The sequence below is a fragment of the Curtobacterium sp. VKM Ac-2922 genome (assembly GCF_022815645.1).
GTDB lineage: Bacteria > Actinomycetota > Actinomycetes > Actinomycetales > Microbacteriaceae > Curtobacterium.
The window spans coordinates 343,565-399,871 of sequence record NZ_JALGRO010000001.1; the positions used below are offsets into that span (position 1 = coordinate 343,565).

General features: G+C 68.6%; 57 protein-coding genes and 1 tRNA gene (2 of these 58 only partly in view). 30 read left to right on the plus strand and 28 right to left on the minus strand.

Annotation, left to right across the window (positions count from 1 at the left end; translation table 11 throughout):
* Positions 1–23, plus strand: partial view of a hypothetical protein gene (locus tag MT346_RS01595; protein ID WP_071282841.1) — the final stretch only. Its footprint begins 478 nt before the window's first position; the window shows 23 of its 501 coding nt (coding positions 479–501); its start codon lies off the left edge, out of view; it ends in the stop codon at positions 21–23.
* A gap of 55 nt (positions 24–78) precedes the next feature.
* Positions 79–627, plus strand: a complete 549-nt coding sequence (locus MT346_RS01600; RefSeq protein WP_071245658.1) for a hypothetical protein — start codon at positions 79–81, stop codon at positions 625–627.
* A 52-nt stretch (positions 628–679) separates the two neighbouring features.
* Here the strand turns inward: MT346_RS01600 and MT346_RS01605 are convergent, their stop codons facing one another.
* Positions 680–1,012 carry a hypothetical protein gene (locus MT346_RS01605; RefSeq protein ID WP_071282843.1) on the minus strand — a complete coding sequence of 111 codons (333 nt, stop codon included), beginning with the start codon at positions 1,010–1,012 and terminating at the stop codon, positions 680–682.
* Between the two features lie 507 nt (positions 1,013–1,519).
* Here MT346_RS01605 and MT346_RS01610 point away from each other — a divergent pair.
* On the plus strand, positions 1,520–1,678 hold the full coding sequence (locus MT346_RS01610) for a hypothetical protein (RefSeq protein ID WP_175473046.1): 159 nt from the start codon (positions 1,520–1,522) through the stop codon (positions 1,676–1,678).
* A gap of 142 nt (positions 1,679–1,820) precedes the next feature.
* Here MT346_RS01610 and MT346_RS01615 read toward each other — a convergent pair whose 3' ends face one another.
* Complete coding sequence (locus MT346_RS01615) at positions 1,821–2,354, minus strand: hypothetical protein (RefSeq protein ID WP_071282847.1); 534 nt, start codon at positions 2,352–2,354, stop codon at positions 1,821–1,823.
* Positions 2,355–2,788: 434 nt separating this feature from the next.
* On the opposite strand from MT346_RS01615, the gene MT346_RS01620 reads away from it, so the two are divergent.
* From MT346_RS01620 to eno, 6 genes are all read left to right on the plus strand, one after another.
* Positions 2,789–3,295, plus strand: coding sequence for a universal stress protein (locus MT346_RS01620; protein ID WP_243561014.1), 507 nt, complete (start codon positions 2,789–2,791; stop codon positions 3,293–3,295).
* On the plus strand, positions 3,280–4,035 hold the full coding sequence (locus MT346_RS01625) for a 2,3-diphosphoglycerate-dependent phosphoglycerate mutase (protein WP_308221862.1): 756 nt from the start codon (positions 3,280–3,282) through the stop codon (positions 4,033–4,035). The genes MT346_RS01620 and MT346_RS01625 overlap by 16 nt, the downstream gene beginning before the upstream one ends.
* Positions 4,032–4,535, plus strand: a complete 504-nt coding sequence (locus MT346_RS01630; protein WP_279396553.1) for a CrcB family protein — start codon at positions 4,032–4,034, stop codon at positions 4,533–4,535. Before MT346_RS01625 ends, MT346_RS01630 begins: the two co-directional genes overlap by 4 nt.
* Complete coding sequence (locus tag MT346_RS01635; RefSeq protein ID WP_055960823.1) at positions 4,532–4,903, plus strand: CrcB family protein; 372 nt, start codon at positions 4,532–4,534, stop codon at positions 4,901–4,903. Before MT346_RS01630 ends, MT346_RS01635 begins: the two co-directional genes overlap by 4 nt.
* Positions 4,904–4,929: 26 nt before the next feature.
* The gene (locus MT346_RS01640) at positions 4,930–5,415 is read left to right on the plus strand and encodes an inorganic diphosphatase (protein ID WP_055960822.1); all 486 of its coding nucleotides are present in this window, start codon (positions 4,930–4,932) and stop codon (positions 5,413–5,415) included.
* A 145-nt stretch (positions 5,416–5,560) separates the two neighbouring features.
* Positions 5,561–6,895, plus strand: coding sequence for a phosphopyruvate hydratase (eno, locus tag MT346_RS01645; RefSeq protein ID WP_083393829.1), 1,335 nt, complete (start codon positions 5,561–5,563; stop codon positions 6,893–6,895).
* Here eno and MT346_RS01650 read toward each other — a convergent pair.
* Positions 6,880–7,812 (minus strand): LysR family transcriptional regulator, encoded by a 933-nt coding sequence (locus MT346_RS01650; protein ID WP_208385475.1) that lies wholly within the window; start codon positions 7,810–7,812, stop codon positions 6,880–6,882. The genes eno and MT346_RS01650 overlap by 16 nt on opposite strands.
* 63 nt (positions 7,813–7,875) lie before the next feature.
* Between MT346_RS01650 and MT346_RS01660 the strand changes: the two genes are divergently transcribed.
* The 5 genes from MT346_RS01660 to MT346_RS01680 all read left to right on the plus strand — a co-directional run bounded on the left by MT346_RS01660 (position 7,876) and on the right by MT346_RS01680 (position 14,714).
* Positions 7,876–9,042 carry a TDT family transporter gene (locus tag MT346_RS01660; protein ID WP_060915499.1) on the plus strand — a complete coding sequence of 389 codons (1,167 nt, stop codon included), beginning with the start codon at positions 7,876–7,878 and terminating at the stop codon, positions 9,040–9,042.
* A gap of 709 nt (positions 9,043–9,751) precedes the next feature.
* A complete protein-coding gene (locus tag MT346_RS01665; protein ID WP_055960814.1) occupies positions 9,752–10,354 on the plus strand; it encodes a recombinase family protein in 603 nt (200 codons plus the stop codon).
* A gap of 6 nt (positions 10,355–10,360) precedes the next feature.
* Positions 10,361–11,764: a Mu transposase C-terminal domain-containing protein gene (locus tag MT346_RS01670; RefSeq protein ID WP_071245666.1), complete on the plus strand. Its 1,404-nt coding sequence runs from the start codon at positions 10,361–10,363 to the stop codon at positions 11,762–11,764.
* Positions 11,761–12,573 carry an AAA family ATPase gene (locus MT346_RS01675; RefSeq protein ID WP_055960810.1) on the plus strand — a complete coding sequence of 271 codons (813 nt, stop codon included), beginning with the start codon at positions 11,761–11,763 and terminating at the stop codon, positions 12,571–12,573. Before MT346_RS01670 ends, MT346_RS01675 begins: the two co-directional genes overlap by 4 nt.
* A gap of 1,220 nt (positions 12,574–13,793) precedes the next feature.
* Positions 13,794–14,714, plus strand: a complete 921-nt coding sequence (locus tag MT346_RS01680) for a hypothetical protein (protein WP_243561016.1) — start codon at positions 13,794–13,796, stop codon at positions 14,712–14,714.
* Here the strand turns inward: MT346_RS01680 and MT346_RS01685 are convergent.
* On the minus strand, positions 14,682–15,677 hold the full coding sequence (locus tag MT346_RS01685) for a hypothetical protein (RefSeq protein WP_243561017.1): 996 nt from the start codon (positions 15,675–15,677) through the stop codon (positions 14,682–14,684). The genes MT346_RS01680 and MT346_RS01685 overlap by 33 nt on opposite strands.
* A 366-nt stretch (positions 15,678–16,043) precedes the next feature.
* Here MT346_RS01685 and MT346_RS01690 point away from each other — a divergent pair, with 366 nt between their 5' ends.
* From MT346_RS01690 to MT346_RS01700, 3 genes are read left to right on the plus strand one after another with little or no spacing between them, the layout of a single operon-like run.
* Positions 16,044–16,811 (plus strand): hypothetical protein, encoded by a 768-nt coding sequence (locus MT346_RS01690; RefSeq protein ID WP_243561018.1) that lies wholly within the window; start codon positions 16,044–16,046, stop codon positions 16,809–16,811.
* Positions 16,808–17,434: a hypothetical protein gene (locus tag MT346_RS01695; protein WP_243561019.1), complete on the plus strand. Its 627-nt coding sequence runs from the start codon at positions 16,808–16,810 to the stop codon at positions 17,432–17,434. Before MT346_RS01690 ends, MT346_RS01695 begins: the two co-directional genes overlap by 4 nt.
* A 38-nt stretch (positions 17,435–17,472) precedes the next feature.
* Entirely contained in the window at positions 17,473–18,339 is an 867-nt protein-coding gene (locus tag MT346_RS01700) for a hypothetical protein (RefSeq protein ID WP_243561020.1), read from the plus strand.
* 332 nt (positions 18,340–18,671) lie between these two features.
* Here the strand turns inward: MT346_RS01700 and MT346_RS01705 are convergent, their stop codons facing one another.
* From MT346_RS01705 to MT346_RS01730, 6 genes are all read right to left on the minus strand, one after another.
* Positions 18,672–18,959: a hypothetical protein gene (locus tag MT346_RS01705; protein WP_243561021.1), complete on the minus strand. Its 288-nt coding sequence runs from the start codon at positions 18,957–18,959 to the stop codon at positions 18,672–18,674.
* A 187-nt stretch (positions 18,960–19,146) separates the two neighbouring features.
* A complete protein-coding gene (locus tag MT346_RS01710) occupies positions 19,147–19,803 on the minus strand; it encodes a hypothetical protein (RefSeq protein WP_243561022.1) in 657 nt (218 codons plus the stop codon).
* Positions 19,757–20,338, minus strand: a complete 582-nt coding sequence (locus MT346_RS01715) for a hypothetical protein (protein ID WP_243561023.1) — start codon at positions 20,336–20,338, stop codon at positions 19,757–19,759. The genes MT346_RS01710 and MT346_RS01715 overlap by 47 nt, the downstream gene beginning before the upstream one ends.
* A 99-nt stretch (positions 20,339–20,437) precedes the next feature.
* The gene (locus MT346_RS01720) at positions 20,438–20,917 is read right to left on the minus strand and encodes a DUF4265 domain-containing protein (RefSeq protein WP_243561024.1); all 480 of its coding nucleotides are present in this window, start codon (positions 20,915–20,917) and stop codon (positions 20,438–20,440) included.
* 90 nt (positions 20,918–21,007) lie between these two features.
* Positions 21,008–21,229: a hypothetical protein gene (locus MT346_RS01725; RefSeq protein ID WP_243561025.1), complete on the minus strand. Its 222-nt coding sequence runs from the start codon at positions 21,227–21,229 to the stop codon at positions 21,008–21,010.
* Positions 21,230–21,276: 47 nt separating this feature from the next.
* A complete protein-coding gene (locus tag MT346_RS01730) occupies positions 21,277–22,176 on the minus strand; it encodes a sigma-70 family RNA polymerase sigma factor (protein ID WP_243561026.1) in 900 nt (299 codons plus the stop codon).
* Positions 22,177–22,386: 210 nt separating this feature from the next.
* On the opposite strand from MT346_RS01730, the gene MT346_RS01735 reads away from it, so the two are divergent.
* Positions 22,387–23,292, plus strand: a complete 906-nt coding sequence (locus tag MT346_RS01735) for a DUF2268 domain-containing protein (RefSeq protein WP_243561027.1) — start codon at positions 22,387–22,389, stop codon at positions 23,290–23,292.
* Between the two features lie 221 nt (positions 23,293–23,513).
* Here MT346_RS01735 and MT346_RS01740 read toward each other — a convergent pair whose 3' ends face one another.
* The 3 genes from MT346_RS01740 to MT346_RS01750 all read right to left on the minus strand — a co-directional run bounded on the left by MT346_RS01740 (position 23,514) and on the right by MT346_RS01750 (position 25,036).
* Positions 23,514–23,864, minus strand: coding sequence for a hypothetical protein (locus MT346_RS01740; protein ID WP_243561028.1), 351 nt, complete (start codon positions 23,862–23,864; stop codon positions 23,514–23,516).
* 104 nt (positions 23,865–23,968) lie between these two features.
* The gene (locus MT346_RS01745) at positions 23,969–24,391 is read right to left on the minus strand and encodes a hypothetical protein (protein ID WP_243561029.1); all 423 of its coding nucleotides are present in this window, start codon (positions 24,389–24,391) and stop codon (positions 23,969–23,971) included.
* A gap of 78 nt (positions 24,392–24,469) precedes the next feature.
* A complete protein-coding gene (locus tag MT346_RS01750; RefSeq protein WP_243561030.1) occupies positions 24,470–25,036 on the minus strand; it encodes a YbhB/YbcL family Raf kinase inhibitor-like protein in 567 nt (188 codons plus the stop codon).
* Positions 25,037–25,997: 961 nt separating this feature from the next.
* On the opposite strand from MT346_RS01750, the gene MT346_RS01755 reads away from it, so the two are divergent.
* A complete protein-coding gene (locus MT346_RS01755) occupies positions 25,998–26,423 on the plus strand; it encodes a hypothetical protein (RefSeq protein WP_243561031.1) in 426 nt (141 codons plus the stop codon).
* Positions 26,424–26,452: 29 nt separating this feature from the next.
* On the opposite strand, the gene MT346_RS01760 is transcribed toward MT346_RS01755, so the two are convergent.
* On the minus strand, positions 26,453–27,700 hold the full coding sequence (locus MT346_RS01760) for an MFS transporter (RefSeq protein WP_243561032.1): 1,248 nt from the start codon (positions 27,698–27,700) through the stop codon (positions 26,453–26,455).
* 117 nt (positions 27,701–27,817) lie between these two features.
* Here MT346_RS01760 and MT346_RS01765 point away from each other — a divergent pair, with 117 nt between their 5' ends.
* From MT346_RS01765 to MT346_RS01775, 3 genes are all read left to right on the plus strand, one after another.
* Positions 27,818–28,354 carry an AAA family ATPase gene (locus tag MT346_RS01765; RefSeq protein WP_243561033.1) on the plus strand — a complete coding sequence of 179 codons (537 nt, stop codon included), beginning with the start codon at positions 27,818–27,820 and terminating at the stop codon, positions 28,352–28,354.
* An 87-nt stretch (positions 28,355–28,441) separates the two neighbouring features.
* Positions 28,442–28,882, plus strand: a complete 441-nt coding sequence (locus MT346_RS01770; RefSeq protein ID WP_243561034.1) for a barstar family protein — start codon at positions 28,442–28,444, stop codon at positions 28,880–28,882.
* Between the two features lie 314 nt (positions 28,883–29,196).
* Positions 29,197–29,670 carry a hypothetical protein gene (locus MT346_RS01775; protein WP_243561035.1) on the plus strand — a complete coding sequence of 158 codons (474 nt, stop codon included), beginning with the start codon at positions 29,197–29,199 and terminating at the stop codon, positions 29,668–29,670.
* A 121-nt stretch (positions 29,671–29,791) separates the two neighbouring features.
* Here the strand turns inward: MT346_RS01775 and MT346_RS01780 are convergent, their stop codons facing one another.
* The 8 genes from MT346_RS01780 to MT346_RS01815 all read right to left on the minus strand — a co-directional run bounded on the left by MT346_RS01780 (position 29,792) and on the right by MT346_RS01815 (position 42,270).
* The gene (locus tag MT346_RS01780; protein ID WP_243561036.1) at positions 29,792–30,628 is read right to left on the minus strand and encodes an alpha/beta fold hydrolase; all 837 of its coding nucleotides are present in this window, start codon (positions 30,626–30,628) and stop codon (positions 29,792–29,794) included.
* 48 nt (positions 30,629–30,676) lie between these two features.
* Positions 30,677–31,393, minus strand: a complete 717-nt coding sequence (locus MT346_RS01785; protein ID WP_243561037.1) for an alpha/beta fold hydrolase — start codon at positions 31,391–31,393, stop codon at positions 30,677–30,679.
* A gap of 137 nt (positions 31,394–31,530) precedes the next feature.
* Positions 31,531–34,275 (minus strand): LuxR family transcriptional regulator, encoded by a 2,745-nt coding sequence (locus tag MT346_RS01790; RefSeq protein WP_243561038.1) that lies wholly within the window; start codon positions 34,273–34,275, stop codon positions 31,531–31,533.
* A 161-nt stretch (positions 34,276–34,436) separates the two neighbouring features.
* Positions 34,437–36,323 carry an arabinofuranosidase catalytic domain-containing protein gene (locus MT346_RS01795; protein WP_243561039.1) on the minus strand — a complete coding sequence of 629 codons (1,887 nt, stop codon included), beginning with the start codon at positions 36,321–36,323 and terminating at the stop codon, positions 34,437–34,439.
* Positions 36,324–36,516: 193 nt separating this feature from the next.
* The gene (locus MT346_RS01800) at positions 36,517–38,907 is read right to left on the minus strand and encodes a beta-glucosidase (protein ID WP_243561071.1); all 2,391 of its coding nucleotides are present in this window, start codon (positions 38,905–38,907) and stop codon (positions 36,517–36,519) included.
* Positions 38,908–39,056: 149 nt separating this feature from the next.
* A complete protein-coding gene (locus MT346_RS01805) occupies positions 39,057–39,938 on the minus strand; it encodes a carbohydrate ABC transporter permease (RefSeq protein WP_243561040.1) in 882 nt (293 codons plus the stop codon).
* Complete coding sequence (locus MT346_RS01810) at positions 39,935–40,966, minus strand: carbohydrate ABC transporter permease (protein ID WP_243561041.1); 1,032 nt, start codon at positions 40,964–40,966, stop codon at positions 39,935–39,937. The genes MT346_RS01805 and MT346_RS01810 overlap by 4 nt, the downstream gene beginning before the upstream one ends.
* An 8-nt stretch (positions 40,967–40,974) precedes the next feature.
* Positions 40,975–42,270, minus strand: a complete 1,296-nt coding sequence (locus tag MT346_RS01815; protein WP_243561042.1) for an ABC transporter substrate-binding protein — start codon at positions 42,268–42,270, stop codon at positions 40,975–40,977.
* A gap of 161 nt (positions 42,271–42,431) precedes the next feature.
* Here MT346_RS01815 and MT346_RS01820 point away from each other — a divergent pair, with 161 nt between their 5' ends.
* The gene (locus tag MT346_RS01820) at positions 42,432–43,460 is read left to right on the plus strand and encodes a LacI family DNA-binding transcriptional regulator (protein ID WP_243561043.1); all 1,029 of its coding nucleotides are present in this window, start codon (positions 42,432–42,434) and stop codon (positions 43,458–43,460) included.
* 75 nt (positions 43,461–43,535) lie between these two features.
* Here MT346_RS01820 and MT346_RS01825 read toward each other — a convergent pair whose 3' ends face one another.
* Positions 43,536–44,507, minus strand: a complete 972-nt coding sequence (locus tag MT346_RS01825; RefSeq protein WP_243561044.1) for an AraC family transcriptional regulator — start codon at positions 44,505–44,507, stop codon at positions 43,536–43,538.
* A 119-nt stretch (positions 44,508–44,626) separates the two neighbouring features.
* On the opposite strand from MT346_RS01825, the gene MT346_RS01830 reads away from it, so the two are divergent.
* Both MT346_RS01830 and MT346_RS01835 read left to right on the plus strand, forming a co-directional pair.
* Positions 44,627–45,085: a MarR family winged helix-turn-helix transcriptional regulator gene (locus MT346_RS01830; protein ID WP_243561045.1), complete on the plus strand. Its 459-nt coding sequence runs from the start codon at positions 44,627–44,629 to the stop codon at positions 45,083–45,085.
* Between the two features lie 154 nt (positions 45,086–45,239).
* Positions 45,240–45,389, plus strand: coding sequence for a hypothetical protein (locus MT346_RS01835; protein WP_243561046.1), 150 nt, complete (start codon positions 45,240–45,242; stop codon positions 45,387–45,389).
* A 102-nt stretch (positions 45,390–45,491) separates the two neighbouring features.
* Here MT346_RS01835 and MT346_RS01840 read toward each other — a convergent pair whose 3' ends face one another.
* Together MT346_RS01840 and MT346_RS01845 are read right to left on the minus strand one after the other, a co-directional pair.
* Positions 45,492–46,127: a flavin reductase family protein gene (locus tag MT346_RS01840; protein WP_243561047.1), complete on the minus strand. Its 636-nt coding sequence runs from the start codon at positions 46,125–46,127 to the stop codon at positions 45,492–45,494.
* A 286-nt stretch (positions 46,128–46,413) separates the two neighbouring features.
* Positions 46,414–46,956, minus strand: a complete 543-nt coding sequence (locus MT346_RS01845; RefSeq protein ID WP_243561048.1) for a nucleotidyltransferase domain-containing protein — start codon at positions 46,954–46,956, stop codon at positions 46,414–46,416.
* A gap of 143 nt (positions 46,957–47,099) precedes the next feature.
* On the opposite strand from MT346_RS01845, the gene MT346_RS01850 reads away from it, so the two are divergent.
* Positions 47,100–47,282, plus strand: a complete 183-nt coding sequence (locus MT346_RS01850; RefSeq protein ID WP_243561049.1) for a hypothetical protein — start codon at positions 47,100–47,102, stop codon at positions 47,280–47,282.
* A 767-nt stretch (positions 47,283–48,049) separates the two neighbouring features.
* On the opposite strand, the gene MT346_RS01855 is transcribed toward MT346_RS01850, so the two are convergent.
* Entirely contained in the window at positions 48,050–48,769 is a 720-nt protein-coding gene (locus MT346_RS01855; protein ID WP_243561050.1) for a VIT family protein, read from the minus strand.
* Positions 48,770–48,926: 157 nt separating this feature from the next.
* On the opposite strand from MT346_RS01855, the gene MT346_RS01860 reads away from it, so the two are divergent.
* Positions 48,927–49,391: a DUF2231 domain-containing protein gene (locus tag MT346_RS01860; protein ID WP_243561051.1), complete on the plus strand. Its 465-nt coding sequence runs from the start codon at positions 48,927–48,929 to the stop codon at positions 49,389–49,391.
* Between the two features lie 337 nt (positions 49,392–49,728).
* Here MT346_RS01860 and MT346_RS01865 read toward each other — a convergent pair whose 3' ends face one another.
* Positions 49,729–52,071 carry an AAA family ATPase gene (locus MT346_RS01865; protein WP_243561052.1) on the minus strand — a complete coding sequence of 781 codons (2,343 nt, stop codon included), beginning with the start codon at positions 52,069–52,071 and terminating at the stop codon, positions 49,729–49,731.
* Positions 52,072–52,233: 162 nt separating this feature from the next.
* Here MT346_RS01865 and MT346_RS01870 point away from each other — a divergent pair.
* From MT346_RS01870 to MT346_RS01880, 3 genes are all read left to right on the plus strand, one after another.
* A tRNA-Val gene (locus MT346_RS01870) sits at positions 52,234–52,306 on the plus strand.
* A gap of 673 nt (positions 52,307–52,979) precedes the next feature.
* Positions 52,980–54,170 (plus strand): hypothetical protein, encoded by a 1,191-nt coding sequence (locus MT346_RS01875; protein ID WP_243561053.1) that lies wholly within the window; start codon positions 52,980–52,982, stop codon positions 54,168–54,170.
* Positions 54,167–54,607 (plus strand): hypothetical protein, encoded by a 441-nt coding sequence (locus MT346_RS01880; protein WP_243561054.1) that lies wholly within the window; start codon positions 54,167–54,169, stop codon positions 54,605–54,607. The genes MT346_RS01875 and MT346_RS01880 overlap by 4 nt, the downstream gene beginning before the upstream one ends.
* Positions 54,608–55,050: 443 nt before the next feature.
* Here MT346_RS01880 and MT346_RS01885 read toward each other — a convergent pair whose 3' ends face one another.
* Positions 55,051–56,307, minus strand: the 3' portion of a protein-coding gene (locus MT346_RS01885) for a CdaR family transcriptional regulator (protein ID WP_243561055.1). The gene runs 285 nt beyond the window's last position; the window shows 1,257 of its 1,542 coding nt (coding positions 286–1,542); the start codon falls outside the window, past its right edge; it ends in the stop codon at positions 55,051–55,053.

Below are 56,307 nucleotides of genomic sequence, written 5' to 3' on the forward strand. Positions count from 1 at the left end.
GGGCCCGATTCGGTGTCCGATAGCCGATCGGTTGTCGAGACTCTTGCGGGCCTGGCGTCTGTCGAGCACGCTGCCGGGATGACGACATGTACTCGACCCCTTGTTTACGTGGTGATCGCGGGGCCACAAGCGTCAGGGAAGAGCGCTCTCAGCTCCGCTCTCAGCGATGCGCTTCGCGCGCAGGGCGAGCAAGTTGCCGCGGTTGAGCTGGACCTGATCGCGTCGATGGCGCTACCTACGCTCGCGGATTGGGAAGTTGCCCATCGCATTACTGAGACAGTCGTGGGGCTGTGGCTCCGCGCGGGGATGAGCTGCGTCATCGTCGAAGGCGTCGGAACGAGCGAGAAGGTGCGGAAACTGCTCCGGCAAGCACCAGACGGAGTGCCATCGCTGACGATCGCGACGACCACACCGTTCGAAGTCGCCTTCAAGCGAGCATTGGCCGATCCGAGCCGCGGAGTTTCGCGTCAAGAGGATCACTTGCGCGCGGTCTACGACCGCTGGGGGGATGAGCTGCCTCGAATCGAAGCTGACCTGACGCTGCACACCGACCGAGACTCGCTGGAGCAGTGCGTCGAGGCCGTGCGCTCACGGATCGCTCTCACTCGGGGGCAGCAGCAGCGATAACCGGTCGAACACCGGGCGTCCTGACTGGGCTACTTCGTCGACCAGGTCGACATCACGGGAGGTCGTGAGGCCCTCTGAGCTGACCCCATCCGAATCGGCTCTCCGCGATGAAGTCCTGGAGATCACTCTGCACATTGCGAACGAGGGCGTCGAGACCGTCCTCGACCCACAAACCGCCGGACCAACCGCGTTCGCGCATGATGCGCCAGCGGACCACGGCACTGTTCTGCTCGACGAGATCGTCCCCGTCCAGCGCTGAGCCGGTGACGTCGTCGATCGGCACGATCTCCAGCGTGAGCGTCGCGAGTTCAGGGGTCGTGAGCATGACCTGGAACATCGGCCGCAGCAGGGCGATGACTTCTGACACCTTGAGGATCTCGTCCACCACTCGAAGCTAATGCCTGCGCCCAGCGGAGGCTCTGCGTGCTCCGGACGGACAGCTCATGCCCGTCGGTGATCCGCGCGACCCGCACGACGGCAACGAGGTGCTCATGCGATCTCGCGACCGCAGAGAAGAGGTCTCGTCCCTCAGGCCGGCCCGTCCGCTTGACGATCGGCTACCGGGCACGTCTGGCAGCGATACCGTGCAGGAGTGTCGAGTTCTGGCGTCATCAAGCCACGGTCGCGCGTGAGTGCTGCGCTTGTCATGGCTGCGCTGCTGGCCTGGCTTGCTCCAGCGTCAGTGATCGCTCTCCGCCTGGCATGGACAGACCCTCCTTCTCGCGTGCCCGTGCATTGGACGGGAGCAGGCCCTGACCAGTGGGCTTCGGCGGACGCTGCGTTCTGGTCCTGCATCGTGCCGGGCATCGTCGGAGCACTCGTCTGCAGTCTGCTGGTCGTCCCGTTGTCTTCGGACGCGTCGCGATGGGGCACTGCGATCACTTTCGGGGCGGTGAGCGCGGGAACGGGCATCATCGCGTTCTTCTGGGTCGCGATGATGCTCGCTGCCGAAGGAGCGGGGGCGCCGTTCCTGGTCATCCTTGCCCCGCTCGGGCTGGGAGTGCTTGTGTTCGGCCTCTCCCTGTTCGTCCAGACGAGGACCGCCCGGTAGCCGATCGGCTATCGACACAACGAAGGACTTCCGCGCTCGGCGTGACATCCAGCGCGCCAGAGTTCTCCGAGCGGGATTGGCAGCCCTGCAGCCTCGACTCGAGAAGCGGGGACATGCCGGCAGGGTATGCGGCGGAGCCGCACTACAGGTGCTTGTATGCCCAGACGTAGATGTGGTCGTCGTAGTCGCCGGAGTACACCTTCGTGAAGTCCCTCGTCCCACCGCGGACGGAAGTCATGCCAAGGTCCTTCAGAGGTGGTGCCTCTGAAGTGGTGGCAGTGGTGTGAACGTCATCGACGAGTGCCAGCCAGGAGCTGACGTCAGAGCCGGCAGGCGCTTCCAGCAACACTTGGATCTGTGGGGTGCCGCTCACGGCTGCTATGGGCTCTGCTTCCGCGGTGAGGACTGTCCAGTCGTCGGGCACGGTCTGCCCGAACCGGTTCTCGACGGTGCGTTGTGGCACCGCTCGGCAGGACCACGGGGAGTGTTCGTCGCACGCTCCGTACGCGCCGGCTTGCGCTGGCGTGGCTGCTTCCTTGAGCCCGTTGGTCAGCGCCGACACACCCCAGTACGCGCCACCGGCCGCGACACCTGCGAGGACGAGGATGACCGCAACGAATACTGCCAGCGCGCCGAGACGTTGCCCGACGGTTGACGTGTTCGACTGCGAGGCCATCGAACCATCTTGTCGGTCCGATGTCCTCGCGTCGTCATTCGGGGGACGGATCGTTCCACTCCTCGTCGACGAACGCGCACAACATCGCTCGTCTCGCCGTGCTCGTCACGCAAACGGATACTGCCGCGGAATGCGCAAACGACCGTCCGATAGTCGGTCGTTCACCGGTACAGGCTCGGAGGCCCCGGGCTGAGAGACGGAACCCAGCAACTCCCTGAGTGTGGGCAGCTTCGCTCCGTGTCGTCGGAATCGCTTCCTTCGGTGTCGGGACGTCGCGGGTGCGCGAGACGGCCCGCGTGACTTGGGGTTCGGGTGCATAATGGTGGTGTCTTCGGACCCGGTAGTGGGGCTTGCCGGACCCAACCTCGACAGTTGTCGACAACAGTCCCTATCTCAGCTGGTCGCGCTTCTGCGCGCCTGAGGTAGGGAGTGTCATGACAGCACCAATCGGTTCCGGACCGGTCGTCGTCGGCGTCCTGCCCGGCCTCGCTCCGGGGGTCATCGAGGTTGCGTCGTCTATCGCGCGGCGCTTCGGTACGACGCTGGTGTGCGTCAGCGTGGATGCATTGCTCTTCGATGCCGGTACGCGCTCGGACGGGTCGGTGATGGTGGAACCGATCGACCCTGACACCGCTGACACGACACCGCAGGGCTTGTCGGACAGTGACAAGGCGGCAGTACGTGCTGCCGCAACGACCTACGGCGTCGACGTCACGTTCGTCCCGGGTGTCGGGGATCCGAGCCGGGCACTGTCGCAAGTGGCCGAAGACCGCGACGCGGCGATGCTGGTCGTCGGGGCCAGGACGGGAGCGGGTCGAATCGCGGAGTTCTTCACGGGGTCGGTCGCGGTACGGCTGACCCATCAGCAGCACCGTTCAGTGCTCGTAGTGCCCGTTGATCCGGTCGGGTTCGATGCCCCACTGCCGTGGGACACCCCGTGACCGGCCAGCTTGTTCTGCTCCGCCACGGACAGAGCACTGCGAACGCTGCCGGTACCTTCACCGGCTTGCGAGACGTCGCGCTGACCGAACAGGGCAGCGCCGAAGCGAATCGGGCTGGGTTGCTACTTCTGCATGCCGGCATCCGACCGGACCTCGTGCTCACGTCGACGCTCGAGCGGGCGCTCCACACGGCGGAGCTCGTCACCGACGTCCTCGGACGTGATGCGCCGATCGAGTCGACGTGGCGGTTGAACGAGCGGAACTACGGCGCCCTCACCGGCATGTCCAAGCAGAATGCGCAAGCGGCGTTGGGGGCGGAGCAGTTCTTCGCTGTTCGTCGGACCCGCACGGGACGGCCACCACGCATGTCGATCCGCGCGTGGCTGGCGCTCCGGCGGACGCCGGCGCTTCGTGGACTGCCGTGGGCGGCACTTCGTCGAACCGAAACACTCTCCGACGTCATCCGCCGGGTCCAACCCGTCCTGTCGCACAGCATCACCCCGGCACTCCGCGACGGGCAGACAGTGCTCGTCGTCGCGCACGGCAACTCACTGCGGGCACTGTGTGCCTGCATGGACGGCCTAACTGACGGTGAGCTCGCGGACCTGAACCTCCCCACGGGCGAACCCCTGATCTACCGGTTCGACGGCGACGGTGGGTTCTGTCCGCGGGGTGGGGAGTACCTGCATCCGGCAGCACGAGCAGCAGCGGCAGCGGTCACTGCGGAAGGTGGAACATGACCTCCCGAACGGACACGCACCTGCCCGATGGGCAGCTCCCGCCCGACCCAGACATCGACGCCAACGACCCGGAACGTATCGACCGGCCAGTGCATCTGCGGTGGCGGTACCTCGGTGTCGTCGCACTCGGCGGCGCCATCGGTACCGCCGCACGCGACGGACTCAGCACCGCGTTCCCCGCTCAGCAGGAGGTGTCCTGGGCGATCTTCTGGATCAACATCGCCGGCGCGCTCCTACTGGGTGTGCTGCTGGAACACCTCGCGCATCGCGGACCTGACGAGGGTCGCCGCCGGACACTGCGCCTGCTTCTGGGAACCGGTGTCCTCGGCGGGTTCACCACCTACAGCACCCTCGCGACCAGCACCGGGGTGTTGTTCCTCGCTGGCCGCGGGTTGGCCGGCACCGGGTACGCGCTCCTGACGGTCCTCGCCGGCGCGATCGCCACCGGTAGCGGCCTCGCGATCGCGGGTTTGGTCCGACCGAACGGGGCCACATCATGAGCGCCCTGGCCTTCCTCAGCGTCGCGGTCGCTGGCGGTGTCGGCGCGGCCGCACGGTTCTTCGTGGATGGTGCGATCAACCGGGGTCGGCAGTTCCGGCTCCCGGTCGGGACGCTGACGATCAACATCACCGGCTCGTTCCTGCTGGGCTTGATCACCGGCGCCGCCGGTCACCTCGGCGCCACCCCCGTCGCGGTGCTCGGAACAGGGCTCATGGGTGGCTACACCACGTTCAGCACCGCCAGCTTCGAGACCGTCCGCCTCGCACGCACTGGCCGCACCACCGCGGCTGCCGTGAACGGGCTCGGGATGCTCGTCGTCTCCGTCGCCGCAGCCGCCGGGGGCGTCACCCTCGGCACCCTCACTTGACCATCCGACTGGGAGACGAACAGCTCATGCACTTCGACATCACGATCGAGATCCCCCGCGGCAGCGGCAACAAGTACGAGGTCGACCACGCCACCGGACGGATCCGCCTGGACCGGGCGGTGTTCACCAGCATGGTGTTCCCGCAGGACTACGGCTCGATCGACGACACTCTCGGCGATGACGGCGACCCCCTCGACGCGCTCGTGCTGCTGCCCCGGCCCACGTTCCCCGGCGTCGTCATCGACGTCCGCCCGGTCGGGATGCTCCGCATGGTCGACGAGAACGGCGGCGATGACAAGATCCTCACCGTCCCCGCCGGAGACGTCCGCTTCGACCACGTCCAGGACATCTCCGACGTCGCCGAGCCGGTCCTGGCGGAGATCGAGCACTTCTTCGCCCACTACAAGGAGATCGAGCACGGCAAGCACGTCACCACCAACGGGTGGGCGAACCGTGTCGACGCCGAAGCCATCATCCGCGCCGCACAGGAACGGTTCACCCCGCACCCCTGACCGGCACCCGCGCACCCGACACCATCCAGTGCGCGCCCTGAACCGCCGTGGGGAGGCAACTGGCGCCCAGTGATCGCCAGGAGGTCGTCCCTCCGCCTCCCCGCGGCCCACACCCGCACGACCAACCCGAAAGGCGACAACCGCCGTGAACGACTACATCAGCAACGTCCACCACACCACCCACCATCAGGGCGAGTACGTGACCCACACCAGCCGCCCCGTCACCATCAGCAGCCTGCACGGCTCCCGGATCCTCGACTCCCGCGGCTACCCGACGATCCAGGTGCGTCTCGAGCTCGAGGACGGCACCGTCGTCACCGGTGACGCCCCCGCAGGCGCATCCACTGGCGCGCATGAGGCTGTCGAGCTTCGCGACGGCGGCAGCAGCTACGGCGGCCGCGACGTGAGCCAGGCACTGCACCTCATCACGACGGACGTCGCACCGATGATCACCGGCCAGTCGTGGACCTCGATCGGGCAGGCCGACGCCGCCCTCGCTGCCCTCGACGGCACCCCGAACCACCGCCGGCTCGGCGCGAACAGTGTCGTCGCGACCTCGATCGCGATGGCACGCGCTCTCGCCGCCGCAGCGGAGCTGCCGCTCTGGCGTTGGATCGCAGACGTCACCGGCAGCACGCCCCGCCTGCCCGTCCCGCACTTCAACGTGCTCAACGGCGGAGCGCACGCAGCGAACGCGCTCGACTTCCAGGAGTTCATGATCGCCCCGGTGAACGCCGAGACCATGACCGACGCGGTTCGGATCGGATCGGACGTCTACCACGCGCTGGCGGCACTGGTCCGGGAACGGTTCGGCAGTCTCGGTCTCGGGGACGAAGGCGGCTTCGCCCCGTCGATCGCCGCGCCCGAGGAGGCCCTCGACCTCCTCGTCGCCGCGATCAGTGCCGCCGGTTACGAGCCCGGCGTGGACACCGTCGCGATCGCACTCGACCCGGCGGCGAACGAGTTCGCGCTCGGTGACGGTAGCTACCGGGTCGTGGACCGCCGGCTCGACCGCGCAGGCATGGTCGACTACTACCGCGACCTCATCAGCCGGTATCCGATCCGGAGCATCGAAGACGGCTTCTCCGAAGATGACCACGGCGGCTGGAAGGCGATGTCGTTCGCGCTCGGCGACATGCTCCAGATCGTCGGCGATGATCTCTACGTCACCGATCCGCAGCGCATCCGCGACGGTGGGAAGGACGGGCTCTCGAACGCGGCGCTCATCAAGCCGAACCAGATCGGCACCGTCTCCCAGACCCTCGACGCGATCGGCGTCGCACGCTCGCTCGGGATGCGGAGCATGGTGTCGCACCGGTCCGGCGAGACCACCGACACGTTCATCGCGGACCTCGTCGTCGGCACCGGAACCGGACAGATCAAGTCCGGCGCACCCGCCCGCGGAGAACGCGTCGCCAAGTACAACCGGCTCACCGAGATCGCGGAGAACAATCCGGAGCTGCCCTACGGGCTGCGCTGACCCCGACCGGTCACCTCGTGGGCGACGCGCAGGAAAGCAGAACCAGCTGGCTGAGGCTCTCCCGACCAGATCGCCCGCAACGGCCGGGCAAGTGGCGGCCCAGCGAGCGGGACCCGCACCAGCGACCCGTCGTTGATGTCGGCGGCGACCGTGCGAAGGCTCATCACCGCCGGTGCAATTCCAGCCTGCGCGTTCGCCCGGATGATGCTCGTGGTCTCCAGCACCGCGGCCGGAACCGACATGCTCAAACCGGCCTCCCTGAGCCATGCGGCGAGGGTCGCGCGAGTTCCGGAACCTTCTTCCCGCAGGAGCAGAGCCGTCGCCGCCAGGACCTCCGCAGTGATCCCGGTCGACCGAGCCCAGGGATGTTCCGGCGCAACGACGACCGCGAGCTCATCGTCCGCGATCACCTGCGCGGACACACCTGCCGCCGTCACCGGGGTCTCCGTGAACCCGAGGTTCGCGCCACCCGACTGCACGAGGTCCGTCACCGCGGCGGAGTTGCCCGCGATCAGGCGCACCCGCACGTCGGGTTCGCGGCGGCGGAATTCGAGCAGCCAGCCCGGCAGCAGCAGCTCCGCGATCGTCTGTGACGCTGCGACGACGAGCGAACCCGTGGGAGTCCGCAGCGCAGCCACTCCTGCTTCGAGGTGGCGAGACGCGTCGAGGACCGGTCCGGCCAGCCCGACGACGAGCCTGCCGGTCTCGGTCAGCACCGACCCCGTGGTCGAGCGGTGCACCAACAAGTGACCGACCATGCGCTCGGCGACCCGGATCCGAGCAGACACTGCCTGTTGCGTGACGCCGAGCGCTCCAGCGGCAGCGGAGAGGGAGCCGGTCTCGGCGACGCGTGCGAGCACGTCGAGTGTGTCGAGGTCGAGGGTTCGGTCCGTGAGTCGCCGTAGTGCCACAATCATTGATTGTGCCCTGCCAAGAGGTTCCGGGTACCGCCAGAGGCAGGATTCGCGCAGGCTTGGCCCATGACAACGCTCCGCACGGACCCTGCACCCGCGAACGGTAGCCAGCTGCCCCAACGGCCGCAGACGGCGTTGTTCCGTGACCTGGAGCGGCCAGGCCTGATCGTGTCGAATCTCACACCGAACTGGTTCGCGTCGATCATGGGCACGGGGATCGTCGCTGTCGCAGCTGCGTCACTGCCGCTGCAGTTCCCCGGGCTGCGCCTCGCGGCGACGGTCGTGTGGGCGATCGCCGCGGTGCTCCTCGTCGCCCTCACGACCGCGACGGTGCTGCACTGGATCCGCTACCGGAGCACTGCAGCCGGGCACCAGCTCAACCCGGTGATCTCGCACTTCTACGGCGCACCACCGATGGCGTTCCTCACCGTCGGCGCCGGGACACTCCTGCTCGGCAAGGACTGGGTCGGCCTGCCCGCCGCCGTCACCATCGACTGGGTCCTGTGGACCATCGGCACCATCGGAGGACTGCTCACGGCAGTGCTCGTGCCGTACCTGGCGTTCACCCGCCACGAGAACAAGCCCGACTCCGCGTTCGGCGGCTGGCTGATGCCGATCGTCCCGCCGATGGTGTCCGCCTCCACCGGTGCGCTCCTGCTGCCGTACGCCCCCGCCGGGCAGGCGCGGGAGACGCTGCTGTGGTCCTGCTACGGCTTCTTCGGCCTCAGCCTCATCACGTCGCTGGTCGTGATCACGCTGATCTGGAACCGTCTCGCGCAGCACAAGGTCGGGGCCGCCGGCATGGTCCCGACTCTGTGGATCGTCCTCGGGCCGGTCGGACAGTCGATCACCGCGGTGAACCTCCTCGCATCGAACGCCCCCACCGTTGTCGATGCGAGTACCGCGCATGCCCTGCTGGTCGTGGCGCTGGTGTACGGGTTCGCGATGCTCGGCTTCGCGCTGCTGTGGACCGTCATCGCCCTCGCGATCACCATCCGCACTGCCCGCGAACACTTGCCGTTCAGCCTGACTTGGTGGTCCTTCACGTTCCCCGTCGGGACCTGCGTCACCGGCCTGAACGGGCTCGCCCTGCACTCAGGCCTGACCGTCGTTGCCGTCCTCGCCGTCATCTACTACGCCGGCCTCGTCGCCGCATGGATCACCGTTGCCCTTCGCACCTTTCACGGATCCGTCATCCGTGGCACCCTGCTGGCACCGCCACAGCCGGCATGAGTACCCCCGAGGAACTCGCTGACGTTCGATCGCTGAACGGTCTCGCGGAGACGTGGCGGACCGCGCCCGACGGCAGCCAACGGTTCGTCCCGAGCTTCGACCCACGATCCGGCGGCAGATTCAGCCGTGTCCTGGTCCTGATGCAGTCGCCTGGCCCCCAGACCATCGCCGCAGCGCACGCAGCGATCTGCAGCGAGGACAACCCGGGCCCGACCGCGGCCGCGTTCCGAGCAGCCCGTATCGAGTCCGGACTCGCACGCGGCGAGTACGTCCGCTGGAACCTTGTCCCATGGGAACTGCCCGACCGCGTGCGACTCGAGGACATCGACGAGGGGCGGCATGCCCTCGCCACACTGCTCGCGGCCCTCCCCGCTCTCACTGCGATCGTCACGTACGGGGCCGTTGCCCTCGACGGCGTCATGCGACACTTCACCCTGGACGAGCACCCCCGACTCCTTCCGGTCATCGCAGCACCACATCCGTCTCCCGCCAACGGCCGCCACCGATCGGAACAACACCTCCGTTCCGTGCAAGCACTCCGGCTCGCCGCGCGAGCGCGGCAGACGTAACAAATACGAACGATTCCGCTACAACTATCCGTACCGGCGCTCAGTCCGGGTGCGAGGCGCCGTGTCTTGTAGCGGAACCCAGTCCCAGAATCTACGTGCCGCCACTACCCCTCCTGGTCGAGTTTCGCTACGTTCTCTTCATGGGTCACCTTCTCGGGTATGCGCGCGTGTCCACCACAGACCAGGACGCGTCGCTGCAGATCGACGCGCTCAACGCCGCTGGCTGCTACCGCGTGTTCGTCGACACCATGTCCGGGTCGCTCCAACACCGGCCCGAGCTCGACAAGCTCCTCGACCAGCTCCGCCCCGGCGACACTCTCGTCGTCTGGCGACTCGACCGGCTCGGCCGGTCCATCCGGCACCTCATCGATCAGCTGCACGCTCTCGCCGAGCGCGGCATCGGGTTCCGGTCCCTGCAGGAGACCATCGACACCACCTCGCCCGGCGGCCGGCTCGTGTTCCACGTCTTCGCCGCGTTGGCGGAGTTCGAACGGGACCTCATCAAGGAACGCACCAACGCCGGCCTCGCCGCCGCTCGAGCCCGCGGCCGCACCGGCGGCCGACCATCTCGGCTCTCCGCGGACCAGGTGCGCACCGCACGCCGGCTCTACGAACAGCAGGACATGACCGTCGCGCAGATCGGCGACGTGCTCGGCGTTAGCCGCACCACCATCTACCGTGCACTCGCGAAGCACGCCGAGCCCGTCGCGGCGCGACGAACCAAGCCTTCCCCAACGATGTAGCTGGCTATGGACGCGAGCGAGCGGTGGGGCATCCTTCGACTGCACGTCGAGGACGCCATCCCGCTCGCCACCCTGGCCCGCACCACGGGCGTCGCTGAGCGCACCCTGCAACGCTGGTTGGCCCGCTACCGAACCGGCGGATACCCGGCTCTCGCCGACGGCACCCGCACCGATCACGGCGCCCGACGGACGGCACCGGAACTGGTGCGCCTGATTGAGGGGCTCGCACTCACCAAGCCACGACCTTCGATCGCCACGATTCACCGCCAGGTCGACAATTACTGCACCAAACGAGGTCTCTCAGCGCCGTCGTACTCCGTTGTGCGGTCGATCGTGAACGGGCTTGATCCCGGGATGGTGACGCTCGCGCTTGAGGGGCCCGCGTCATATCGGGACAAGCACGAACTGCTGCTCCGACGTCGTGCGGATCGCCCCAACGCGATCTGGCAGGCGGACCACACGATGCTCGATCTGCTCATCGTCGGACCCGACGGCAAGCCCGAACGGCCGTGGTTGACGGTGATCCTCGACGACTACTCCCGCGCGGTCTGCGGGTACATGGTGTTCCTCGGCGCCCCATCCGCCGCGAACACCGCGCTCGCGCTCCGGCAAGCGATCTGGCACAAGCCGGAACCGGACTGGCCTGTCTGCGGGATCCCAGACGTGCTCTACACAGACCACGGGTCCGACTTCACCAGCCACCGAATCGGCGACACCGCCGCCGTGCTGCACCTCCGCATCATCCACTCGCAGGTCGCTCGCCCCCAGGGCCGCGGGAAGATCGAGCGGTTCTTCGGCACCATCAACACCGAGCTGCTCCCAACGCTCCCCGGCCACCTCGCACCCGGATCCTCGGCGCCGGCGCCGACGCCGGCGCTGGATCTCGCCGGTGTCGACAGTGCCATCAACACGTTCATCCGCCGCTACAACGCCCGCATCCACCGCGAGCTCCGGAAGAGCCCACTGGAAGCGTGGATCGCAGACGGGTGGCTGCCACGAATGCCGGACTCCCTCGAACAGCTCGACGGGTTCCTGCTCACCGTCCCGACCACGCGTGTCGTGCAACGAGACGGCATCCACTTCGAAGGGCTCCGCTACACCGCAACCACTCTCGCACCCTTCGTGGGCAGCACCGTCAGCGTCCGGTACGACCCCCGCGACGTCACCGAGATCCGTGTCTTTCACCGCGACGCGTTCCTGTGCACCGCGATCAGTACCGCGCATCAGACCGAGACCATCAGTCTCAAGCAGATCCAGGCCGCCCGGAACGCGCAACGAAGAGCCCTGCGCGGGCAGATCCGCGAACGCATCGCGATCATCCGCCCCACACCCGATGATCACACCCCACCAGCACCCGCACCGGCACCGGATCAACCGCGACTGATGACCTACGAGGAGGACCGGTCATGACGAGCCAGTTCATCATCACGAAGGAACACCGTCGGTTCGCGGAGTTCGCCGACGCCGTCCGGAAGCAGAACACCATCGGCGTCTGCTTCGGCCCCGCTGGCGTCGGCAAGACCCTCTCCGCACGCCGCTACGCCCACTGGGACAGCATCGGCCCGTTCATCGCCAGATGGGCCGCACGCAGCGAAGACGACACGAAGATCTACGCCGCCGCCCACCGAGCCCGCACCGTCTTCTACACGCCCGAGGTCTCCGCCACGATGCGCGCCCTGCAGGACGACCTCCGGCACGACATGCTCCGCACCGAACGCTGCATCGAGGAACACCTCCTGCTCCAGGGTCGCCACTTCGACCACGCACACGGCCCCAACCCGTCCCTGCTCGAGCTGATCATCATCGACGAGTCCGAACGCCTCACCGGCAACGCCATCGAGTGGCTCCGCGACCAGTACGACCGCACCGGCATAGCGATGATCCTCATCGGCATGCCCGGCATCGAGAAGCAGTTCAGCCACTACCCGCAGCTCTACAGCCGCCTCGGTTTCGCCCACCAGTACCGTCCGCTCGGCCACGACGAGCTGCTCTTCGTCCTCGAACGTCAATGGCGCAAGCTCGGCAAGACGCTCGACCCCGACGACTTCACCGACGCGCAAGCCATCGCCGCCGTCGAACGCATCACCCGCGGCAACTTCCGCCTCCTTGAGCGCCTCCTCCCTCAGATCCAACGCGTCCTGAAGATCAACGAACTCGACGTCATCACCAACGACGTCGTCGAGGCCGCCCGCAGCACCCTCGTCATCGGCACCACCTGACCCGACACCGATCGCAGCGAAAACGACGACACAGAGCGAGGCTGCTCACATCCACCGGTGACCGCGTCCGTAGGGCGACCGGCAAGCGGACACCTATCACGGACTAGATGGTTCGTCCGCTCCTGGGGACCGCCGCTGCTGCGGGCCGACGCCGCTGCGGCGCGAGATGAAGTAAGGTCACGTTTGTGCCTGATGCTCCCACTTTGCAGTCAACGGTCGCCCGATACGCGAAGGCGCTCGCGGTGCCGAATGCGCTTCAGCAGCTCCATGCTCGAACGCCCGGTCGACCGTCAGCAGGTCATATGGCTTTGGCGCCGGCAGTGGTGATGACGTCGATATCCGCCTTTGAAGGATTCGTCGAAGAGTTCGTGGCCGTGGTGGGCGCGAAGCGTGGGCTGAGTTTCGCCCAGATCGCAAAGCTCGCGCATTACAACTCTCCTTCGTTGAAGGAATTTGAGCAGTCCCTGGTTAGTCAGCTGGGCAGCTGGCGTTCACCCGATTGGAGGCCAACGTGGTCCCTCGCGGTGAATGATCCACCCACTCTTGGTAGCCGGTCAACTTGGTGGGGTAGCAAGACGCTTACCTGGGGCGAGGCCCTTGATGCTGCGGAAGGTTGGCTGCAAGTACGTCATCTGCTCTCGCATGGGCTAACCCGCGGCTACCTTCCTGAAGTCTGGCCGGGTCCAATGAAGACGGGCGTTGCGGCGAGTGACGTACTTCGGCCGCAATCGGGCGGTAGGCATTCCCTGACCTTTCACGGCGCTATCAGCTGCGCACGAGTCTTTCGTCATGGCGCAGAAGCTTTGTCAGAGCAGGCCGCGCTGCTACTGGGAGAGAGGCCGCCACGGTGGCGCGCCGTACCCGAATTCAACATGTGATCACGACACTGGATGAGGGCGCCGCCGGGGCGGTTTGCCCGATGAGGGATCGGCTGCCGGACGGATCAGCGGTCCAGCATGTCGCGCACGAGGTGACTGCACGACCAGGCGCCCATCGTCCGCACCCCAGTCACCGGCCCACCACGATGAAGCAGCCCACTGCCTCCACCCTGCCAAGGCCGGATACTGCCGAGCCAGCCGAGCCAGCTGCCGCTGCAACGGCAGTCGGTGCTGGTCGAACCCCCGCTCGCTGCGCCGCCAACTCAGGTGAGCGCCGCAGCATGGGTGCCGGTTCCTGCCGACGAGCTCGAGTTCGTGTGACCGGTCGGTAGGGTCGTCGTCGTGGGGAACTCAGTCTCGCTGTTGGTGCTTTCCGGTCCGTCCGCCGAAGTGTCCGCTGAGGTGGACATGGAGTCGGTGGCTGGCGAGTGGACGACACAGTACATCCTTCCGTTTCTATGGATGGGGTTTGTCCCCAATGCTGAGTGGGAACGGCACGCATCCCGACTGCACGACGTGCTGGAGTCCGGGGCGTCGCCTGAGGCGGACGCGTGTGACGTGTCCATTCCCTGGCCCACGGCAGAGCAGCAGTTCCAGACTCGTCTGCCGCAGGTCGCCGCAGTGTGGCCCGAGGTCGAGGAACCCGCACGGCGGTTGCTGGCAGACGTCGCTTCGGTCGCGGCCCGCACCGACGGGGCAGCGGTCCGGCTGCAGCTCACCGAGCTCGTCGAGATGTCCTGGGGCGATGAATCCGACTTCGAGCAGTACGTTTCCGACGTCATGAGCGACGCCGGTCTCTGGTCCGAACCGAATCGGCTCCTGCAAGGCAAGATCACCGAGGTGCACCGCGCGGTGGCAGCCGCAGAACCGGAACGGTCCTTCCTGCTCGGTGGGGAGTGGACGTACGGTGGGACACCGGAGCAGAGGTCAACACCACCGGAGCTGCCGGTACCGGTCGAACGACCGAAGGTGCCGAAACCAGCCGGAGTGCCCGCGCAGCAGTGGCAGAGCGGGTACGGGCCGCACGGCGAAGACCTGTGGGAAGCCGCCGAGTATCAAGCGCTGGTTCGCGCCGCCGGCGGTGACCACCTGCCCTGGTACTGGGCGGTGAGCATCGCGGTGGTGTTCGGTGTGGTGCTGTGGCTCATCATCGGGATGTCCACCCAGTCGATCGTGTGGGCCGTCATCGTTGGCGGGGCAGCCCTCGTAGGCATCGTCACCTGGTGGGTTTCAGCGGTGCGGCGGGACGCGGCGAAGGCCTGACTGGACGTCGCGCGCAAGGTCGATGAGGTGATCGAGCGCGTCCGGCAGGAAGGAGAACCGGCGGCCCTCTGACCACGCTCCCCCGCGTTCGTCTGTTGCCCACACGCGCCACCATCCGTCGTCCGGGGCGATGGCGAGAGCGTCGGGCATCGCCCCATCCTCAGGCCAACGAATGAGCAGGCGCTCCCGATCGGCCATGTCACGGGCGTCGTCGAAATCGATCACCGGAAGCGGATGCAGCCACCGTTCTACGTGGACGACGATGCGTCTCCCCGTCGTCCCGTCCCATTCAACGATGAGGCCGGCGTCGATGAGCGCCGCGGCAACCTTCTGTCCCGCGTCGAGCCGCGACTGGTCCTCGATGGCGGCTCGGCCTCGGTCGGTCAGCATCGCCCGGTTCACGGTCTCATCGTCGAAGCTCGGGGATGTGGTGAACGCACCGAATGCGATGAACAGCTTCGCTGGCATCTCCGAGAGCACTGCGGCGTCCTGCTCATGGAAGTACGCGTACGCCCACTCATCGTGACCGCCGTCGGCCGTTGGATGGCGGGCTGCCCTCGCCAGCGCGAACGCGGACGACTGGTCGTCGCCGAGACATTCGCCGGTGACGAAGCCGGCGCCGCTCAGATGCTTGAATGCGGCAGCGACCCGATGATGCTCCGACGCTGCCATCGCTTCGTAATCGGCTTCGTCGAGGCGACGGCCGTGCCAAAGCGTCCGAGCCATCCAGGTGACATCGTGCCGGAACGTCTCCTCGGTGCGTTCCGTCTCGGTCTCAAGCGCTTCCTGGTACTCCTCGACCAGATCCTGGACGACGTCTTCGAGGCGGCTGTAGCCGGGCAGGAGCCGTTCGCTGACGATGCCGTAGAGGTCTTCGTCGTCGGGTACGACGTCGTCGAGAACGTCGTACTGCGACTGGTTGATGACCGGTTTCGGCTGCCGCCGCCAGAAGAGGATCCCCACGACGGCAGCCTATGCGGCGTTACCAATACGCCGCTGCCGGGCTACGGTCCGGTTCGGGCAGCCCCTCCGCTGTGAGACGGTCCGGACGGAACGCCGGCTTGTCGACGCCAGCGACGTCGTCCCAGCCGTACCCGCGGTCGCTCTTGGACGGGCTGTCGACGAACGCTGGCCAGTCGGGGGTGATGGTGGTGGTCAGCGTGCCCGGGATGCGTGCGGACTACCCGGAACCGCTCATCCGGTCGATGAGGACGACCTCGGCGCCTTCGAAGGTCAGCTTCCGCCCTGGGTTGAGGCTGACGCCATCGGTCGGACCCACCTTCAGCTCATCGACGCTACGTCGGCCGGCAACTCGGGGCCGGTCCGCGCATGGACCCGGTGACCCGCCGCATTGGTGGGGCCGAGGACGGCGCTGTGCGCCTTACCGTCAGTGCGGGACCCTGGGGAGGACCCGTCGTGGACCCGAACACCGCTGAGATGCCGTATGACACTGTCTGGCAGCATCGGCACGGTCATGGTCCTCGTCGGGAGTCCCCACCTCGTCGTGAACCTTCGACGCAGTACCAAAAGGAAGGGCAGCCGATGACCGACGAGAAGCGCACTTCCCCGCGGAAGATCGGCACATGGAAGGCGCTCCTCGGTGGTGCCGGATTCGTCGCCGCGTTCATCCTCGCACCGCTGTTCGGCGGGGTGTTCATCATTGGCTCAATCGCCGGCTTCATCGCCGACGGGTACCGGCTGCACCAAGACGACGTCCTTCGTGCGACCGGTACGGCGGCCACAGTCACCGTCGTCGACGTCGACGTCCGACGGTTCACGGAGAACTGGGGACGAACCCGCACCGAATGCGTGCCGATTGTCACCGGGACCGCGAACGGGAAACAGCACACGTGGGACCTCGTACGACACGCCGACTGTGGCGACTTCTTCGCGGCCGGCCAGCACGTGCAGGTCAGGTACGACCCGCAGGACCTCGACCGTGTGGTGCTCACCGACCAGAACGCACCGGACGTGAACCGGCACAACCTCGGCGTTGACGTGCAGATCCTCGTCGTCGGCGTCGCACTCTCCGCCGTCGGTACCGGCTTCTGGGTCTGGCTGGCCGGCCGCAACAAGCGCCCCACGAACCAGCCTTGACCTGTCGGGCAGAGCTGCAGGACGCGCTCCGTCAGCACCGCATCATCAATGTGCACGACCTCGCGAAGGCGCACGCCGCAGCGATCAGCGACGCCCTTCCGCACATCGTGTTCAGCAAGGGCGGGACGTGGGACTTCACCGGCCACCAGGTCCTCCGATCCGGCTACCGCACCGACCCGGACAGTGCCTACCCGCTCGACCGGAACAAGCGCTTCCGCGGCCGGACCGCTTCAGGCCCGTCGCTCGACCAGGCCAAGGCGTGGGCGGACTCGCTCCGGGGCTCGTTCTCGCAGCACCCTGGTGGTGACGCCGTCGCGGGGAACCCACGCTTCCTGGCGGGCGACCTGCCAACCGGTCTGGACGAGCTCGGCTACGTCGTACCGACGGATGGCGAACACCGGCAGGCGCAGGTCGCCGAGCCCCGGGGAGTGCAGGGTTGCCCACACCGGTGTTGGTTCCGCCAGAGGCTCGTGGTCGCCCCTCAGGTCCCCCGGAAGCGTGTCGAGGACGGCAAGGGTCCGCTTCGGATGCTCCGGCGGGCTCCACGTGCACTTCGGGTCCGCCATCAGACCATCGTGCCTTCGCGTCGGCTGGCAGCGCTGTTCGATACGGTCGGAGTGTGATGGGGGAAGTAGTCGCAGCCGGTACCGACGCACGTCCAGTGACAGTGCGGAGCAGCCGGGTCGCTCCGATCGCGTGGACGATGCTGTCCGCCGGCGTTGTCGCGTTCGGGTTCTGGTTGGCGTCGACAGGTGCGGTGTTCGGCGATGCGGTGTTCACCCGCGTATGGACCAGCGGCCTCGCCCTCATCCTTGGAGGGCTTGCGTTGCTGTTCTCTGTTGCGGCGCTCCGCAGCCGCGTGACGGTGTTCCCCGACCGGTTGGAAGCAGTCAATGGCATCGGCCGGAAACGGGTCATCGGCCCCGGTGAGCTCGCCCGGTTCCGAGCATCCGGGAAGGGCAACGACGTCATCAGCGGCTCCACGTTCCGCGGCCGCGGGTTCACATCGAACCGGTTCCACCGCAACTACGCCGCCCTGGAGGAGTGGCTGGACCTGAACGCCGGTGCGCCGTGGGTGGAGTTCAAGGAGTTCTTCGGCAAGCTCACCGTCCGGAAGGGCCCGCAACCGGTCAAGGACGTGTTCACGACGCTGCTGGCCGTCGGCTTCTTCATCATCACGTTGCTGATGCTCCCCGGCCTATGGGTCATCAGCGCGTACGACGACGCGCATGAGGAGCAGGTGACGTGCTCTGTCACCGCGGCGGAAGCGATCACAGTGTCGAGCACATCCTCGAAGGGCATCGGTTCGTCCCGGCCGGGCGTCGGCATCGAAACGTCGAATTGCGGACGGCTGACCCTGACCCGCGGCGTCTACGACGACAACCGTGACGACATCGCACAGTCGTTGAACCACTCGAAGGGCTCGCACGTGTTCACCGTCGGCGGTGGCACGTTCTGGCTGCGGGAGAACATGTCGTGGTTCACGTTCGTGCCCTCCCCCACCGTGTACAACGTCAGCGGAGTTTGAGACGACTTTGGGGGAAGTGACAGTTTTGCGGCCACCCCGAACTCCGTGGTTGCGAATCGAGGGTGCCGGGCGACGAGTACGAGCCCGGTGACGGCCAGTCCGCCGCCGAGGCCCAGCCGAGAATCGACCAGGTGGCCCGATACGCGTCGCACATCGGTTCCGTGGGCGGGGCAGACGGTGATGATCTCGGCGTAGCCCGAAAGCGCCCCGCGATGCCCTGCCTGGTTGGTCGCCGTTGACGTTCCAGACCCGCGCGACCCCTGGTCCGGACAACGCGGTGCGTCGACCGTGTCCGAGCGACCCTCATTCAGGTCAGCACCGTGACAGGACTGTTACGACTGGCTCAGCATCTTCGCGACACCGGCACCCCCGGTGAAGATGTACGCCGTTCCGCCGCCGAAGTTGAAGCCTGTCGGGTACTCGTCGAGTGCCGCAACGAACGTTGGTGCCTCCGCGGGAGTCTCGTCGTTCTGGATCCAGTCGGGGGTGCCGCTGTACTGGCCGATGACACGGATGCCGTCGGCGGCGGCTTCTGCCGATGCGTCGTTGAACGAATCCGCGCTGTAGGTGCGGGCGCCGATGCTCGTAGAACGCAGCGGCCGTGACGTCCTCGGCGTCATGGACGTCATTCGTCAAGCTGACCGATCGTCGGTACACCCGCGCATGGTGGCGATCGAAGAGCGCAGCGAACGAACTCCCGTCGTTGCATAGCAACTCAGCCCAGAGCGGGCCATCGTCCGGGACTGCTGCGGGGTCGATTGACTCATTCCGATGGGCCGCCACCGGGGACCACCGCAGGGTCGGCGTCTACAACGGCGTCGATGTGCACAGGACGACACTTGGGATGGCCACCGCGTACTGCACAAACGAGGACAAGGCGCACGACTGCCCGAGCTGAGTGGACTCGTCGTTCCAGAACCCCGTCCACGGCGACGCGGGCAAGCGCGCCGCCGACCGGAGAGTCCGGACTCGACGCCGACGACTGAGCATGCTTGCATCGTGACCATGGACGACGTGGCCGCAGACGAACACCGCGCGTACTCGAAGGCATTCATTGCTCAGCTCCACCATCTGTTCAAGACCGACGCCGACTGGAACAAGGACATGGAGTGGGTCGGCGCTCGCGCCCAGACTGATGACGTTGCCGTCGTGCTCTACCGGGACCGACCCGAGGGTCCAGTTCTCGGTCGTCGCTACCACCTGGCGCAGGATCGTGCGCTGTTCACCGACAACGGCCCCGCAGCCCTGGCGACGGAGGCATGGAACGCTGACGTTGCCGATCCATCTGGCCCGGGTGCGGTCCGCGAAGTGGATTGGGCTGATGGCTTGTGTGATGCTCCCGGTGACGTGCGTTGGGTTGGAGTGACCGAACAGCCTTTGGTTCGACGACCGGCGTGGATCCAGCGGGAAGCTGCGTTCACGGCCGCTGTGGGTCGAAAGCCGCTTCTTGGTGTCGCTGCCCACCGGCCTTCTTCGTCGCCCGTCTGGTCAACGCGGTTGCTTCCCCTCCGAGCACGGGGTCGTCGACCAGGGAAGCGACGAAGGACCGACCTTCGTCCCCGCCGAGCCGCATGATTCGCTGGAGGAAGTAGATCGGCAGTTCGTCCGACGGGTGGCGGTCACGCGTCAGCGTGATGAGGTCACCGATCTGCTGCTTCGTGACGCACGCGTCGAGAGCGACCGCGGCTCCTTCGCGTGCGCCGTCATCGGTTGCGTGCCGGTAGCAGGCGATGAGCCGGTCCCAGTACTGCACGGCGGGTTTGACCGCGAGCGATCGGCCGATCCCCTCCATCACGCGCGAGGGGTACGTCGCGTGCTCGAGGTGCTCGATCAGGATGGGAAGAGCCGCCGGACAGGGCTCGGAGAGGCTCAGGAGATCCCACACCGACTCCACTTCGAGGCCCACGGTGGCCAGTTCCTCGAGCAGGGGTCGGTGGGCCCTGCATTCGGCGGCGAGGCGTTCGGCCCTCGCATGCTCGATGGCTGCCCGAGCAGCCATGAACTCAGGGTCGGCTTCGAGCCGGTCGTTGAGCTCGACCGCGGAGACGGGGTGTCGACGTGCCACGTCTGGGAATCCAAGCACGGCCCGTGGGTGAAGTCACGTCCAGACGGTCTCGTACTCCAGCACACCTTCTCGCTCCAGCTGGTCGAGCTCGCGGCGGAGATCCAGCATGCGCTCCTCACCGACCACGGAGCAGGCGACGAGGCGCCCGAGCATCTCCACCTCTGCTTCGTGAGTGCGGAGCAGCGTCCGGAAGGCGGTGACATCTGCGTCCTGCGTCACGAGGACCCGGATGGACCAGTGGTCGCTCCGCTCGACGACCTCCCCAGGAGCGAGGCCGACTTCACCGTGGTCCTCGAGTGTGACGACGTCGCCGAGGCTGTACCCGTACGTGAAGAACGGGATGCAACAGAGCCGGTACCGTCCATCACCGGCCCGTTGGAAGAGCAGCTGCTCGCAACCGAGCGTGCCCGGCCCGCTGCCATCGAACTTCGCGTTCGCGACGAAGTCGACCCGATCTCCCCATGCCGGCGACCGGTGGACCGCCCACTCGTCCGGATTCGGCGTGACCGACACTGGTTCCCCTTCCCCGCAACTTCGTGTCCGTTCTCGTCGACTGGTCTCACTGCAGACGATTGGACGGCAGACGGCTGGACCGTCCGGCGATCACGGAAGCGCCGCGAAGTCCCGCTTGACACGGTTGTACCAGTCCATCGATTTCTTCGGGTGCCTCCATCGTCCCTTCATCGCCTCGCGCGCCGCGACGTGCGTCTGGTCACCCGCTCTGACCGCGTCCCGGAGGTGCCGGTCCTGCGCCTTGATGACCGCATCGGCCGTGGAGCCCTGGTGCTCGAGCATGCAGGGTCCGCCGAGGTCGTGGCAGGTCATGGTCTTCATCGTCGTCTCCGCTCCTCGGGCCGCGTGGTCCGCTGCCCTCACTCGTTCGACGGATCGTCGGCCACGAACGTGACCGGCGCGCCTCGGGTCGAGCGGCGACGATGGACGACCTCGGTCAGGACCGCCGGGTCCGCGCGGAACGTGATGGCCTCGACCAGGCCGTCGACCACCGTGAAGTCGAAGGCGACCATCGGCCGCCCACGGTGGAACCACGCCGCGCCGGGTCGACCGCCCACGAGTGCGGGCACCGCCGCCCGGGCACTGCCGTCGAAGAAGGCCGCGACCGCTTCTCGGCCGTCGATGGCGCGAGGCGTGCCCGCTGCGATCGCGGCGGGGTCCGCCCCGACGGTCGCGCCCGGCGCGAGCAGGGACAGCAACCGCCCGAGGTCCCCGCCCCGTGCCGCTGACATGAACGCATCGACCACCTCGGCATCGCCCATGACGCCGTCACGCTCCGCGTCCGCCAGACGCGCGCGGGCCCGTGAAGCGAGTTTCCGCGCCGCCTCGGGCGTGCGATCGAGGATCGTGCCGATCGTGGTGAAGTCGAATGCGAACACCTCATGGAGCACCCACGCAACACGCTCGGTCGGGGTCAGCTCGTCGAGGACGACGCCCAACGCCTGCCCGACCGCTTCGCGGTGCTCCGTGCGTTGGGCGGGGTCTGCCGCGTCCGCACCACCAGCACCCCGATCGGACTCGACCAGGTCGTCGTGCAGCTCCATGGGCACCGGCACCCGCGCTCGGAGCCGATCGAGGCACAACCGCGTCGTGACCGTGGTCAACCAGGCGGGCACGTTCGTGATCGCGTCAGTGGTGGCGTGGAAGCGGAACCACGCGAGCTGGACGACGTCCTCGGCGTCCCCACGGTCGTCGAGGATCCTGCTCGCGATGTTCACGAGTCGTCGACGCTCGTGCTCGAAGACCTCCGCCTCGCCCATGCGCCCACCCTAGGCCGGCCGCGCCGTCCGGAACGGCGCGACAGCTGGCCTTGGACCCGTGATCCTGCGGACGGGAGGCGCGGGGGGGACCCCGCCCCGCTCCTCCAGTCCGTCGTGAACCCCGTCCAGTGCCGGATCCGCCACCGCAAGCAGGCCGCTGGCCGTTCTGACGGCACTCGCCCGCAGCGTCGATGTCTACGGTTGGGTCCCATGACCGTCACGATGATCGACAGCGCAGCCAGCATGCGGGCTCTGGTGGACACCGCACCTGACCAGTGGCCTGCCGCCGTCCGTCGGCTGTGGGAACCGATGGGTGGGATGTACTCCTTCGTCCCCGGCGGACCGGACCTGGCCGTGGTCCACGCCCAGAACTTCGGGGTCGGTGTGTCCGCGCCTCGGGGCCAGCTGCGCGCGGCCGTCGAGTCCTTGGAGCAGGCAGACGCCTGGGGCCGGATCGAGCGGGCCTTGGCGGACGGGCTGGGCGACCTCGCTGCCGCGAATCCGCACGTGACGGTCCCCGACCTCACCGTCCTGCTCGTGTTGGGGGACCCCGCGAACACGCACTTCATGGACGAGATCCGCGGACTGTCGGCATTCGGTGGCATCAGCGGCTTCATCGCCATCACGGTCTGGCCGACCGAGGAGGTCCTGGGTCGTCTCGAAGGCATCGCATTGCACGAGCTGCACCACAACGTGCGCTACTCACCGGGCGGTGTGGTGTGGAACCCGCAGACCGTCACCGTTGGTGAGCACGTCGTCGCCGAGGGGCTCGCCGACCTGTTCGCCGTCGAGTCCCAGGGGCAGCGAGGCCTGACGCACTTCGTCAGCGAAGCGACCCGGAACAGCGACGACGTGCTCCGCCGGGTCGTCGAGGGACTGGGCGTGACCGGCATGCAGGACTTCGCGGCGTGGGTCCTGGGTGACTCCAGCGCACGTCTGTTCGGGTCGACACCGGTGGGTCTGCCCACGGGCGCCGGGTACGCGGCCGGAGCGCGCATCGTCCAGGCCTACCTGGACGTCACGGGGCAGGACGCGGCTGCCAACGTCACGACCCCGGCATCCGAGATCCTCGCGGTCGCGCTGCCACAGTTGGGTCTGGGAACACAACGCAGCTGATAGGAGATCGCGATCGTGGAGTGCGTCCAGGAACTCGCGCGCCGCGCTGGCATCAGCGTCCGAGCGGAGCCGAGCGCGTACGTCGACGATGAGACGGCGGCACTGCACCGTGGGCGGGGTGTGATCGTCCGTGACGTTCCCGGTGCCGCCCACTCAGTCTGGTACAGCCACTTCGACGAGTTCGTCGCCGCGCTGCCCGAGGTGTTCCAGGAGGTGATCGGTCACGGGGACGGCTCGGTGGAGTCGTGGGACGAGTCCACGTCGCCCTGCCGCTCGTCTCCCGTCGAGAAGAACGCATCGAGGTACTCGTCAGGAGCGAGGTCGGAGTCGCGCATGAGCGAGAAGACCTCGGCTCCGTCGCCGAGGTCGTCGGCGACGGCGTACGCCTGAGCGAGCCCGACGTACTCGGCGTCCACGTTCTCGGCGTACTCAGCGGCTTCGGCCTCGGCTTTCGCGATCGCGTGTGCGAAGTCAGCGGCCAGGACGATCACGACACGCTCCTCGTAGATGCTCTCGACGTGGCGGAACACGCAACGGACTCCGAACCACGCCTCGGTGACGTTCTGGTGCATGGACCGAGCGTAGGTCCCACCCGCGCGAAGCTGGAGGGTGCGCCTGCTCTTCGGCCGGTGATCAGCCACTGGAATCGCCGACCGAGGAGTCGGGGTGCGACGGTTCAGTGCTCGGGTACGTGGACGGTGCCGTCGAACCACGGCAGGCGGTAGCGGGCGGTCCACTCGTCGAAACGCTTCATGTCCAGGAGCGCGTCTTCCCTGATCACTGGACGGGTCTCTCCGGTGCCGCGCGCCAACACGGCGCTGACCTGCTTTCGGAGACGCCTCGTTGCAAGCTGCTGCCACGCGGTCAGCGTGATCTCGCCGCAGATGACGAGGAGCATGCTCCCGAACAGGAGGACGTTCGGCCACATTCGCTCACCGGTCGACTTGAACCCCTGGGCGCCGAACACGATGAGCAGTGTCGCGACGTAGGCGACGAGCAGCCCGCGAGCCGCGTTCTGGGTCACGATCACGGTGCGGCGGGTGTGGGCGGCTTCGGCACCGACGCGGCGTGTCCACTCGTCGCTGAGATCGGGGCCCACACGAGGAGTGTGGCAGGTCCCGGCGCTCTCGTCCCTGCGACCTCGTGCAGCCTCGGTGATGACGCTTGTTGCGTGGTGCTACCGGATCTCGTAGGTGCCGTCGAGCCGGGCGCGGGCGATGACGTGGCCGGTGATCGCGTGGATGGCGTCCTCGAGGGTGAAGGTGTCGGGCAGAGTCAGGTGTTGGTCGAGGGCGAAGAGCTGGAAGACGTAGGAGTGGGGTCCGTGGGAGCGGATCGGGAGGGGGCCGAAGTAGCCGCGGCGGCCGAGGCCGCCCTTGCCGTGGGTGAGCCCGCGGAGGGGGCTGGGGTGGGTGAGAGCGTTCTCCGGGATGCTGCCGAGTGCTGGGTCGATACCGATCGTGAGTGCGTGGGTGGCAGGTCGACCGAACGGGACGTCGGGGTCTTGGGCGATGAGGACGAGTTCCTGGGTACCGGCCGATGGAGTCGTCCATTCCAGAGCCGGCGAGATGTTCGGGCCGCGCATCCTGCCGCGGTGCTTCTCGGGAATGGGTGCCCCGTGGGTGAACGCGGGGCTGGTGAGCGTGAAGGTCTCTGGTGCCTGGAGGGCGGGGTTGGCCCAGGCGAGGGTGTGCTGGCCGGCGCGCCTGTTGCGGAGGAGCAGTCCGAGGGGGTTGGCAGGCATGGTTCGTGGTTCCTTTCGGGTGCGAACGGGGGGGGCGGAGGGTGCGGTCGAAGCGGGTGAAAGCGACCCCCTCGATACCAGCATCGTGCCCGACGGCGGGTCGGGACCCGCTCCCGTGCGCTGACCTTGCCCGGTGCCTGCGGTCCTGAGCGCCCGCAGAGCACGGGCGTTCACGGACCTCGTGCCCGCGGCCACATCACAAGGACTCCTCCCGTGCTCACCGTTCTCCTGCTCCCTGGCGCGCTCCGCGCCTTCGTCCCGGCCTTGCTCGGCCGCTCAGCGCTCGCGATGGCCGGCCTCGGATCGATCCTGGCCGTCCGAGCCAGTACCGGCTCCTTCACCTCCGCCGGTGTGGCCTCCGCGGTGTTCGGACTGGCGAACGTGGTCGCCGCGCCCTGGCGGGCAGGAGCGGTGGACCGGTGGGGCCAACGTCTCGTGCTGAGCCTGTTGGGCATCTCGCAGGCATTCGGCTTTGCGGGGCTCGCGATCGCGGCGGCCGTCGACGCACCGTTCGTGGCCTTCGTGTCGCTCTCCGTGGTCGTCGGTGCGACGGCACCGCCGCTCGGCGCTGCGATGCGCGTCATCTGGGGAGGGATCACCGACGCCGGTGACCAGCGGAAGCAGGCGTTCAGTCTCGACGCGGTCGCCGAGGAACTGCTGTTCGTCGGCGGTCCCGTCGCCATCGCGGCACTCGTCACCACGACGTCCGCGGCGGTCGGACTCCTGGTCACCGGGGTCGTGGTCCTCGTCGGCACACTTGGTCTGACGAGCAGCGCTGCATCCCGGGCACGGACCGGAAGCGCGCTCCCCACCCCCGCGCGTGAGCGTCCCCTGCGTCAACCCGGGTTCCTGCGGGTACTCGTGGTGCTGACCGGCGTCGGCTGCATCCTCGGCGTCGCGGAGATCGTCGCACCGGCTGTCGCTGACGAGAACGGTGCGGTCGCGGCGTCGGGGTTGGTTGATGGCTGCGTTCGCCGGGGGCAGGGCGCTCGGCGGACTTGCCTACGGTCACGTGCGCTGGCGTGCGTCCCTCGGGACCAAGATGCTGCTGCTGGGCATCGGGATGGGCGCCGTCGCGGTCGCTGTGTCGCAGGCCCGTTCGCTCGTGCCGTTCGCCGTCGGGTTGGCGATCCTGGGGGTCTTCCTCGCGCCGTCGCTCGTCACCGGCTACCTCGTCGGGGACGCCATCGTGCCCGAGCGGAGCCGGACCGAGGCCTCGACCTGGGTCAACACAGCGGTGAACCTCGGCGCAGCGATGGCGTCGGCCGTCGCCGGCGTGCTCATCGACCAGACGACCGCGCTCCTGCCCCTGGCACTCGTCGGGCTCCTCGCCGTCCTCAGCTCCACGGTCGTGCCGTGGCGCCGCCTGCGCCACATCGGCGGATGAGGTGCTCCGGTGCTCCGAGTTGTCCGTCCCTACCGGACGGTGTTCGTCCGCAGTGGAGAGCACGCCGCGACGAGGAAGGCGCCGGCGAAGACGAGCGTCACCGCAAGCAGCGCGACCCCATCGCCGGCGACGGTCATGAGTGCGCCGCCAGCCACCGCTCCGGCGGCCGCGAGCGTCCTGTTGGCGCTGCGCATCGTCCCGTTCATCCGGCCCAGGAGCGCATCGGGTGTGGCGGTCTGGCGGAGGCTCATCTCGTTCGCGTTCTCGCACCCCGCGGCAGCGCCGCTCACGGCGAACGCGACGAACAGGACCACGACCGTGCTCGTCGGCGCCGCACCACCGGTGCTGACGATCGCCAGGGCGATCGCCGCCCAAGCGATCGGGTAGGAGGCTCGTGCGGCGATGATCGTGCGGCCCGCGCCGAAACGTGTGCCGAGGTGGGGAGCCGCGGTCGCGCCGAGGAGCATCGCGACGCCGTTGACGGCGAGGATCGCTCCGTACACGACTGCGGGCAGTCCGAGCGTGCGGAGCGCGAGGGTCGCGAAGACGGTAAGTGCGGCCGCGTTGGCGAGGAACCAGAGGTGCGTGGACAGCGCCAGTGGCGCCAACGTCGCGTGCCCGTACGTCCACCGCAGGCCGTCAGCGATGTCGCCCCGCAGCCGCACACCGGCTCGGCGTTCGGGCGTGGGCTCGACGACGCGCACCCGGGAGACGAGGACGGCGTCGACGAAGTAGCTCACGGCGTCGAGCGCGATCGCGATCGGTGCTGTCACGATGCTGACCAGGATGCCTCCGAAGCCGGGGCCGATCGTCTGCGCTGCCGCGTCACTCTGGTCCACCCGCGCGTTCGCTGCCAGCAGCAGCGAGCGGGGCACGATCCGCGGCAGGAGCGACTGCGTGGCAGCGAAGCCCACGACGGACAGGATCCCGAACACGAACAGCGCCGAAGCCGTCACCCAGAGGTCCAGATGTCCCGTCAGCCACAGGAGCGGGATCGTCGCGAGACACAGGCCGCGGCCGACACTCGCCCAGACCAGCAGCGGCTTCCGCCGGAACCGGTCGACGTAGGCGCCGACGATCAGACCGAACAGTGCGTACGGCAGGAACTGGGCTGCGTTCACCAGCCCGACCTCGAACGGACTGGCGTGGAGCACCGTCACCACGAGGACGGGGACGGCCACCGCGCTGATCGCTGATCCGAACGACGACACGGTCGCGGCGGACCAGTACGGGCGGAACCCGGGCACACGACGCAGCGTGGTCACGTCGTCGCCCATGACAGAACGCTCGCAGACCGCAGCCCCACGAGCAAGCACGCACACAACTCCCCCGGTGCCGGTGAACCGCGGAGAGCGAAGACGCCTCTCCTCACGTTCCACCGGTTGGATGGACCCGTGACCATCGTGATCCTCACCGGGATGCCCGGGGCCGGCAAGTCCACCGTGAGTCGCCTGCTCGCGGCGAGGCGCTCGAGGGCAGCGAGGATCTCGGCCGACGATCTCCACTCGATGATCGTCTCCGGGGCCGTCTGGCCGCTCGGACTACCCGCGGACGAAGCCGATCGGCAGGTCGACCTCGTGTACCGGAACCTGTCCGCACTCGCCGAGAACTTCGCGGACGCGGATTTCAACGTGGTCATCGACTGCGTGATCCCGGACGGCGCGCATCTCCAGCGACTCCTCGAGCTCATGTCGCCGCGATCGCCAGAACTCGTCGTCCTCGCACCGGGTGCGGTGACGTGCCGAGAACGAAACGCGGCGAGAGAGGCGAGCGAGAAGTTCGACTTCGACGGGTACGAGCAACTCGATGAGTCCATGCGGGCCGGATTCGGCGGTCGCGGTCGGTGGTTGGACACCAGCAATCTGAGCAAGGACGAGACAGCCGAGCTGATCGAGCAGTACCTCAGCCCGGACGGTGCCCCGTCGCCGTGAACGGTCCGGGACACTTCGAATGATCACTCGTTCGGACACTCGCCGTGCGCGAGCTGCTCTGACGTCGCCTCGGCATACGGTTCCGTCATGACCGCGTTCTCCACCGACGACGTCCTGGGCAACCGGCTGGACTTCGAGATCGCCCGCGACGACTTCGTCCGCCGGTTCCGAGACGCCGCCGTGCGCGATGCCGAGACATGGCTTCGACGTGAGGGCTACCGGGTCATCGACATGGACGCCGGACGCTGGCAGAACGACCGGCAGATGCTCTCGACCTTCGCATCAGCGCTGTCGTTCCCCGGCTCCTTCGGGATGAACCTGGACGCGCTCGACGACTGCATGTCCGACGTAGCGGAAGCCGCATACGGGTGGGACCCTTCCGAGACGGGGCTCGTCCTGGTCCTCCACGGCTTCGACCGCATGTCCGAACAGATCCCACGGCCTGCCGCTCACCTTCAGGACATCCTCCGGAAGCAAGGACGATACGCGGCGCTCTTCGGACACCGGCTGCTGACGATCCTGGCCTGAAGCACGCCCGCGTCGAGCTGACGGCCGGGGAGGCGCAGGTGACCGTGCGATGTCGCCGGTCTTCGGGCTGCCCGAAGATGGGGACGCCCGATCGAGCGAGGTCGCGGCACCGATACTGGATCTTCCAGGGCGAGACACCGGTGGCATCGCCCTGACGACAGGCGAAGGGACGGTCACCGATGGAACCTGCGTGGGACGGAGACGAAGCCGAGCTGCGCGACATGGCTGGAGAACTGCGGAGCCACCTCGACCTGGATCGCAGCCTCACCGAGATCGGGAGTGTGCACCTCGTCGGCGCGGGAGCGCTCAGGGTGATGGTCGCGCGCGACATCGACCTCACAGTGGTGGTTGCAGCGCTGCCTGACGGCGTCGTCCAGGCCGTGGGACGACTGGCAGGTCGGTTGAGCGAGGACGACCGCGTCCGTGAGGTCCTCATCCGCAACGACACGGGTCGGTGGAACATCGATCCTCGTTACCCGGACGGCTTGTACCTGGGCATCCAGGCAGCAGGATCCGATGGACAACTGTGGAGTGTCGACGTCTGGTTCGTCGACGAGCCCGATCGACAGCCCGACCTGCTCCACCTCGAAACACTCGCCCCGCGCATCGACCCGTCGACCCAGTCGAGGATCCTCGAGATCAAACGAGCGCAGGACTGGACTCTGCCGGACGGCTCGCGGATGCCGAGTGTCGAGGTCTACAGGGCAGTCCTCGATCACGGCGTGTCGGGCCCCGAGGCATTCCGCTTGCACATGGGTGCGCGCATCAGTCAGGTTGCCACCCCCTGAGCGACGAGGGAGTCGGCCGGCCGCGCTCCCTGGAACGGTGCGACAGCGGGCATTCGACCTGTGGTCCTGCGGACGGGAGGAACGGGCGGACCCCGCCCCGCTCCTCCAGTCCGTCGTCACCTCAGCCCCGGATGAACGCCAGGATGTCGGGGTTGAGAACGTCGGCGTGCGTGGTCAGCATGCCGTGCGGGTAACCCTCGTAGATCTTGAGCGTCGAGTCGCTGAGGAGTTCGTCCTGCTTCAGGGACGCATCCTCGTAGGGCACGACCTGGTCGTCGTCGCCCTGCAGCACCAGGACCGGCACGGTGATGGCCTGCAGGTCCTCGGTCTGGTCCGTCTCGGAGAAGGCCTTGATGCCCTCGAGGTGCGCGAGGGCGCTGCCCGTCATCCCCTGACGCCACCAGTTGGCGACGACCGGCTCGGACGGCGTCACACCGTCGCGGTTGAAGCCGTAGAACGGGCCGGACGCAACCGCCTGGAAGAACTCGGCACGGTTGGCGACGAGCGCCTGACGGAACCCGTCGAAGACCGCGATGTCGGTGCCCTCGGGGTTCGCGTCGGTCTTCACCATCAGCGGCGGAACTGCTGCCACCAGGACCGCCTTCGCGACCCGGCCCTGCGGCTGGCCGTACTGCGCGACGTAGCGAGCGACCTGGCCGCCACCGGTGGAGTGGCCGATGTGGATCGCGTCGTGCAGGTCGAGGTGCTCGACGACGGCGGACACGTCGCTGGCGTAGTGGTCCATGTCGTGACCGGTGCCGATCTGCGACGAACGCCCGTGGCCCCGTCGGTCACTCGCGATCACACGGAAGCCCTCGGCCAGGAAGTACAGCATCTGCGCGTCCCAGTCGTCCGAGGACAGCGGCCAACCGTGGTGGAACACGATCGGCTGCGCGTCGGGGTTGCCCCAGTCCTTGAAGTAGATCTCTGCACCGTCGTCGGTGGTCACGTAACCCATGTCGTTCTCCTGTTGTCGTTCTTCGTCGGGTGTGGGGGCGGTGGGAGGTCAGCCGAGTTCGGCGACGGCGTCGGTGATGAACGCCGCGACCTCGGTGGGGTGCGTCTGCATGACCAGGTGCGGTCCGTCGATCTCGAGCACCGTGCGAACACCGGCGCGCTGGTATCCGAAGCGCTCGACGTCGGGGTTGATGGTGTGGTCGGCGCTGGAGACGATGCCCCAGGACGGCTTGGTCTTCCACGCGGCGACGGACGCGGGTTCGCCGAACGCGACGGCGGACAGCGGACGTTGCGAGACGGCGAGGACCGTTGCCGTGTCGAGATCGAGGCCACCGGCGAAGACGGCGGGGAACGCGTCGATGGCCACGGAGACGTCGGTACCGGGCTCGGCACCCTCGACGGGGTACGGCGCGTAGACCAGGTTCGCGGCGAGGTCGCTGTCGGGGAACCCGCCCTGCAGAGCGCCGAGGCTCTCGCCTTCCTCGAGTGCGTAGGCGGCGACGAAGACCAGGCCCACGACGTTGTCCGCGACCCCCGCGACGGTGATGATGGCACCGCCGTAGGAGTGCCCGGCGAGCAGGACCGGGCCGTCGATCTGCTCGACGAACGACCTGATGTAGGCGGCGTCGCCGGCCAGGCTGCGGTTGAACACGGGCGGGACCAGGACTGCGTGTCCCTGGTCGAGCAGGAGCCTGGTGACGGGCGCCCAGCTGGCGGCGTCGGCGAAGGCTCCGTGGATGAGGACGATGGTGGGCGATCCGGTCACGGTGCGGCCCTTCCTGGTCCGCAGCCGGTGGCGTGGACCTGCGTCGGTGTGGGAGCGTCTGCTTCCGTCCGTGACGTTAGGGGCGGGCCCGGGCGGTGCACATCGGTCGCGATGACCGAGATCGGTCGTTGGGTGACTTAGTCACGGGAGGACGGCGCATCGGCCGGCGTCGTCGCGAGGACCGCCGGCAGCTGCTGCCGGGTCGAGATCCCGAGCTTCTGGAACGCCGCGTACAGGTGCGCGCCCACCGTCCGGGGTGACACGAAGAGGTGCTCACCGATCGCCCGGTTGGTCATGCCCTGCGCGGCGAGCGTGCAGACCCTGAGCTCCTGCGGGGTGAGCAGCTCGATGCTGCGTTGACCCGTCAGGGGCAAGCGTTCACCCGTGGCACGGATCGCGTCCCGCGTGCGCTCCTCCCAGGCCGGTGCGGGCATCGCCTCGAACAGGTCGAGGGCTGCATGCAGGGCGGCTCGGGCGGTGGCGTTCCGCCCCGCACGCCGCAGACGGCGTCCGAGTCGGAGGAGCGCGCGGGCCTGCAGGTACGGGACCGGCCAACGAGTGTGCTGCAGGTCCGCCCACGCCGACTCCAGATCGTCGTCCGGCAGGAGCGCGGTCCGGGCGTACTGGAGGGCCGTGTGGACCAAGGGGGCGTGCCACCGGTCGTGCAGGCGCTCCAGTTCCGCCAACCGCCGCTCGGCGTCCGCTCGGTTGCCGGACTCCAACGCTGCGTCGACGTGGTCGTGGGAGGTCAGCACGGCGAAGGTCGGGTTGAACGCATCGTCGTCGGGGTCGAAGAGGCGTCGCAGGGGTTCGAGGGCGTCCGCTGCGCGGCCGGAGACCAGGTGCGCCAATCCGGTCGCGCCCAGGAGCGTTGCGCGCATGGCGCTCGAGCGGAGCACCTGCGCGCCCACCTCGGTCCCGCCGGCGATCCGCTCGGGGTCCGGCAGTACCCCTTCGAGGGCATCGAACCACGCGAGTGCGCACCGTGCCGCGGCGGAGAACCCGGCGTCGCCGAGGTCGCGTCCGAGCGATGCCGCCTGTTCCGCAAGCACGCGCGCCCGGGCGACGTCCCCGGCCAGGTACGTGGTCATGGACGTCCCCATGAGCGCCTGCGGGAAGGTCCGAAGCTCACCCCGCGCCGCCATGCTCGCCAGAGCCCGGTCGAGCAGGACGCGTGCCGTGTCGATCTCGCCGACCAGGTTGAGCGCGTACCCGATGAGCCACGCCGACGCTTCGTCCTGCGCTGCGGGAGCCGCGGCCAGCGCGCGGTCCAGGATCTCGTCGCCGCGGACAACCGGCTCGGTCCGGGCCGCCAGCAGGATCGACCGTGGATCGTCCTCGGGCAGCGCGAGGGCTTCGACGACGACGAGCATCGGGTCGCCCGGATCCGCCTCGGCGGTGTGGTCCCAGGCGATCGCGGCCAGGTGCAGCAGGGCAGCGGTGGCGTGTTCGACCCCGCCCGCCGCCTGCATCTCGGCGACCGCATGGAGCGCTGGCCCGAGGTCACCCACGGCCAGGCCGGTCCGCCCGGTGGGCAGGGTCTCGGCGACCCATGCAGCGCGGGCTGCGAGCAGTCCGGCGGGCGCTTCGTCGCGCGCCTGCTGCACCACCAGTGCCGCTTCGGAGGTCCTCCCCGACAGACCTGCGAGTTCCGCAGCGACGATGCGCCGCTCGACGCGTCGGGCCACGTCCGACGTCAGCTCGGCGGCCCGCTCGTACGCCCTGCTGGCGACGAAGGTGTCGGACATCGCGGTCCGTTCGTCGCCGAGCGCGGCGATCTCGTCGGCCAGGCCGTCGTCGTGACCGCTGGCGAGCTCCGCACGCCACCAGATGGTCCGGGCCGGATCGTCCCGGTGCTCGAGGACGAGCGACCGGAGGACCGCGGTGCGCTCCGGCGGCGACGCCACCATCAGGACCGCCGACTGCACCAGCGGGTGCCGGAACCGGATCGCACGCGGGAGGACCCACTCCAACAGCGAAGCCGCCGAGGCCTGCTCGGTCCAGGTCGGCGTCGGGAACTTGCCGACGGCGCGGGCGGCGACCCTGGCGGCCTCCTCGGCGCTGGTGCCGCCGGACAGCGCCACGGCCAGGATCGCCAACCGGGTCGGTTGGTCCAGCTCCGCGTACCGGTCCGCGAACTCCTGCTCGACCCGTCCGACCACGGGTCGTTCCCGTGTCCGGTCCGCCGCTGCTGCTGCCGACCGCCCCAGCTCGTGCAGCGCCAGCGGGTTGCCCTCGGCGCGGTGCACGAGGTCGTGTCGCGCCTGACCCGTGGGCGCACCGGGGACGCCGTCGAGCAGGTCGTCGGCAGCGAACTGGTCGAGCGGATCGAGGTGTAGGCGCCGGATCCCCGGGGTGTCCACCACGTCGGTGTTCCGCGTGGTCATGACGATGACGACCGGGTCCTCACCGACACGACGGGCCATCATGCGGAGCGCCCACTCGGACGGTGCATCCATCCAGTGCAGGTCCTCGGCGACGACCAGGACCGGCCGTTCGACCGCGGCGTCCGACAGCAGGGTCAGCGCGGCGAGACCGGCCAGGAGCGGCGAGGGCTGGACCCCCACGGCGACCCCGAACGCGACGTCCAGCGCGCGTCGCTGCGGGGACGGCAGGTTCGCGATGCCACCGCGCAACGGGTACAACAGCATGTGGAGCGCGGCGTACGGTTCCGCTGACTCCGCCAGGGTGCCGGTGGTCGTGAGTGTCCGCAGGCCACGGCTGTCCGCGTACTCGAGCACGTCGGCGACCAGCGACGACTTGCCGATGCCCGCTTCGCCGTCGATCACGAACGCAGAACCGCTGCCCGCCGCGTCGTGGACGGCACCCCGCAGGATCGCGATCTCCCGCGCACGCCCGATGACGTGCTGAGCCATCGTCATCGTCTCAGTATGCCAGCGGCACTCCCCCGCACCAGCAGCGGCTTCCGCCGGAACCGACCGGCAGACGCGCCGACGACCGGACCCGACGGCGCGAGACGCGCCCACGGACGGACAGGAGGCCCGGCACCAGCTGGCACCGGGCCTCCTGTCCGCAGCGTGGCTCAGTTGAAGCTGAACACCTGCGGCGCCTGCCCGTTGCAGTCGTAGAGCTGCAGCGGCGTCGTGTTGGCGGTGTTGCCCGACGGCACGTCGAGGCACCGGCCGGACTGCGGGTTCAGCACGGAGCCGTTCGCCTGCGGGACCCACTGCTGGCCGCCGATCCCGTTGCACGTGTACAGCTCCAGGTGCGAGCCGTTCGCGGTGGCGTTGCCGTCGATGTCCAGGCAGCGGCCGAGCGTCCGGATCGTGTGGTCGGCGGCGTTGTAGGCCCACTGCTGGTCGGTCGTCTGCTCGTCGGTCAGCAGCGTCTGGCAGTCGTACACCTGGACCTGCTGGCCGTTCTGCTGCAGGTCGTTGCCGGCGACGTCGACGCACTTCGCTCCGATCGTCTTGATCGGGACGGCGGCCACGAACTTCTGGGCCTGGTTGCCGTTGCAGTCGTAGAGCTGCAGCGCCGTGCCGTTCGCGGTGTTGCCCGACGGGTCGTCCAGGCAGCGGCCGGACTGCGGGTTCTTGATCGACCCGTCCGGCTGCACGATCCACTGCTGCCCGCCGGCACCGTTGCAGTCGTAGAGCTCGACGTGCGTGCCGTTCGCGGTGCCGTTGCCGTTGACGTCCAGGCAGCGACCGAGCGTGCTGAGGGTGTGCGTACCGTACACGTTGCCGAGCCAGTGCTGGTCGGCGGCCAGCGCCTTGCAGTCGTACAGCTGCACGACCGCGGTGTTACCGCCGGTGTCGTCACCGGCGACGTCGACGCACTTGCCGCCGGGGCCGGTGATCGCGGCGCCCGGGCCACCGCCGGTCGAGACGCCTTGGTAGTTCTGTGCGACGACGTTCGCCTGCACGGCGTTGTCGGCAGCGTCGGTGGAGTACCCGGCGGTCATGACGCCCTCGAAGAACGACTGGGTGCCGCGGTTCGAGTTGTCCCCGCCGGCGCCGAGCACGATCGAGCCCTCGAGCTTCATCGGTGTGTAGCCCTGGCCGTCGCCGTCCTTGTCGGTCGGCAGCGCCCCCTCGTACCACTTCGACAGCGAGCCGGACTGCGCGTTGCCGCCCTTCAGTGCGAAGTTCGCGACGCCGTCGTTCTTCAGCAGCGCGGTGACGAACTTCGAGGTGTTGCCGGTGTTGGCGGTGTTGATGGCGGTCTTGCCCTCGTAGACGCCGTTCTCCAGGTCCGCCTGCACCCACGGGCCGCGACCGGCGCTGCCCGTGCCGTTGAGCATCGACAGGTTCAAGGCGTCCATGTGCCCCTTGCCGGTGTCCTTCGACTGCGTCTCGACGTTGCCGAAGTCCGAACAGCAGCCGTGGTTCACGTTCGTGCCGCTGGCGACCTCGTACATCGACTCCGGGCTGGCGCCGCGGGCCGTGCCCTTGGCGACGGTGCTCGAGATCCGGTAGGCCACCTGCTGCGGCATGGAGATGCCGTACGCCTTGTGTCCGGCGACGGTGACCGGCAGCGCACCGGCGTCGGCGGCGTGGTTCGCCGGCCCCGCGTCCCCGGCACCCGCGACCGTCAGGTCGTTGTGGTTCGACGACTGGTCGTAGATCTTCGGGATCGTGCACGTGGTGCCCGCGCAGAACGTGTCCTGCGTCTGGGCGTTGGCGTACCCGCCGGCGGCGAGCAGGCCGACGTTGGTGGTCGCACCGTCCGAGGCGCGCTGCACCTGGTAGAGCGGTCCGTTGTAGGTGGCGTACAGCGCCCGCGTGGAGCTGTACGCGGCGACACACGAGGTGCCGGCGCTGCCGTAGGTGTCGCAGGGGCCGGTGGTGGCGGCAGCGGCGCTGCCCACCCCGACCGTCGTGGCGAAGAGGCTCCCGGTGACGAGAGCGAGAGCCCCGAGTGCCGTGGCGACGATCCGCCGTGGCCTCGAGATGGACCCGATGTGCATGAGCTGTTCCTTCCGAGCGTCGTTGCTGGGGGACGTGGTCGATCGTCGGGTTCGCCGTGTCGTCGAACGACACTGCTTAATCGATTAACCACACCCAGGATACGGCACCGCGGACGTGCTGACCAGATCGGACCGCCAAACGGACGCCAGGCCCGGTGCCAGCTGGCACCGGGCCTCCCGTCCACAGCGTGGCTCAGTCCACCGTCCAGGTGACCAGGCGGGGGTCGGCGACGCCGACCTCGTGCACAGGGCCGGTCACCCGCACGGTCGCACGCTCCGTGGCGGAGCCGGGGACGGGCTCGGCAGCCGCGCCACCGGGGACCGCGACGATGCCGCCGGACTCGACCGGGCCTTGCGGCCGCGACGCCGCCGCGTGGGACGCGACCCACACCTGCACGTCTCCGGGCTCGACGACCCTGCGCATCCGCCGGTCGGTGAACGCGAAGCGCTGCACCGGCACGCGGAACCGCACCCGGACGGACTCCCCCGCGGCCACCGCGACCCGGGCGTACCCGAGCAGCTGCGCGACCGGACGGGTGACGCTCGCCGCGACGTCGTGCCCGTACAGCTGCACGATGTCCGCCCCGTCCCGCGCACCGGTGTTGCGGACGGTGACGACGGCGCTGAACGTGCCGTCCGAGGCGACGGTGTCGTCGACGGTCAGGTCCTCGTACGCGAACGAGGTGTAGCTCAGGCCGAAACCGAACGGCCGCACCGGGGTGGAGTCGGTCGCGGTGACGTCCGACGGGCCACCGAGCCGCGGGTGCAGGTACGTGTACGGCTGCGCACCGGCTGACCGGGGCAGCGAGACGGGCAGGCGGCCGGACGGCGACGCCGCACCGGTGAGCAGGTCGGCGATCGCCAGCCCTCCGCCCTCGCCGGGGAAGAACGCCTGCACGACGGCAGCGGGACGGGTCGGCGCGTCGAGTGCCCACCCGAGCACGTAGGGGCGGCCGGTCAGCAGCACCACCACGGTCGGGGTGCCGGTGGCGACGACGGCCTCGACCAGCTCGCGCTGCACGCCCGGCAGTTCGAGCGACTCGGTGTCGTTGCCCTCGCCGACGGTGCCGCGGCCGAACAGCCCGGCCTGGTCCCCCACCACGACGACGGCGACCTCGGCGGACTCGGCGAGCTGGACGGCCTCGGCGAACCCGGACCGGTCATCGCCCTCGACGGTGCAGCCGAGCGCCGAGGAGACGGCGTCGCCGAGCGCGTCGCGCAGCGCGTCGAGCACGGTCGGGATCGCGAACCCGAGGGGCAGGTCGGGGTGGGTCGCGAGCACGTGGTTCGCGAACGAGTAGCAGCCCTGCAGGGCCTCGGCGCGGTGGGCGTTCGGGCCGATCACCGCGACCGAGCCAGCAGGGCGCACCGTTCCCGCGCCCGCACGGTGTCCGTCAGCTGGGCCGGCGCCCGGACCTTGTCCGTCTGCGGGGCCGGCGCCCGTCAGGGGCAGCGTGCCGTCGTTCGACAGCAGCACGAGCGACTCGGCCGCCAGTCGGCGCGCCAGGTCCTGGTGCTCCGGGGTGTCCAGGTCGATGCCGGTCGGGGCGTCGTCCGCGAACACGTCGGGGTCGAGCAGGCCCAGGCGTTCCTTCTGCTGCAGGACCCGCAGTACGGCGCGGTTGACGAGCGTCTCGTCGACGGCCCCGGTACGCACGAGCTCGATCAGCGGCGCGAGGTAGGCGTCCCCGGTCGGCAGCTCGACGTCGATGCCGGCCTCGAGCGCCATCGCGGCGGCCTGGCCCCGGTCGGCCGCGATGCCGTGCATGACCTCGAGGAACGCCACCGAGAAGTAGTCGGCGACGACGGTGCCGTCGAAGCCGAGCCGGTCGCGCAGCACCCCGGTCAGCAGGTCGGCGTTCGCCGCGACGGGCACGCCGTCGATCTCGGCGTACGAGTTCATGACGCTCCGGGCGCCGCCGTCGGCCAGGGCCATCTCGAACGGCGGCAGGAACACGTCGGCGATCTCGCGCGGTCCGGCGTGGACGGGTGCGTGGTTGCGCCCCGCCTGCGACGCCGAGTACCCCAGGAAGTGCTTCAGCGTCGCGTCGACCCCGGAGCCCTGCAGGCCGCGGACGTACGCGGTGCCGACGGTGCCCACCAGGTAGGGATCCTCGCCGATGCACTCGTCGACCCGCCCCCAACGCGGGTCGCGGACCACATCGAGCACGGGCGCCAGACCCTGGTGGACGCCGAGCTGGCGCATCGACCGGCCGATGACGGCCCCGACCTGTTCGACCAGCTCGGGATCGAATGAGGCCCCCCAGGCGAGCGGCGTGGGGAACGTGGCGGCCTTCCACGCGGCCAGGCCGGTCAGGCACTCCTCGTGCACGAGCGCGGGGATCCCCAGCCGGGTCTCGCGCTTGAGTCGGCGCTGCTCGGCCCACAGCCAGGCCGCGCGCTCGTCGGGTTCGACGGGGCGCGTGCCGTACACGCGGGTGAACTGGCCGATGCCGTGCCGGGTGATGTCGGCCAGGGTCGCGCCGTCCTGCGCCGCCGCCATCTCGCCTTGCATCGGCGCGACGACACCGTTCTGGTCGAGCCAGTAGCCGACCAGCTGCGCGGTCTTCTCCTCGAGCGTCATGTCCGCCAGCAGCGCCCCGGCGCGGTCCGGTGCGGTGTCCGTGTCGGACGGGAGGCCCGTCTCGGCCCCGCCAGGCGCCTGCGGTCCGGCGTCGGTCACGGCGACCGACGTGGCGGACGCGGGGCGGGCCAGGTCGCGGTCGAGCGTGCTCACCCCTTCACCGCCCCGGTCAGACCACCGACGATGCGACGCTGGAACACGGCGAAGAACGCCAGCGCCGGGATCATCGACAGCGACGTGAACGCGAGCACCCGGGCCGTGTCGACCGAGTACTGCGACGAGAACGCCTGCACCCCGAGCGGCAGCGTGTAGGCGGACGCGTCGTTGAGGATGAACAGCGGCAGGATGTAGCTGTTCCAGCTGCCGATGAACGCCAGGATGCCCGTCGTGACCACGCCGGGGAGCGACAGCGGCACGACCATCCGGAAGAAGAACCCGAGTCGGCTCGCGCCGTCGATCGACGCCGCTTCCTCGAGCTCGTCGGGGATCGCCTTGAGGAACGGCACCAGGATGATGACCGTCGTCGGCAGGCCGAACGCGATCTGCGGCAGGATCACGCCCGCCAGGCTGTTCGTCAGACCGAGGTCCTTGACGAGCAGGTACAGCGGGGTGATCGCGACCGTGATCGGGAACATCAGGCCGGCGGCGAACAGGGCGTACAGCGCACCGCTGCCACGGAACCGGTAGCGGGCGAGCACGAAGCTCACCATCAGCCCGAGCACGACGACACCGACGGTGGTGGTCACGCCGGCGATCAGCGAGTTGCCGAGCTCCTGCCAGAACACGCCGCTCGACAGGACCTCGGCGTAGTTCTGGAAGTTCCACGGTGCCGGCAGTCCCGCGGGGCTCGCGGTGATCTGCGCGTTCGTGCGGAACCCGCCCAGGACGATGTAGGCGACGGGGCCGACACAGACCGCGATGAACAGCAGCGCGATGAAGTACGTGCCCAGGTTCCGCTCGCGACGGACCGGTCCGTCGGTCGGCCGGTTCCGGCCGCGCCGTGGGGCGACGATCGATGCGGTGGCGGTCATCGTGTGGCCTTCTCCGTGAGGGCGCCGGCGGTGTCGCGACGCAGGACGAACCGCTGGTAGACGAGTGCGATCACCAGCGAGATGAGGAAGATCACCACGGCGACGGCGTTGCCGTACCCGTAGTTGCCGGAGTTGCGGCCGTTGGCGACCATGTAGGTCGCCATCGTCGAGGTCCCGGCGGTCGAGGCGATGTACTGGCCCCAGATGATGTAGACGAGGTCGAACAGCTGCAGCGAGCCGATGATCGACAGGAACGCCCAGATGCGGATCGTCGGGCCGAGCAGCGGCAGGGTGATGCGCCGCTGGATCTGCCAGTAGCCGGCACCGTCGAGTTGCGCGGCCTCGAACAGTTCCTCGGGGATGCTCTGCAGCCCGGCCAGGAACAGGATGACCGCGAAGCCGATGTACTTCCACGAGATGATCGCCAGCAGCGTCCAGATCGCGATGTCGGGGTTCGACAGCCAGTCGCTGCGGAACGCGCCGAGCCCGACGGCCTGCAGCAGGTCGTTGACCGCGCCGCTGGTCGACAGCATCAGGCTCCACCCGGTGCCGACGATCACCTCGGAGATGACGTACGGCACGAAGATGAGCACGCGGATCAGGCCACGGCCCTTGATCCGCTGGTTGAGCAGCAGCGCCAGGATGATGGCGATCGGCCCCTGCACCAGCAGCGACCCGATGACGATGAAGGCGTTGTGTCCCAGCACCCCCCGGAAGTCGGGGTCGGTGAAGATGATCTTGTAGTTGTCGAACCCGACGAAGTCGGTGGGGGTGCCGTAGCCCTGCCACTTGTAGAAGCCGTAGTAGGCGGCGAGCACCACGGGCAGGATGACGAACCCGACGAACATGATCGTCGCGGGTCCGGCGAGCAGGGCGATCTCGACCCGCTTGCGCACGTCGGCGACCGGCTTCCTGCGGGGCTGGCCGGCCGGGGCCGACGGCGATGCGCCGTCGGCCCCGGTCAGGTCCTTCCCCGCGCCGTCCCGCTCACCGGAGCGGGACGGACGGGGGGCGACTGAGGTGGCCATCGGTCGGGTCAGCCCTTCGCCGCGGCCTGGTTGACCGTCTTGACGATGTCCGACACGTCACCCTTGCCGGCGAGCAGGTTCACGACGCTGGTGTTCAGCGCGTTGCCGACGTTCTGCCCGTACAGGGTGTCGAGGTAGTTCGACACGAACGGCGCCTTGTTGTAGGACTCGAGCACGGTCTTCAGGTAGGGCTCGGTCACGACGGACTGCGCGGACTGGTTGGCCGGGATCGCGTTGAACGCCTTGTAGTACGCCTCTTGCACGGGCTTCTCGGTCATGTAGTTGAGGAACGCCGTGCACTCCTTCTTCGGGGCCTTCGCCGAGCACGAGTACCCGTCGACCGCGCCCATCATCGAACCAGGGGCGCCCTTGCCGCCGGAGACCTCCGGGAAGGGGAAGAAGCCGAGGTCGGACAGCGGCTTGCCGTCCGGGGTCAGCGACGAGATCACGCCCGGGTCCCACGCCCCCATGAGCTCCATCGCGGCCTTGTGGTTCGCGACCAGGCCCGCCGAGCTGCCGGCACCCTGCTGGGCAGCGGTGGTCAGGTAGCCGTCGTTGAAGGGCTTCGTGGCGAAGAAGTCCTTGGTGTTCTCGCCCGCGGTCTTCCAGCAGCTGTCGGTGAACTTCAGGTCCTTCGCGGCACCGTTGAGCACCTTCTCGCTGCAGGCACGCAGTGCGAAGTTGTAGTACCAGTGCGCCGCGGGCCAGGCGTCCTTGGCGCCGACGGCGACCGGCTGGATGTTCGCGGCCTTGAGCTTGTCGATGTCGGCGTTCAGCTCGTCCATCGTGGTGGGCGTGCCCTGGATGCCGGCCTGCTTGAACAGGTCCTGGCTGTACCAGATGCCTTCGGGGTTGACGTCGACCGGCATCGCGTAGGTCTTGCCGTCGAGCTCGTAGCCCTTGAAGGCACCGGCGCTGACCTCGGACTTGGCGTTCGTGCCGATCGAGCTGGTGATGTCCATGAGCTGTCCGGCCTGGGCCATCGCGGCCATCTTGCCGCCGCCGCGCTGCAGGAACACGTCGGGAGCGGAGCCGGAGTTGAGCGCGGTCTGCAGCTTGCCGTCCAGGTCCTCGTTCTGGATGGCCTGGATCTTGATCGTGACGTTCGGGTTGTCCTTCTCGAACGCCTTGACCGTCGATGCCCAGAAGGCCTTGCCGGGCCCGGTGGTCGAGTTGTGCCAGAAGGTCATCGTGACCTTCCCGTTGCTGTCCGCAGCGTTGCCGCCGGCGGAACAGCCCGCTGCGGTGAGTGCGGTGGCCCCGATCAGCGCGATGGCTGCAGCGGCCCGGATCTTCCTCGTCATCGTGGAACTCCTCGGTGTCGTCGTCGTTGACAAGCGCGACATCGAGTGCCGCTGCGGAGAGCGTGCCAGGTGCTCGGGCCGCTTGTCAATCGATATCGATAACGATATCTAAACGGCGTCGTGACATCGTGATCTGGCTGATCCGGCGGTACGGTGAGCACATGGAGACCGCCGCGGGCGCGCAGCCGGGGCCCGGACGGGTCACGATCGGCGACGTCGCGCGGGCGGCCGGGGTCTCGATCCCGACCGTGTCCAAGGTGATCAACAACCGCGACGGGGTCGCCTCGGCCACCATGCTGCGGGTGCAGGAGGTCGTGGAACGCCTGGGCTACGAGACGTCGCTCGTCGCACGCAGCCTGCGGAGCACCCGGACGAACGTGATCGGGATCCTGGTCCCCGAGTTCGAGCCCTTCTCGACCGAGCTGCTGCGCGGCGTCTCGACGGCAGCGACCGGCACCGGCTACGAGCTGCTGGCGTACGCCGGACTCGTCACGGGTGCCAGCCAACCCGGGTGGGAGCGCCGGTCGCTCTCCCGCCTGTCCGGCACGCTCATCGACGGCGCCATCGTCGTCACACCGACCACCGCGCTGTCGAGTTCGTCGATCCCCGTCGTCGCGATCGACCCGCACACCGGCCCCGAAGGACACGCCACGGTCGACACCGACAACGCCGGCGGTGCCCGGGACGCCGTCGAGCACCTGGTCGCGCTGGGACACCGCCGGATCGCCCACATCCACGGCCGCGCCGACCTGGCGAGCGCCCAGCTGCGCGAGGCCGGGTACCGGCAGGCCCTGGCCGCCGCCGGCATCCCCGTGGACGAGGACCTGGTGCGGGCCGGCGACTACCAGGAGGACCAGGCCACCGCGGTCGCGCGCCAGCTGCTGACGATCCCGGACCGGCCGACCGCGGTGTTCGCCGCGAACGACTCGTCGGCGTTCGGCGTGCTGCACGCCGCGGCGCTGCTGGGTCTGCGGGTCCCCGAGGACCTGTCCGTCATCGGCTTCGACGACGTCCCGCAGGCGTCGACCACCACGCCGCCCCTGACCACCGTGGCCCAGCCGCTCGCCGAACTCGGCGCCGCAGCGGTCGACATGCTGCTCGCGATGCTCCGTGGCGAGCCCGGTCCGGACCACGTGCGGATGACCACCGAGCTGCGCGTCCGACGGAGCACCGGCCCCGCTCCGGCCTGAGCCTCGGGCCAGCCTGAGCCCCGGGCCGGCACGCGGCACGCGCCAGTGGCGCGCGATGCGCCGGCGCCGCACGCGTCAGCGGCGCAGCGTCTGCTTCGGGTACTCGCCGAACCGGTCGAGGTACACGGCCGAGAACCGCCCCAGGTGCGCGAACCCCCAGCGTCGGGCGACGTCCCCCACGGTGACGTCCCGCGGGTCGAGCTCGAGCAGCTCCTGGCGCACGCGGTCGAGCCGGACCTCGCGCACGTAGGTCAGCGGCGAGACACCGAGCACCCGCGCGAAGCTCTCCTGCACGCTCCGGACGCTCAGCCCGGACACCGCGGACAGCTCGGCGACCGACACGGGCTCGCGGACGTGGGCGTGCACGTGCTCGACCATGGCCCTGACCCGCGCGTTCTTCGGCAGCGACAGCGCCGCGGGCAGGGCGTCGACGTGCGGGGGGAAGAGCAGCAGGAAGGCGTCGACCGCGCCGCGCTTCGCGTCCGCCCAGCTCGACGACTCGACGCCGTCGCGGAGCGCGCGGGAGAGCGCCCCGAGGGCGTCGTTCCATCGGCCGAGGGCCAGCTCGTCGCTGCTGCGGGGCTGCTCGAACCGCAGTGGGCCGGCACCGATCTCGTAGCGTTCCCCGGCCACCCGGCGCACCAGGTCCCGGTGCAGGTGCACCAGCCGCTGGTCGTGGTCGGCGGCCACGAAGACGAACTCCTGCTCGGTCGGGTACAGCGTCGGTTCGTCCGGGCGCAGGTCGACCCGTTCCCCGTCGACCTCGACCGCGGCCGACCCGCTCGTGATCCACTGCACGACGTAGTGCTCGACGGGCCGGATCACGCCGCGCAGGAACCCGGTGGTGCGGGACCGCCGGACCGTCACCTCGCTGTCACCGACCGCGGTGTAGCGGTACGAGAACGCCTCGGCGGTCCGCCGGGCGACCCACTGCTGGCCTGCGCCGACGGCGGCCAGCTCGCGTGCCGCTGCCTCGGGATCGCGTCCGGCGACCTCGAACCGGATCAGGTCCGGCACGCCCGCCGCATCGACGTCACGCTCGCTCATGCCGCTCCCCGCCGCACCGACATCCGATGTGCGCGTGGGTCCTCGCTATCTGGATACGCTGGTCGGACGAGCCCGGCGTATCGTGGCGTCCGGTCGCTCGACCCGGAGGAGGTGATCGTGTGCCCGTCAGTGACGCCGAACTCGACCTCGACGCAGCGATCACCCGTCTGGATGCCGCGATGGCGTCGCTCCGGACCCGTCTGCGTGACCACATGGGCATCGCCGGCATCGAGCTGAGCGTCGTGCAGTTCGTCTCGCGCGCCGAGTCCGGCGGCCGCTCCGTCCGCGTGAAGGACCTGTCCTCGCACCTCGGCATCACCGGCCCGGCCGTGACGAACGCCGTCGACCGCCTGGAACGCGCCGGCCACCTGCACCGCAAGCCGAACCCCGACGACGGACGCAGCCGACTCATCGAGCTGACGGATGCCAGCCGCGCGAAGTACCACGCTGCGATGGACAGCACGAACGAGCACCTGCACGAGCTGATGTCCTCCTTCTCGGATCGCGACAAGGCCCGGTTCGTCCGGATCATCGACCGCGTGATCGAGGCACTCGACGGCGGAGCCCCCGGCCTCTGAGGCAGATTATTGTGCCGCGGCGACCGCTTCTCACTATTGTCCACGGAGCGCAACCGGGTAATTCTTCTACCTAAATCTGCCCGCGCCGCCGCCCGCCGCCGTACCGTCGAACCCGGTGGGGACATCTGGGGCGACAACAGGACGGAGAGCCGCCATGAGCAACTACGACACCGAACCGGGCATCGAACCGGTCCGCATCACGACGTTCCGGCGCTTGCGCCGCAAGTGGAAGTTCGGCGAGCAGCCGACCGAGGACCAGACGGTCTTCGACGACCTGTTCACGAAGACCTCACGGTCGAACTGACGCGACCGACAGGAGGCGGGGGGGGGGGGGGGGCCCGCCCCCCCGCCGGGGGGGGGGGGCGGGGCCCGCGGGCGCCGCGCCGCCCGTCCGCCGTGCACGGTCTCACCGATACCAACCCTCGTCGATCGTGGCGAGTCTCGACGGTCGCAGCTCCCCGGCCAGGCCGTAGAAGCGCTGGAACGACATGATGAGCGGGCGCCATCGGTCCGGGTCGATACGGTTCGCCGTCCCCGCAGCCCGGATGTCCTCGTGCACGTGGACGCGGGAGACCTCGGCTTCGAACAGGAACATCGCGTCGTCGCCCGGCTCCTGGCCCGCGAGCGTGCGCGCGCTGGCGACGACTGCTTCGAGGTTCACAGGGCACTCCTCGATCCGCTCAGCGCGGACGGTGTCCCCAGGTTGCCCGTGCAGGCCGCTTGCCGCGAGCTTGTCCGACACGTGGCGGTAGCCGACCCCTTCCTTTCCGGCAGGGACTGGATCGCGTCCGGTGGTGAGTGCGAGGGCGTCCACGGCGGAGACGAGCGGGGCAGAGGGCAGGTTGATGACGCACTCTCCGGTGGCCAGCAGGTTCTTGGCGGTCTGGGACCGGCCGCCCATCCCGAGTACGGCGGTGTGTCCGAGCCAGAACACCGACGACATCGGGGCTGTGTTCGTCACGCCGTCCTCGTCGATGGTGCTCAGGAGCACGACCGGCGTGCCGAAGTAGAGGATCGCGGGATCGATGCGGGTGTGGTGCACGGGCTGCTCTCTGTCGGGGCCGCGTGGGTCGCGTGCCCAGCTGAGTCTCGCGGTGCACGGACGCGGCGGCTGGCGGATTCCGGACGTCATGGCCGCCGTCCCTCCGCGAGTGGAGAGCCCGAGATGCCGGCGGTCTCAGGAACCGGTCCGACCGTGGTCGGCGGTGTTCGGGCAGACGATCGGCCGAGGTCATCGGAGGAGCTCGGTGAGGCGCGACGGACCCAGACAGCGCCTGGCGCCCGCGTCGACTGATTTGCGTCTCGACGACCGATCGACTGTCGAATCGTCAGGCGAACTCGTCGCTCCACGGCGATCTGGGATGGGCTCGAAGGATCGAGTCGTGGAGCCACCGCCGGGCTTCGTCGTCCAGCAGCGGTGTCACTGCCGCCCTGTCAGCCTCGTCCTTCGCCGCTGGGTCAGCAGCTTTCCAGAGGAGTTGGACCTCGGGGCCGACCACGCGCATCCCTTCGACTTCACGGACGGCCAGGGGCCAGGCGCGCCGGATCGACGGCACCCGACGGTAGCGCCATCCGTCGCTGTCGCCAGCCTCTCGATTGATCTGCAGGCACCAGGACCCCGACCGTGTGTCGAGACACCAGACGTTGTCCAGGGGCTCCGTCTCGTCAGCGTCGTCGATCGGCGCAAGCTGTCCGGACTGCGCGGCATGGAGCTGCATCCAACTGGGGAGCGTCGCGGCGAAGCCGGGGAAGTCGTCTTCAGTGATGCTGACGTCGATGTCGCCGTGGTCGCGGGATGCGTACCCGAGCAGCGTGTCGAGTCCGTACCCGCCGGAGAGCCAGGCGGGGCTGTCGTCGATGAGGTCGCGCACGTCCGCGACGGTGAGCGGGGCCCATCGGTCGACGGACGGGTCGTAGCGTCTGCGCATGCGGCCACGCTACGTGCCGTGCAGCGATCGGCTCTCGCGACGGGACCGGGTGACCTTCGAACCGACTTCGTGGCTACCCTCGGCCCATGACCCGCTTGCAGCTCCGGCTCGGTTTCGGCGTGACAGGGACTCTGCTGATCGTCGCTGGGATCGTGGTGGCAGCGGTGTCGGACGTGGGCGGCACATGGTTCAGCGGCCCACTGATCGGCGTGGGAGCCGTCGCTGTCGTCGTGGCGCTGTTTCCCCGACTGTTCAGGGGCAACCGCTGAGCGACCGGCTGCTCACAGGCTCCTCCGGACGCTGTCTCGTTGCAGCAACCGCTGTCGACACGGTTGAGGGCAGCGTTCTCCTGCCCGAGTGAGCGGTGACGTTTCTCCAGCGGCTACCTGTTCGGACGCTGGACACGTTCCGCAGGTCAGTACCTGCCCCGGCGATGGACGACGTACAGCAGCGCCAGCATGCCGACGCCCAGGACGAGAAGCGCCACTCCTACCCCTGCCGCAGATGGGTTCGACACGAGGACCACGATGCCGCCGACGGCAGCGGCAGCCGCGATGGCCGATCGGGACCAGATGAGGAAAGACCACCCTGGGTCACCGCGCTGCGTCACAACCGGGACGTTACGCGCCCCAGGGGGTCGACGGCGAGGTCGATCACGTGGGCGTGGACGTGGACTGGTCTGCAATCGGGGTCGTCGTCGCCGCCGGAGTCCTCCTCGTGCTGTGGCCTCATGCGTCGGACCGCTCACCGTCGTTCTGCCGACTCTGCTGACGTGAGTCGATCTTGTCCCAGTCACGGATCGGCTGCCGGGCACCTCGTCCGCTGGCATCCGAGCATCCGGCACTCGTAGGCTTCGGGCATGGGGATGAACAAGGAGCAGCGACGTACCGCCGTCATCGGGGGGATGGTTGCCGTCATCGTCGGCGGTGGTGTGGTCATCGCCTGGGCGACAGGGTTCATCACCTCGTAGGCGACCGGAGCCGACGAGCGCTCGTCGGGTGACCGGGCGGGCAGACCAGGTGATGCCGCTCGTGCCTCAGACGACGCCGCTGGTGCCGAGCAGGGACCCGATGACGAAGGTCGCGGCCAGGGCGAGTGCACCACCGATGACGACGCGGACGGTGGCACGGCGGATCGAACCGCCACCGATCCTGGCACCGGTCGCGCCGGTGAGCGCGAGCGCGATGAGCACGACGACGAAGGTCACGGGGACGCGGATCGACTCGGGCGGCAGCAGGATCGCGAGCAGCGGCAGGACGGCACCGATGGAGAACGCTGCGGCAGAGGCGAACGCGGCGTGCCAGGGGCTGACCACCTGGTCTTCGTCGATGCCGAGTTCGGTGCTCAGGTGGGCAGCGAGTGCGTCCTGCTGCGTCAGCTCGCCCGCGACGGCCTCGGCAGTCGCGCGCTGCAGACCGCGGGCCTGCCAGAGCTGGGTGAGCTCCTCGAGTTCCGCGTCCGGGTCGTCGGCGAGCTCGCGGCGTTCCTTGTCGATGAGCGACTGCTGGCTGTCCTTCTGGCTGCTCACCGACACGTACTCGCCGAGTGCCATCGAGATCGCTCCGCCCACCAGCGCCGCGATGCCCGCCGTCGCGATCGCGGGGACCGAGGTGGACGCTCCGGCGACACCGACGACGATCGATGCGGTCGACACGATGCCGTCGTTCGCGCCGAGCACCCCCGCTCGGAGCCAGTTCAGCCGCGACGCCAGGTCTCCGGTGTGGGCTTCGCCGGAGTGGGGTTCCGTGGTGGTCATCACGCCAGCGAACCAGGTCGCGGGGCGCGTGTTCGTGTGGGAGTTCGAGTGATCGGGGAGTGCGGCTCGCGGACGAGGGCGGTGACCTGGGCCGTGCGGTCCTGTTGTGTTGACGAACAGCGGCGGCAGTGGTCGGCGCACGATGTGGAAGGTCGACATGAACTGGCAGTTCGGCGGGATCCCGCTCCACCCCCTCTTCGTCCACCTGACCTCGGTCGCGGTCCCGGTGGCAGCCCTCGCCGCGATCGCCGTCGCGGCGTGGCCCGCTGCCCGGCGGTGGCTCTCCGTGGGTGCGCCGATCATCGCGCTGGTCGCGCTGGTGTCCGTGCCGCTGGCGACGTCGTCGGGGGAGTGGTTGGAGCACCGCGAGAAGGAGACGGCGCTGCTCGAGCGCCACACCGAGCTCGCTGACGGCCTGCTCCCGTGGTCGATCGCCGTGTTCGTGCTCCTGGTCCTGTGGTGGGGGTGGTACCGCTTCGGGGTCGCGCGCGTGACGAGCAGCGGTGCGCTCCGCGCTGTCGGGATCATCGGCCCGGTGCTCCTGATCGCCGTCGCGGTCGGGTCGCTCATCGAGGTGGTCGTCATCGGCCACGCCGGCGCTGCGTCCGTCTGGAAGGGCTGACCGTACCGTTCGGCGTCGCCGCGCCGGTGTCGTGGTCCGGCCCACCGTCGGACGGGAGGCACGGTGCCAGCCGGCCACGCGCCTCCCGTGCGCCACGGCGTGACGTCGCGTCCGCGATCGGCGTGACCGCAGCCCGTCGGATGACGGTGGAGGGCCTTTAGCTCAGCTCGTAGAGCGCCACGTCTACACCGTGGATGTGAGTCCCGTCGCTCGCGCTCCGGTGGTTGTCGAAAGCCCAGGTCACGACGGTGATCGTCCCATTCACTCCGGCCGGTCCGAGCGTTGCGCTCGTGTCCGTGTAGGTCGGTGTCGGTGTCGGTGTGGGAATGGGGAAGTGCTAGGCGGCAGCGACCGGTTCCACCGTGACCGAGGACGTATCGATGTACGACAGGTCCGGGATAACGGCGGCGCACATCTGCTCGAAGTGCGGCCGATCCACTGCCGCGATGAAGCGGAACACCGACTCGAGGACGACCACTGCTTCGTGCATGTCCACGGGACGAGAGATGTCCGCTTCTTCGCTGTGCGACGACTGGTGAAGGAAGCGCACCAGACGCTGGCGAACGGGTTGCTCGATTCGGTGTTCGTCGAACGCTGTCCGCATACTCCCATCGAAGTCGCCCATGTGCATTGGCAACCGGAAGGCGAGGAACGACTCCAAGAGCCGCCTCGCGCCGTTCGGTAGGAGCGCAGCAGCCTCAAGCTCAGCCTCGAACTGCGTACCGGCGTTCCGCTCGAGGACGGCACTGCCGACCCGCCAGAACAGGTAGTGGTACTGGGAGCGCAGCTTCTTGCGGAGTTGAGGGTCGCTCCAGCTCCGCAGGACCGGCACGCGACGGGGGACGCCCTCAGCGTCGCGACTCACCCTTGAGCGCAGCTCGTGCAATGAGTACGAGTTGTCCCGACGGATCCGCGAATTCAGCCGGTCCAGTTGGTTCACCCACATCCGGAAGAGCTCGAAGCTGTGCGTGAGCAGGATTAACTGGTGGCGGATACCCGCTCCGACAAAGGTGTTCCAGAGGTGCCCGGAGACGCCGACCATGATTTCCTGGTCGAGACTCGACACCGGATCGTCGATGATGACGGTCAGGTCGGCGCCACGCATCGTCTCGTCGCGGAGGCTGCACAGGAAGTGGAGCAGGGAGATCGCCGTCCGTTCGCCCTCGCTCAGACCGACGGCCGGGCGCCCGTCCCGTTCGATGGCGTAACGCCCGTCGACGGCGGTGAAGCGGAGCTCATCGCGACCGAGGAGGACGGCAACGTCTCGGGTGAGCTCGCTAGCAAGTGGTCCCGCGTCGAGCCCGGCAGAGTTCAGCCGCTCACGTTCGCGGGTCAACTGCTCGCGCTCGGCGGCATGGTCTGCCGCTCGTTGCTCGGCGCGGATCGCTCGCTCGGACAATGACACGTACTCCGAGCGGATCAACTCGACACGAGCGCGCTCGACACGATCGGCGGCGTCCGCGCGGATCGACTCAAACGCCGCCGAACGCTCGTTGTGGTCGCGCAGCACGAGGTTGAGGGCGGCTAAATCGTCCGATTGGCCGTCGACTGCACCGGCATCGAACGCAACCACGTCGAACATCGCGGAGCGCTTGGTCGCGATCGCACGGCGAACCGCGTCCAGCGCCTCGCTTCGAGATGTGATGGCCTCTCGCACCCCGGCGAGCAGCTCACCGTACGTGTCCCGGAGCGGCGGATACAAGAGATTTGCTGCCGGCGCCCGGGAGATCATGGCCTGCTGAGCCGCGATGACCGAAGCGACGCGTCCGTTCAGTGCGTCGAGCGTGCGCTCCAGCTCCCGAAAGCGGCCGTCGAAGTGCGCGGCCAGAGCACCTCGGCGCTCGTCGGTCACCACACCGCCACAGAACAGGCACCGGTCGAGTTGCTCATGCCTCGACACGCCTTCACTCACCCAGGTGCTGTCCTCTGGATGCTCCGCCACGTCATCGAGTACTGCGTTCGAAACCGAGGTCGCAAGCGCCTGACGCACCTCAGCGACCAACGAAATGACACTTTCACCCGTGCATGTGAGGAGGGGGACAGGCTCCATCTTCTGCGGACGAACAGTTTCGAGATGCGTCGATATGACGTCGTCGAGAGATCCGTCGAACCTGGTCGGGAAGGAGTCGAGCAAGGCTTTCACTTGACGACGGTTGTAGGCCCGGCCGTACCGTGCGCTCACGTGCTGCAGCTCGCTGTGGATCGTCGCAGCGGTCGCCGTTGCGAGACGGTCGGCGGCATGTCGTGCGCGGCCGGCATCCGCGATCGCAAGACGCTCCTCGCTTTCGATGACATCGAGGCGTTCCGCGATCTGCGCGAGCCGTGCCTCGCGACCAACGCTCTCCTGACCGAGGACGAGAAGCGGTGCTGCCTCGCTGCGATCCGCGCCGAAGCTAAGGTTGTTCTCGATGTAGTCGTGGTTGAACACGCGGACGCGTGTCCAGAAGGGATCCTCGCTCGACGTGACATGACGAAGCCTGTCGCCATCCTCGACTGAGACATGAATGGTCGGGGTCGCGGACTCCGCGGTCGCCTCGCCAAAGGCTCGTGCGATAGAGGACTTTCCGGTGCCGTTGCCGCCGTAGACCACGTTGATCCGCTCAAAGTCTGCGGGATCGCTGCCGGGTTGCCAACGCTGGAAAAGGCCAATGCCGTCGATACGGACGATGCGCTTGATCACGGGACCCCCGGCCCTTCGAGTGGACCCGGTGGGGTCGAACGAGCGCCGCGGCGCCGAGGTCAAGTATCTTGCACGCGGGAGTCGGCCACCGTCGTCGGCGACGGCGAGTCGCGCCGCTCGTCGTCACGATGCCGGCTCATCGGCAAGTAGGATAAGCCCTGAGGGCTCTTAGCTCAGTTGGTAGAGCACTTCGCTTACACCGAAGTGGTCGGCGGTTCGAGCCCGCCAGAGCCCACCGGACCTTCGCAATGGTTCCGGCTCGTGCTAAGGGTCAGCTCGACCGAATCGATTATTGATCAGCCGACTTAGAGCTCGTGGGGCGCACGGGCCTGCACCGAGAGCTGTCCGCCGGGACCGTCGCCCCCCACGGTGACTCTGAACGGCTGCCCCGAGCCGTGATTCCGTCCAGCGCACGCGCATTCACACAGCCATGCGTTTTCCGGGAGTCCCGTCTTCCAGCACGCTTCCACGCATTTCTCGACCCCGCCGTGCTGGATGATCTTCACCCGGCCGTATCGTGCAGCGAGTCCAAGGATGACCGCGTTCGTGTGCGGCCGCGAGACCTACCACGATCGGGAGCTGGGGGAGTAGCCAACCTGACCCCGCCGTGAAGCGCAGAACATGTCTCCGAGGATGGTGTATCCGCGTCTGTTGCCCTCGAACGGCATGTTCTGAATCTCGGTGCGCCGGCCGGGGCGAATGGTCACCGTGAGAACACTCACGCTCCGAGCGTACGTGCTCTCAAGCGCTGCCCGAGGGAGGGCCAACCTCCTGATGACCCCGATCGAGGAACGTGCTCGACACCTGAACTCGGGGTGGCACTATCTGCCGACATGAGGGATCGTCGGTCGAATGGGAAGCGCGGCAGCCACCGGGTCGGGATCGTTGAGCCAGCACGAGGTGATGCCGTGAGCCCCGACCAGTCAGGGAAGATCGCGGTCACTCTGCACGGGAGCCGCGTGATGATCGACCGCGTCGTCTTCGTCGAACTGTTTGAGAACTCTGTCGTGAGTGCACGTGTTCCCTATCGCCACGCCCTCGAACGGTCGATGATCAGCTTCTCCGAACTCGTCGATCTGGCGCGCACTGCACAGGTGCCGTACGCACTCTGCTTCGCGCCGCGCGCGCTGGTTCGGGCGCAGGTCGAAACGAAAACGCAGAAGCTGCTGCAAGGGCTGAGTAAGGACACTTTCGCCGTCAACTCGCGTACGACGATCGAGCTGAGCGACGTCGAGCTCATCGTGAAGGATCTTGTGCGGAAGCAGATGATGCTGCGCACTCACGACGAGTCGCTCGCCGAGAACAAGATCGTTGGAGTCCTCCGGAAGCCTCGGGCGACGATCGAAGAGGACGTCGCCGCACTGCTCACAGCCCTCGACTTGGATGTGGCCGTACTCCGCTCGGCGCGATCGAAAGGTGCCGCCTTGTCGTTGCTCATCGAGACGCTGGAGGCCCACCAGATCCTCGTCTCGCGCAGCGTCCGCGGCTTCATGCCGCAGCTCATCGAGGTCAAGTTCAGTGGGCTGACCATCAAGGACAAGAAAGTCCCGTACATCTTTCTCTCGCGGGGGAGTCACGGCGACGACGAGGAGCCAGAGGGGCGTCAGCTCTTCACGCTGACCCTGCTCACGGTTTTGGTCGCGCGCGGTATCTTTGCGCCTGTCACCTACGACGGACGGAACCTCGCGTCGAACCCGGGCCGCGAGTACGACATCGTTGGCGAGATCCTGATGCCGGTGACGCAGATGAGAGCGGTTTCGTCCGACAATCTCGGGGAGATCAGGAGTACCGCCGACTCCTTCAAAGTGACTCCGAGCGCGATGGTGGTGCGCCTCCAGCGACTCGGGCTCCTCAGCCGTTCCGCGGCTCAGCGACACCTCGAGGAACTTCGCGTCAATTTCGCCAACCGGCCGAAGTCGCAGGGCCGCCAGCCGAAACCTGTGAACGGGGTCCGGACATACAACGGTCGAGAGCTCTCCGTCCGCATGCTCGGCGCGCTGGATGCCGGCAGGATTACCGAAGGTGAGTTCTGCCGAGCGGTCTGCGCGAACAAGATCCGGCCGCGAGAGATCCGAGACTTCCGGGAGGCGCTCGGATGATGGGGACGTTCTACCTCCTCGACAACAACGTGTTGACTCGGCTGACGCCGGAGCAGCGCTCCTCGGCGTTTGTGCACGAGCAGTGTCGGCTGCCGTCCGAAGTGCTTCACGAAGCACGATTCCTTCCGGACGTCGATTCGCTGCGCGCGCTCGAATACATCACTAACGAGGGCGTCCTCCTGTACCTCGCGGCCGTGCTCCAACGTGTTCCAGCTGAGGACACGACCCTCATCGACCTCTATGCAAATCTCGGGAATGCCGACCCATTGTTGCTCGCGTGCGCGCTCGACGCGCTGGCCGAGGCCGAGCTGGGTCTGTTCGGTGCGGAGTGGGTGGTGGTGTCGAACGACCGCGCCGTGGTGACGCTGGCTGGTGACCTCGGCGTGCCAACACTCTCGAGCGAGGCGTTCTCCTCGGTGCTCGTCGAGGACAGCTGAGACGGAGCGGTCGGGCCACGCCGGTTCGTCTTTGCTTCCTCAGTCGCATGACAGGTCTCGCTCCTCCGAGCGCTCGCGTCGAGCTCGCATCATCCGCGATGGCGGCCATGTCTCCGTCGTCGTCCATCCAGTGGGAGTGGCGTTTGACGGTCTGCTGTGTCGTGCTGTGACCAACCTGGCGCAGCCAATTCGTCGCGCGGACCTTCGCCGCCTACAGTGCCGGCGTCGCGAGTCCTCGTGTGTGCTCGGGTGCTTCTGCGTGTCGGTGTGGTGTTGGTGAAGACTCGGACGCGAGCAACTAGCGGCAGAGAACCGGACTTTAAACAGCTGCGATGTTTGCGGTTACTTGCCTACCGGTCCGGCTGCGCCCAGGGATAAGGACGTTGACACCGTGGATGTCGTCGGTTCGATCCCGGCAGGGCCCACCAGCAGCAAGGTCGCCGTCAGTCCGCCGCCCCGAGCGCCCGCGTCGCCAGGTGCAGCGCGAGCCGTGTCTCCGGATCCTTCAGGTCCACCCCGATCAGCCGCTCGATCCGCGCGATGCGGTCCCACACCGTGTTGCGGTGCACGCCGAGCACGGCGGCCGTCTCGGCGACCGAGGACTCCGCGTCCAGGTACGCCGCGAGCGTCGCCCGGAGGACACCCCCGCCGCGCTCGAGCGGCGCCAGCAGCTGCTCGGCCGCGGGCAGGAACGTGTCCGTCTGCGTCCATGCGAGCAGCAGCTGCGCCAGGCCGAGCCGGTCGACGTGCACGAACCAGCCCGACTCGGGCCGGCCGGCGGCCAGACGTGCGGCGTCGCCGGCCTCGCCCAGGGTCCGGACGAGCCCGGCGGGTCCGGCGTGCACGCTCCCGACCCCGGCGTTCGTGTCGACGGCGCTGCGCAGGGTGTTCTGCGCCGAGCGGACCGCAGCAGCGACCCCTGCGACGGTGACGCGGTCCGGCTCGTCCACCACCGAGGTCCACAGCGCCCAGCCGTCGGCTTGCTCGACGACGACGACCGGCAGGTCGTGCGCGCCGAACGCCGTCTCGACCTCGCGCCGCAGGGCGACGGCGTCGACCGGCTGTCGGGCGACCAGACGGATCCCGATGTGCCAGGCGTCGAGTTCCCACCCGGCGGCGAGGGTGCGCTGCACGAGGGGCGGAGCGGGTGCGCCGTCGGCAGCGCGCAGGTCGTCGAGCATCGCCATCCGGTAGCGGGCGTCACGCTCGTCGTCGAGCCGGGTCAGGACGAGCCGGTGTCCGACGGCCACGGCGGCGACCTGCAGTGCGGCTGCGACCGTCGCACGTTCGGCAGGCAGGGGCACGGTCAACCCGACCGCCAGCCACGCCCGGGGACCGATGCCGGTCGGGACGGGGACCGCGACCACGGTCTCGCCGTCGGCATCCGTGGCCCACACCGGGTCGCTCGTGCCGAGGGTCCGGGCGAGCAGGGCGGCGGTGTCCGGTGCGACCCCGTCCCCACGCAGCGGCCGACCGGACGCGTCGAGGAACCGCACCGGGTGCCCGAGCTCGGACGCGAGTCGGGTGAAGACCTCGTCGAGCGCCGGACCGGCGTCGAGTCCGATCCGTGCGGCGGCCAGTGCGGCTCGGGCGGCGGGGGCATCGCCGGACCCGAGGAGTTCGTGCACGCGCACCGATGCCGCCCAGGGGTCGGGTGTCACGATGATGCCGACGCCCAACCGCTCGGCGAGCGCGGCGGT

Excerpts from the sequence above, each read along its gene's own strand:
- MT346_RS01775 (WP_243561035.1), top strand. The coding sequence starts at position 29,197 with ATGGTCGCGCGCGACATCGACCTCACAGTGGTGGTTGCAGCGCTGCCT.
- MT346_RS01860 (WP_243561051.1), top strand. The coding sequence starts at position 48,927 with ATGAACTGGCAGTTCGGCGGGATCCCGCTCCACCCCCTCTTCGTCCAC.
- MT346_RS01675 (WP_055960810.1), top strand. The coding sequence starts at position 11,761 with ATGACGAGCCAGTTCATCATCACGAAGGAACACCGTCGGTTCGCGGAG.
- MT346_RS01755 (WP_243561031.1), top strand. The coding sequence starts at position 25,998 with ATGGCTGCGTTCGCCGGGGGCAGGGCGCTCGGCGGACTTGCCTACGGT.
- MT346_RS01640 (WP_055960822.1), top strand. The coding sequence starts at position 4,930 with ATGCACTTCGACATCACGATCGAGATCCCCCGCGGCAGCGGCAACAAG.
- MT346_RS01815 (WP_243561042.1), bottom strand. The coding sequence starts at position 42,270 with ATGACGAGGAAGATCCGGGCCGCTGCAGCCATCGCGCTGATCGGGGCC.
- MT346_RS01670 (WP_071245666.1), top strand. The coding sequence starts at position 10,361 with ATGGACGCGAGCGAGCGGTGGGGCATCCTTCGACTGCACGTCGAGGAC.
- MT346_RS01705 (WP_243561021.1), bottom strand. The coding sequence starts at position 18,959 with ATGACGCCGAGGACGTCACGGCCGCTGCGTTCTACGAGCATCGGCGCC.
- MT346_RS01795 (WP_243561039.1), bottom strand. The coding sequence starts at position 36,323 with ATGCACATCGGGTCCATCTCGAGGCCACGGCGGATCGTCGCCACGGCA.
- MT346_RS01770 (WP_243561034.1), top strand. The coding sequence starts at position 28,442 with ATGACCGCGTTCTCCACCGACGACGTCCTGGGCAACCGGCTGGACTTC.
- MT346_RS01855 (WP_243561050.1), bottom strand. The coding sequence starts at position 48,769 with ATGACCACCACGGAACCCCACTCCGGCGAAGCCCACACCGGAGACCTG.
- MT346_RS01650 (WP_208385475.1), bottom strand. The coding sequence starts at position 7,812 with ATGATTGTGGCACTACGGCGACTCACGGACCGAACCCTCGACCTCGAC.
- MT346_RS01725 (WP_243561025.1), bottom strand. The coding sequence starts at position 21,229 with ATGACCTGCCACGACCTCGGCGGACCCTGCATGCTCGAGCACCAGGGC.
- MT346_RS01805 (WP_243561040.1), bottom strand. The coding sequence starts at position 39,938 with ATGACCGCCACCGCATCGATCGTCGCCCCACGGCGCGGCCGGAACCGG.
- MT346_RS01825 (WP_243561044.1), bottom strand. The coding sequence starts at position 44,507 with ATGAGCGAGCGTGACGTCGATGCGGCGGGCGTGCCGGACCTGATCCGG.
- MT346_RS01850 (WP_243561049.1), top strand. The coding sequence starts at position 47,100 with ATGACCCGCTTGCAGCTCCGGCTCGGTTTCGGCGTGACAGGGACTCTG.
- MT346_RS01800 (WP_243561071.1), bottom strand. The coding sequence starts at position 38,907 with ATGACGCTCGAGGAGAAGACCGCGCAGCTGGTCGGCTACTGGCTCGAC.
- MT346_RS01750 (WP_243561030.1), bottom strand. The coding sequence starts at position 25,036 with ATGCCTGCCAACCCCCTCGGACTGCTCCTCCGCAACAGGCGCGCCGGC.
- MT346_RS01740 (WP_243561028.1), bottom strand. The coding sequence starts at position 23,864 with ATGCACCAGAACGTCACCGAGGCGTGGTTCGGAGTCCGTTGCGTGTTC.
- MT346_RS01835 (WP_243561046.1), top strand. The coding sequence starts at position 45,240 with ATGAGCAACTACGACACCGAACCGGGCATCGAACCGGTCCGCATCACG.
- MT346_RS01790 (WP_243561038.1), bottom strand. The coding sequence starts at position 34,275 with ATGACGATGGCTCAGCACGTCATCGGGCGTGCGCGGGAGATCGCGATC.
- MT346_RS01630 (WP_279396553.1), top strand. The coding sequence starts at position 4,032 with ATGACCTCCCGAACGGACACGCACCTGCCCGATGGGCAGCTCCCGCCC.
- MT346_RS01635 (WP_055960823.1), top strand. The coding sequence starts at position 4,532 with ATGAGCGCCCTGGCCTTCCTCAGCGTCGCGGTCGCTGGCGGTGTCGGC.
- MT346_RS01780 (WP_243561036.1), bottom strand. The coding sequence starts at position 30,628 with ATGGGTTACGTGACCACCGACGACGGTGCAGAGATCTACTTCAAGGAC.
- MT346_RS01735 (WP_243561027.1), top strand. The coding sequence starts at position 22,387 with ATGACCGTCACGATGATCGACAGCGCAGCCAGCATGCGGGCTCTGGTG.
- MT346_RS01690 (WP_243561018.1), top strand. The coding sequence starts at position 16,044 with ATGGACCCGGTGACCCGCCGCATTGGTGGGGCCGAGGACGGCGCTGTG.
- MT346_RS01820 (WP_243561043.1), top strand. The coding sequence starts at position 42,432 with ATGGAGACCGCCGCGGGCGCGCAGCCGGGGCCCGGACGGGTCACGATC.
- MT346_RS01760 (WP_243561032.1), bottom strand. The coding sequence starts at position 27,700 with ATGGGCGACGACGTGACCACGCTGCGTCGTGTGCCCGGGTTCCGCCCG.
- MT346_RS01730 (WP_243561026.1), bottom strand. The coding sequence starts at position 22,176 with ATGGGCGAGGCGGAGGTCTTCGAGCACGAGCGTCGACGACTCGTGAAC.
- MT346_RS01665 (WP_055960814.1), top strand. The coding sequence starts at position 9,752 with ATGGGTCACCTTCTCGGGTATGCGCGCGTGTCCACCACAGACCAGGAC.
- MT346_RS01880 (WP_243561054.1), top strand. The coding sequence starts at position 54,167 with ATGATGGGGACGTTCTACCTCCTCGACAACAACGTGTTGACTCGGCTG.
- MT346_RS01600 (WP_071245658.1), top strand. The coding sequence starts at position 79 with ATGACGACATGTACTCGACCCCTTGTTTACGTGGTGATCGCGGGGCCA.
- MT346_RS01620 (WP_243561014.1), top strand. The coding sequence starts at position 2,789 with ATGACAGCACCAATCGGTTCCGGACCGGTCGTCGTCGGCGTCCTGCCC.
- MT346_RS01715 (WP_243561023.1), bottom strand. The coding sequence starts at position 20,338 with ATGGCTGCTCGGGCAGCCATCGAGCATGCGAGGGCCGAACGCCTCGCC.
- MT346_RS01810 (WP_243561041.1), bottom strand. The coding sequence starts at position 40,966 with ATGGCCACCTCAGTCGCCCCCCGTCCGTCCCGCTCCGGTGAGCGGGAC.
- MT346_RS01615 (WP_071282847.1), bottom strand. The coding sequence starts at position 2,354 with ATGGCCTCGCAGTCGAACACGTCAACCGTCGGGCAACGTCTCGGCGCG.
- MT346_RS01660 (WP_060915499.1), top strand. The coding sequence starts at position 7,876 with ATGACAACGCTCCGCACGGACCCTGCACCCGCGAACGGTAGCCAGCTG.